This window comes from Agromyces arachidis, assembly GCF_052805135.1.
The window spans coordinates 1-56641 of sequence record NZ_JBRBDK010000008.1 but is presented as its reverse complement, the minus strand read 5'-3'; the positions used below and the strand labels follow the sequence as shown (position 1 = coordinate 56641).

51 protein-coding genes, 3 tRNA genes and 1 other RNA gene (1 of these 55 cut by a window edge) are annotated in these 56641 nt (G+C 72.2%); 33 read left to right on the top strand and 22 right to left on the bottom strand.

Annotation, left to right across the window (positions count from 1 at the left end; all coding sequences use genetic code 11):
- A protein-coding gene (leuA, locus tag ACUY4T_RS11550; RefSeq protein WP_446019083.1) for a 2-isopropylmalate synthase crosses the window boundary here: on the top strand, window positions 1-508 show its end. Its footprint begins 1268 nt before the window's first position; 508 of the gene's 1776 nt are visible here — the last part of the coding sequence; its start codon lies off the left edge, out of view; it ends in the stop codon at window positions 506-508.
- Between the two features lie 50 nt (window positions 509-558).
- On the opposite strand, the gene ACUY4T_RS11545 is transcribed toward leuA, so the two are convergent.
- Together ACUY4T_RS11545 and ACUY4T_RS11540 are read right to left on the bottom strand one after the other, a co-directional pair.
- Complete coding sequence (locus ACUY4T_RS11545) at window positions 559-1218, bottom strand: trimeric intracellular cation channel family protein (RefSeq protein WP_446019082.1); 660 nt, start codon at window positions 1216-1218, stop codon at window positions 559-561.
- Complete coding sequence (locus tag ACUY4T_RS11540; RefSeq protein ID WP_446019081.1) at window positions 1215-1997, bottom strand: SDR family oxidoreductase; 783 nt, start codon at window positions 1995-1997, stop codon at window positions 1215-1217. Before ACUY4T_RS11540 ends, ACUY4T_RS11545 begins: the two co-directional genes overlap by 4 nt.
- An 80-nt stretch (window positions 1998-2077) precedes the next feature.
- On the opposite strand from ACUY4T_RS11540, the gene recO reads away from it, so the two are divergent.
- From recO to ACUY4T_RS11520, 4 genes are all read left to right on the top strand, one after another.
- Window positions 2078-2815 (top strand): DNA repair protein RecO, encoded by a 738-nt coding sequence (gene recO / locus ACUY4T_RS11535; protein WP_446019080.1) that lies wholly within the window; start codon window positions 2078-2080, stop codon window positions 2813-2815.
- Window positions 2812-3627, top strand: coding sequence for an isoprenyl transferase (locus ACUY4T_RS11530; RefSeq protein ID WP_446019079.1), 816 nt, complete (start codon window positions 2812-2814; stop codon window positions 3625-3627). The genes recO and ACUY4T_RS11530 overlap by 4 nt, the downstream gene beginning before the upstream one ends.
- Window positions 3628-3787: 160 nt before the next feature.
- Window positions 3788-4453, top strand: coding sequence for a DsbA family oxidoreductase (locus ACUY4T_RS11525; RefSeq protein WP_446019078.1), 666 nt, complete (start codon window positions 3788-3790; stop codon window positions 4451-4453).
- Entirely contained in the window at window positions 4450-4599 is a 150-nt protein-coding gene (locus ACUY4T_RS11520) for a hypothetical protein (protein ID WP_446019077.1), read from the top strand. The genes ACUY4T_RS11525 and ACUY4T_RS11520 overlap by 4 nt, the downstream gene beginning before the upstream one ends.
- Here ACUY4T_RS11520 and ACUY4T_RS11515 read toward each other — a convergent pair.
- Entirely contained in the window at window positions 4583-5068 is a 486-nt protein-coding gene (locus ACUY4T_RS11515; RefSeq protein WP_446019076.1) for an aminoacyl-tRNA deacylase, read from the bottom strand. The two genes, ACUY4T_RS11520 and ACUY4T_RS11515, sit on opposite strands and share 17 nt — an antisense overlap.
- A 93-nt stretch (window positions 5069-5161) precedes the next feature.
- Here ACUY4T_RS11515 and dusB point away from each other — a divergent pair, with 93 nt between their 5' ends.
- The 10 genes from dusB to ACUY4T_RS11465 all read left to right on the top strand — a co-directional run bounded on the left by dusB (window position 5162) and on the right by ACUY4T_RS11465 (window position 17335).
- Window positions 5162-6316 (top strand): tRNA dihydrouridine synthase DusB, encoded by a 1155-nt coding sequence (dusB, locus tag ACUY4T_RS11510; RefSeq protein ID WP_446019075.1) that lies wholly within the window; start codon window positions 5162-5164, stop codon window positions 6314-6316.
- Between the two features lie 4 nt (window positions 6317-6320).
- On the top strand, window positions 6321-7580 hold the full coding sequence (locus ACUY4T_RS11505) for a deoxyguanosinetriphosphate triphosphohydrolase (protein WP_446019074.1): 1260 nt from the start codon (window positions 6321-6323) through the stop codon (window positions 7578-7580).
- A 58-nt stretch (window positions 7581-7638) separates the two neighbouring features.
- On the top strand, window positions 7639-9564 hold the full coding sequence (gene dnaG, locus ACUY4T_RS11500; RefSeq protein ID WP_446019073.1) for a DNA primase: 1926 nt from the start codon (window positions 7639-7641) through the stop codon (window positions 9562-9564).
- A gap of 232 nt (window positions 9565-9796) precedes the next feature.
- Window positions 9797-11434 (top strand): ABC transporter substrate-binding protein, encoded by a 1638-nt coding sequence (locus ACUY4T_RS11495; RefSeq protein ID WP_446019072.1) that lies wholly within the window; start codon window positions 9797-9799, stop codon window positions 11432-11434.
- An 86-nt stretch (window positions 11435-11520) separates the two neighbouring features.
- Window positions 11521-12618, top strand: a complete 1098-nt coding sequence (locus ACUY4T_RS11490; RefSeq protein ID WP_446019071.1) for an ABC transporter permease — start codon at window positions 11521-11523, stop codon at window positions 12616-12618.
- A 1-nt stretch (window position 12619) separates the two neighbouring features.
- Window positions 12620-13702, top strand: a complete 1083-nt coding sequence (locus ACUY4T_RS11485; protein WP_446019070.1) for an ABC transporter permease — start codon at window positions 12620-12622, stop codon at window positions 13700-13702.
- Window positions 13699-15390, top strand: a complete 1692-nt coding sequence (locus ACUY4T_RS11480) for an ABC transporter ATP-binding protein (RefSeq protein ID WP_446019069.1) — start codon at window positions 13699-13701, stop codon at window positions 15388-15390. Before ACUY4T_RS11485 ends, ACUY4T_RS11480 begins: the two co-directional genes overlap by 4 nt.
- On the top strand, window positions 15387-16253 hold the full coding sequence (locus ACUY4T_RS11475; RefSeq protein WP_446019068.1) for an ATP-binding cassette domain-containing protein: 867 nt from the start codon (window positions 15387-15389) through the stop codon (window positions 16251-16253). The genes ACUY4T_RS11480 and ACUY4T_RS11475 overlap by 4 nt, the downstream gene beginning before the upstream one ends.
- On the top strand, window positions 16250-17191 hold the full coding sequence (locus ACUY4T_RS11470) for a D-isomer specific 2-hydroxyacid dehydrogenase family protein (protein WP_446019067.1): 942 nt from the start codon (window positions 16250-16252) through the stop codon (window positions 17189-17191). The genes ACUY4T_RS11475 and ACUY4T_RS11470 overlap by 4 nt, the downstream gene beginning before the upstream one ends.
- Before the next feature lie 71 nt (window positions 17192-17262).
- Window positions 17263-17335: transfer RNA gene (locus tag ACUY4T_RS11465), tRNA-Asn, on the top strand.
- Between the two features lie 72 nt (window positions 17336-17407).
- Here the strand turns inward: ACUY4T_RS11465 and def are convergent.
- Complete coding sequence (gene def / locus ACUY4T_RS11460; protein ID WP_446019066.1) at window positions 17408-17974, bottom strand: peptide deformylase; 567 nt, start codon at window positions 17972-17974, stop codon at window positions 17408-17410.
- Between the two features lie 40 nt (window positions 17975-18014).
- On the opposite strand from def, the gene ACUY4T_RS11455 reads away from it, so the two are divergent.
- From ACUY4T_RS11455 to ACUY4T_RS11430, 6 genes are all read left to right on the top strand, one after another.
- The gene (locus ACUY4T_RS11455; protein WP_446019065.1) at window positions 18015-18932 is read left to right on the top strand and encodes a DMT family transporter; all 918 of its coding nucleotides are present in this window, start codon (window positions 18015-18017) and stop codon (window positions 18930-18932) included.
- Between the two features lie 154 nt (window positions 18933-19086).
- On the top strand, window positions 19087-20331 hold the full coding sequence (locus tag ACUY4T_RS11450; RefSeq protein ID WP_446019064.1) for a glycosyltransferase: 1245 nt from the start codon (window positions 19087-19089) through the stop codon (window positions 20329-20331).
- A 10-nt stretch (window positions 20332-20341) separates the two neighbouring features.
- Window positions 20342-20415: transfer RNA gene (locus ACUY4T_RS11445), tRNA-Ile, on the top strand.
- Window positions 20416-20513: 98 nt separating this feature from the next.
- Window positions 20514-21548 carry a 3-oxoacyl-ACP synthase III gene (locus tag ACUY4T_RS11440; RefSeq protein ID WP_446019063.1) on the top strand — a complete coding sequence of 345 codons (1035 nt, stop codon included), beginning with the start codon at window positions 20514-20516 and terminating at the stop codon, window positions 21546-21548.
- Window positions 21549-21550: 2 nt separating this feature from the next.
- Window positions 21551-24172 (top strand): alpha/beta fold hydrolase, encoded by a 2622-nt coding sequence (locus tag ACUY4T_RS11435; protein WP_446019062.1) that lies wholly within the window; start codon window positions 21551-21553, stop codon window positions 24170-24172.
- A complete protein-coding gene (locus tag ACUY4T_RS11430; RefSeq protein ID WP_446019061.1) occupies window positions 24169-25134 on the top strand; it encodes an NAD-dependent epimerase/dehydratase family protein in 966 nt (321 codons plus the stop codon). Before ACUY4T_RS11435 ends, ACUY4T_RS11430 begins: the two co-directional genes overlap by 4 nt.
- Window positions 25135-25197: 63 nt before the next feature.
- Here the strand turns inward: ACUY4T_RS11430 and ACUY4T_RS11425 are convergent, their stop codons facing one another.
- From ACUY4T_RS11425 to ACUY4T_RS11415, 3 genes are all read right to left on the bottom strand, one after another.
- Window positions 25198-26667, bottom strand: a complete 1470-nt coding sequence (locus ACUY4T_RS11425) for a flotillin family protein (protein WP_446019060.1) — start codon at window positions 26665-26667, stop codon at window positions 25198-25200.
- 106 nt (window positions 26668-26773) lie between these two features.
- Entirely contained in the window at window positions 26774-27250 is a 477-nt protein-coding gene (locus ACUY4T_RS11420) for an NfeD family protein (RefSeq protein WP_446019059.1), read from the bottom strand.
- Window positions 27251-27341: 91 nt separating this feature from the next.
- A complete protein-coding gene (locus ACUY4T_RS11415; RefSeq protein WP_446019058.1) occupies window positions 27342-28121 on the bottom strand; it encodes a putative endonuclease domain-containing protein in 780 nt (259 codons plus the stop codon).
- A gap of 121 nt (window positions 28122-28242) precedes the next feature.
- On the opposite strand from ACUY4T_RS11415, the gene ACUY4T_RS11410 reads away from it, so the two are divergent.
- Window positions 28243-29997, top strand: a complete 1755-nt coding sequence (locus tag ACUY4T_RS11410) for a bifunctional 3'-5' exonuclease/DNA polymerase (RefSeq protein WP_446019185.1) — start codon at window positions 28243-28245, stop codon at window positions 29995-29997.
- Here the strand turns inward: ACUY4T_RS11410 and ACUY4T_RS11405 are convergent.
- On the bottom strand, window positions 29979-30611 hold the full coding sequence (locus ACUY4T_RS11405) for a PadR family transcriptional regulator (RefSeq protein WP_446019057.1): 633 nt from the start codon (window positions 30609-30611) through the stop codon (window positions 29979-29981). The two genes, ACUY4T_RS11410 and ACUY4T_RS11405, sit on opposite strands and share 19 nt — an antisense overlap.
- 193 nt (window positions 30612-30804) lie before the next feature.
- Here ACUY4T_RS11405 and ACUY4T_RS11400 point away from each other — a divergent pair, with 193 nt between their 5' ends.
- Entirely contained in the window at window positions 30805-31326 is a 522-nt protein-coding gene (locus ACUY4T_RS11400; protein WP_446019056.1) for a DUF3145 domain-containing protein, read from the top strand.
- A 151-nt stretch (window positions 31327-31477) separates the two neighbouring features.
- Here the strand turns inward: ACUY4T_RS11400 and ACUY4T_RS11395 are convergent, their stop codons facing one another.
- The 6 genes from ACUY4T_RS11395 to aceE all read right to left on the bottom strand — a co-directional run bounded on the left by ACUY4T_RS11395 (window position 31478) and on the right by aceE (window position 39082).
- The gene (locus ACUY4T_RS11395) at window positions 31478-32713 is read right to left on the bottom strand and encodes a beta-ketoacyl-[acyl-carrier-protein] synthase family protein (RefSeq protein WP_446019055.1); all 1236 of its coding nucleotides are present in this window, start codon (window positions 32711-32713) and stop codon (window positions 31478-31480) included.
- Window positions 32714-32774: 61 nt separating this feature from the next.
- Window positions 32775-33023, bottom strand: coding sequence for an acyl carrier protein (locus tag ACUY4T_RS11390; RefSeq protein WP_067950223.1), 249 nt, complete (start codon window positions 33021-33023; stop codon window positions 32775-32777).
- A gap of 64 nt (window positions 33024-33087) precedes the next feature.
- Complete coding sequence (locus tag ACUY4T_RS11385) at window positions 33088-34092, bottom strand: beta-ketoacyl-ACP synthase III (protein ID WP_446019054.1); 1005 nt, start codon at window positions 34090-34092, stop codon at window positions 33088-33090.
- Window positions 34093-34116: 24 nt separating this feature from the next.
- On the bottom strand, window positions 34117-35037 hold the full coding sequence (locus tag ACUY4T_RS11380; protein WP_446019053.1) for an ACP S-malonyltransferase: 921 nt from the start codon (window positions 35035-35037) through the stop codon (window positions 34117-34119).
- Window positions 35038-35127: 90 nt separating this feature from the next.
- Window positions 35128-36342: a PucR family transcriptional regulator gene (locus ACUY4T_RS11375; protein ID WP_446019052.1), complete on the bottom strand. Its 1215-nt coding sequence runs from the start codon at window positions 36340-36342 to the stop codon at window positions 35128-35130.
- Between the two features lie 13 nt (window positions 36343-36355).
- Complete coding sequence (gene aceE, locus ACUY4T_RS11370; protein WP_446019051.1) at window positions 36356-39082, bottom strand: pyruvate dehydrogenase (acetyl-transferring), homodimeric type; 2727 nt, start codon at window positions 39080-39082, stop codon at window positions 36356-36358.
- Between the two features lie 159 nt (window positions 39083-39241).
- Here aceE and ACUY4T_RS11365 point away from each other — a divergent pair, with 159 nt between their 5' ends.
- The 5 genes from ACUY4T_RS11365 to rnpB all read left to right on the top strand — a co-directional run bounded on the left by ACUY4T_RS11365 (window position 39242) and on the right by rnpB (window position 41934).
- Window positions 39242-39709 (top strand): peroxiredoxin, encoded by a 468-nt coding sequence (locus ACUY4T_RS11365; protein WP_446019050.1) that lies wholly within the window; start codon window positions 39242-39244, stop codon window positions 39707-39709.
- Between the two features lie 49 nt (window positions 39710-39758).
- A tRNA-Val gene (locus ACUY4T_RS11360) sits at window positions 39759-39831 on the top strand.
- Between the two features lie 71 nt (window positions 39832-39902).
- A complete protein-coding gene (locus ACUY4T_RS11355; RefSeq protein ID WP_446019049.1) occupies window positions 39903-40724 on the top strand; it encodes a Nif3-like dinuclear metal center hexameric protein in 822 nt (273 codons plus the stop codon).
- A 55-nt stretch (window positions 40725-40779) separates the two neighbouring features.
- Window positions 40780-41517 (top strand): zinc ribbon domain-containing protein, encoded by a 738-nt coding sequence (locus ACUY4T_RS11350; RefSeq protein WP_446019048.1) that lies wholly within the window; start codon window positions 40780-40782, stop codon window positions 41515-41517.
- A 41-nt stretch (window positions 41518-41558) separates the two neighbouring features.
- An RNA gene (gene rnpB, locus ACUY4T_RS11345) (RNase P RNA component class A) lies at window positions 41559-41934 on the top strand.
- 12 nt (window positions 41935-41946) lie between these two features.
- Here the strand turns inward: rnpB and ppgK are convergent.
- A complete protein-coding gene (gene ppgK / locus ACUY4T_RS11340) occupies window positions 41947-42702 on the bottom strand; it encodes a polyphosphate--glucose phosphotransferase (RefSeq protein ID WP_446019047.1) in 756 nt (251 codons plus the stop codon).
- A gap of 35 nt (window positions 42703-42737) precedes the next feature.
- Complete coding sequence (gene map, locus ACUY4T_RS11335) at window positions 42738-43601, bottom strand: type I methionyl aminopeptidase (RefSeq protein ID WP_446019046.1); 864 nt, start codon at window positions 43599-43601, stop codon at window positions 42738-42740.
- Window positions 43602-43612: 11 nt separating this feature from the next.
- Between map and ACUY4T_RS11330 the strand changes: the two genes are divergently transcribed.
- On the top strand, window positions 43613-43798 hold the full coding sequence (locus ACUY4T_RS11330) for an SPOR domain-containing protein (RefSeq protein ID WP_446019045.1): 186 nt from the start codon (window positions 43613-43615) through the stop codon (window positions 43796-43798).
- A gap of 43 nt (window positions 43799-43841) precedes the next feature.
- Here ACUY4T_RS11330 and panB read toward each other — a convergent pair whose 3' ends face one another.
- Window positions 43842-44729, bottom strand: a complete 888-nt coding sequence (gene panB, locus ACUY4T_RS11325) for a 3-methyl-2-oxobutanoate hydroxymethyltransferase (RefSeq protein ID WP_446019044.1) — start codon at window positions 44727-44729, stop codon at window positions 43842-43844.
- Between the two features lie 86 nt (window positions 44730-44815).
- Between panB and ACUY4T_RS11320 the strand changes: the two genes are divergently transcribed.
- Window positions 44816-46153 carry a glutamine synthetase family protein gene (locus tag ACUY4T_RS11320; RefSeq protein ID WP_446019043.1) on the top strand — a complete coding sequence of 446 codons (1338 nt, stop codon included), beginning with the start codon at window positions 44816-44818 and terminating at the stop codon, window positions 46151-46153.
- A gap of 13 nt (window positions 46154-46166) precedes the next feature.
- On the top strand, window positions 46167-49181 hold the full coding sequence (locus ACUY4T_RS11315) for a bifunctional [glutamine synthetase] adenylyltransferase/[glutamine synthetase]-adenylyl-L-tyrosine phosphorylase (protein WP_446019042.1): 3015 nt from the start codon (window positions 46167-46169) through the stop codon (window positions 49179-49181).
- A gap of 87 nt (window positions 49182-49268) precedes the next feature.
- Here ACUY4T_RS11315 and glnA read toward each other — a convergent pair whose 3' ends face one another.
- Complete coding sequence (gene glnA, locus ACUY4T_RS11310; protein WP_446019041.1) at window positions 49269-50693, bottom strand: type I glutamate--ammonia ligase; 1425 nt, start codon at window positions 50691-50693, stop codon at window positions 49269-49271.
- Between the two features lie 136 nt (window positions 50694-50829).
- On the opposite strand from glnA, the gene ACUY4T_RS11305 reads away from it, so the two are divergent.
- On the top strand, window positions 50830-51264 hold the full coding sequence (locus ACUY4T_RS11305) for an RDD family protein (RefSeq protein WP_446019040.1): 435 nt from the start codon (window positions 50830-50832) through the stop codon (window positions 51262-51264).
- A gap of 60 nt (window positions 51265-51324) precedes the next feature.
- Here the strand turns inward: ACUY4T_RS11305 and ACUY4T_RS11300 are convergent, their stop codons facing one another.
- The 3 genes from ACUY4T_RS11300 to lipB all read right to left on the bottom strand — a co-directional run bounded on the left by ACUY4T_RS11300 (window position 51325) and on the right by lipB (window position 53768).
- Entirely contained in the window at window positions 51325-52047 is a 723-nt protein-coding gene (locus ACUY4T_RS11300) for a DUF4191 domain-containing protein (protein ID WP_446019039.1), read from the bottom strand.
- An 87-nt stretch (window positions 52048-52134) separates the two neighbouring features.
- Window positions 52135-53124, bottom strand: a complete 990-nt coding sequence (gene lipA / locus ACUY4T_RS11295; RefSeq protein ID WP_446019038.1) for a lipoyl synthase — start codon at window positions 53122-53124, stop codon at window positions 52135-52137.
- On the bottom strand, window positions 53121-53768 hold the full coding sequence (lipB, locus tag ACUY4T_RS11290; protein ID WP_446019037.1) for a lipoyl(octanoyl) transferase LipB: 648 nt from the start codon (window positions 53766-53768) through the stop codon (window positions 53121-53123). Before lipB ends, lipA begins: the two co-directional genes overlap by 4 nt.
- Before the next feature lie 112 nt (window positions 53769-53880).
- On the opposite strand from lipB, the gene ACUY4T_RS11285 reads away from it, so the two are divergent.
- A complete protein-coding gene (locus ACUY4T_RS11285; protein WP_446019036.1) occupies window positions 53881-55473 on the top strand; it encodes a serine/threonine-protein kinase in 1593 nt (530 codons plus the stop codon).
- Here ACUY4T_RS11285 and sucB read toward each other — a convergent pair.
- Window positions 55470-56641 (bottom strand): 2-oxoglutarate dehydrogenase, E2 component, dihydrolipoamide succinyltransferase (gene sucB / locus ACUY4T_RS11280; protein ID WP_446019035.1); only part of this gene is annotated, 1172 nt, incomplete at its 5' end. The genes ACUY4T_RS11285 and sucB overlap by 4 nt on opposite strands.

Genomic DNA, 56641 nt, shown 5'->3' with positions numbered 1-56641 from the left:
CGAGTTCTCGGGCGTCGTGCAGGCGAAGACGGATGCCGAGGGCGGCGAGGTCACGAGCGACGAGATCTGGCGCATCTTCAACGACGAGTACCTGCCCGCGCCGCAGGATCGCCCCGACGAGAAGTGGGGCCGCTTCGAGCTGCTGTCGATGCGCACCGAGAGCGACCTCACGGGCGACGTGCGCGTGCGCGTGGGCCTGCGCGACGGCGACGAGCGCGTCGACGCCGACGGCTCGGGCAACGGTCCGGTCGCGGCGTTCCTCTCGGTCCTCGCGGCCGAGGGCGTCGACGTCCGCGTGCTCGACTACAGCGAGCACGCGATGTCGGCGGGCGGCGACGCGATGGCCGCGGCCTACGTGGAGTGCCAGGTGGAGGGCCGCACCCTGTGGGGCGTGGGCATCGACGCCGACATCTCCACGGCGTCGCTGAAGGCGGTCGTCTCCGCGGTGAACCGCGCGCTCCGCTCGGTGCGCGCGTCTGAGGGAGCGCAGGAGCCGGCGCTCGCCTGACGTCGCGCGAGGTCCCGGAGCGGCTGGACCACTCCGGGCCGCGGCCGGCGTCAGCCTCGGCGCCAGACCCGCCAGCTCGCGATCGCCCGTTGCTCCGGGAGGCTCCAGCCGAAGCGCACCGAACCCAACCGGATCATCGTCGTGACGACGACGCACGTGATGGCGGCCACGGTGATGTTCGCGCCCAGCGCGACCAGCACGACGATGAGGACGGTGCCCGCCGCCGCGGCGACCGCGTAGAGCGATCCCACGTGCATGAGCGCGATGGGCAGGTTGAGCGACACGTCGCGCAGGATCGAGCCGCCGACCGCCGACACGACGCCGACGAACACCGCGGGCACCTCCGGGAGCCCGAAGGCGAGCGCCTTCGTCGTGCCGATCGCCGCGAACAGCCCGATCGTGACGGCGTCGAGCGCGATGATGAGCGCGTTCAGGCGCGTGAACAGGCGCAGCAGCGCCATCCCCAGCAGCGCCGCGAGCGTCGCGACGACGAGGTACCAGTTGCTCTTCATCGCGGCCGGCAGCTGGTTCAGCAGCAGGTCGCGGAGCAGTCCGCCGCCGAGTCCGACGAGGATGCCGATCAGGGCCACGCCGAGGAGGTCGAGGCGGCGTTCCTTCAGTCGTCCGGCGAACATCGCGCCCTGCAGCGCGCCGATGCCGACCGCCGCGAGGTCCGTCCAGAGCGGGATCGCGAAGGGGGCGACGGTCATGCCTCGGTTGTACCACGACCGCCGTGCACGGATGCTCCGGCGCCCGCGACGTGCTCGGCGAACGTGACGCGGCCGTACGGCTCGCCGGGCACGAGGTTCGCGCCCGAGGCGAACGCGGCGAACCGGGTCCCCGGCAGCCGGAACGGCACCGTCGCGCGACGCGACCCGCGCGCGGCGAGGAACGCGCGCGCGAACTCGCGCGCCGGCTTCGCCTCGGGTCCGCCGATGTCGGGCACGATGCCCGCGGCATCCGTCTCGACCAGCTCGACGAGACGCCGCGCGACGTCGGCGACGGCGATCGGCTGGAAGGAGAACGCGGGGGCGAACACGACCGGCGAGAACCGCTGCACCGCGAAGAGCGAGGCGACGAGGTCGTGGAACTGGGTCGCCCGCAGGGTCGCCCAACGAAGCCGCGATTCGGCCACCAGTCGCTCGGAGGCGCGCTTGCCGCCGTAGTAGGCGAGGGGGATGCGGTCGATCCCGACGATCGACTGGTAGATCAGGCGGGGCCGACCGCTGCGCTCGGCGGCGCGGACGAGCGTACGGGTGATGTCGGTGTCGTCGCGCAGGGTCGTGGCCAGGTGCACCACCACGTCGACTCCCGCGAGCGCCGCGTCGACGCCGTCGCCGGTCTCGAGGTCGCCTCGCACGGTGCCGGCGCCGCCGCCGCGGCTCAGCACGCGCACGGCATGACCGCGCTCGGCGAGGAGGGGGACGACGGCACGCCCGAGCGTGCCGGTCCCGCCGGTGACGAGGATGGTTGCGGACGACGCGGTCACCCGACCATTCTGCCGTCTCCGGGGGCGCTGGGTGCGCGCCGGACGGCGCCGACCGCGGCGGTCGGTGGGAGAATCGACGGGTGCCCGTGTATCGAGATGACGCGGTCGTGCTGCGCACCCACAAGCTGGGCGAGGCCGACCGCATCGTCACGCTGCTCACGCGGCGGCACGGCAAGGTGCGGGCGGTCGCCCGCGGCGTCCGGCGAACCGCGTCGAAGTTCGGTTCGCGGCTCGAGCCGTTCATGGTCGCCGACCTGCAGCTCTACGAGGGCCGCACCCTCGACGTGATCACGCAGGCCGAGACCATCGGCTCGTACGGCGCCGAGATCGTCGACGACTACGAGGCGTACACCGCCGCGAACGCGATGGTCGAGACGGCCGACCGGCTCACCGAGGCCGAGGCCTCGACCCAGCAGTACCTGCTGTTGGTCGGAGCCCTCCGATCGCTGTCGCGGCGCGAGCACGGCGCGGCGCTGACGCTGGACTCCTACCTGCTGCGCGCCCTCGCGATCGCCGGCTGGGCGCCGAGCTTCGTCGACTGCGCCCGCTGCGGGCGCGAGGGGCCGCACACCTCGGTGGTCGTGCAGCTCGGCGGCGTCGTATGCGGCGAGTGCGCGCCGCCCGGGGCGCCCCGGATCGCGCCGTCCACCGTCGAACTGCTCGGTGCGCTCCTCGCGGGCGACTGGACCATGGCGGATGCCGCGCCCGAGCGAGACCGGGCCCAGGCGAGCGGCATCGTCGCGGCGTACACGCAGTGGCACCTCGAGCGCGGCCTGCGCTCCCTCTCCCACGTCTCCCGAGGAACGGCCCCCCAGTGACCCCCAAGCCCTACACCCACAAGGATGCGGTGCCCTACCGCCCGCTCGACTGGACCGGCCAGTATCCGCCGGCGTTCCCCAAGGGCGCCGTGCCCGAGCACGTCGCGATCGTCATGGACGGCAACGGCCGCTGGGCGAACCGGCAGGGACTCACCCGCATCGAGGGGCACAAGGCCGGCGAGGCGGCGCTGCTCGACGTCGTCGCGGGCGCCATCCAGGCCGGGGTGAAGCACCTCTCGGTCTACGCGTTCTCGACCGAGAACTGGAAGCGCTCGCCCGACGAGGTGCGCTTCCTCATGGGCTACAACCGAGACGTGCTGCACCGCCGACGCGACCAGCTCAACGAGTGGGGGGTCCGCATCCGGTGGGCGGGCCGCCGTCCGCGCCTGTGGCGGTCGGTCATCGACGAACTGCAGTACGCCGAACGGCTCACCGCGGGCAACGACACCATGACGCTCACGATGTGCGTGAACTACGGCGGTCGGAACGAGCTCGTCGACGCCGTGCGATCGATCGCCGACGACGTGGCATCCGGGCGCCTGCGCCCCTCGGCGGTCACCGAGAAGCTGATCCAGAAGCGGCTGTACGTGCCCGACCTGCCCGACGTCGACCTCTTCGTGCGGAGTTCGGGGGAGCAGCGCACCTCGAACTTCCTCCTCTGGCAGTCGGCGTACGCCGAGATGGTGTTCCTCGACACCCTCTGGCCCGACTTCGGCCGGGCCGACCTGTGGCACGCGATCGAGCTGTACGCGTCTCGCAACCGCCGCTTCGGCGGCGCGGTCGATGCACCGACCGAGGCCTCCGACGCATAGCGGCCGAGCGGACGCCGCGGCGCCGGCGACCTCCGCACGCACACAACGGCGGATATACGATCCGACTCGCCGGCGCCGAACGGGGATGCTCGGTGTGCCGGATCGTATATCCGCCGTTCTGGTCGGAATACGCCGGGACGAGCATTCGTTCGCATAGGACGTGACGAGCCCCATCAAGATCGACATCTGGTCCGACATCGCGTGCCCGTGGTGCTACATCGGCAAGCGCCACCTCGAGGCGGGCATCGCCGCGCTGGGGGAGGAGGCCCTCGACGTGGAGATCGAGTACCACTCCTACGAGCTCTCGCCCGACACCCCGCTCGACTTCGAGGGCTCGACGACCGAGTACCTGTCGGCGAAGAAGGGCCTGCCGATCGAGCGCGTCGAGCAGATGCTCGAGCACGTGACCGGGGTGGCCGCGAAGGCCGGGCTCGAGTACCACTTCGAGTCGGTCGCGCACGTGAAGACCCTGAAGGCGCACGAACTGCTGCACCTCGCGAAGGAGCACGGCAGGCAGGCCGAGATGAAGGAGCGCCTGCTCCGCGCCTACTTCGTCGAGGGCGGCCGCGTGAACCGGGTCGAGCAGCTGACGACGTTCGCCGAGGAGGTCGGCCTCGACCCGGTCGAGACCCGCGAGGCGTTGGAGTCCGGCCGCTACGCCGACGACGTTCAGGCCGACATCGCGCAGGCGCGCGCGTACGGCATCCAGGGCGTCCCGTTCTTCGTCTTCGACGGGCGGTACGGGGTGTCCGGTGCACAGCCGGCGGAGGTGTTCTCGCAGGTGCTCCAGCAGGTCGGGGCCGAGCGCGACGGGGCTGCGGCATGAGCGACGCGACGACGGATGCCGCGCCCGCGCCGTTCACGATGATCGGCGACCCGGCGGCGGCGTGCGAGGGCGACGCATGCCTCGTTCCGGGATTCGCCGCACCGGAGACCGCTGCCGACGGGGGCGTGACTACTCCGGGTCGCTGATGTCGGCGACGGTCGCGTCGACGGCGCGCACGAGCGCGTCGGCGTCGACGAACAGGCTGCGGCCGTGCTCACCAGCGCCCATCGACACGCGCCGGCCCGGGATCGTGGCGTCGACGACGACCGGCCACTCGTGCGTCGAACCGAGCGGCGTGATCGTGCCGCGCTCGTAGCCCGTCGCGGCGAGCGCGAGCGACGGGTCGGGCAGCTGGAGCTTGTTGACGGCGAGGAGCGCGCGGAGCTTCGGCCAGCTGATCTTGCGCCCGCCGGGCACGAGCGCGAAGACGTAGGTGTCGTCGCTGCGCTTGACGACGAGCGACTTCACGATGTCGGCGGGTTCGATGCCGAGGAGCTCGGCCGCCTCCTCGAGGCTGCGGGCCGCCGGCCGCTCGATCACCTCGATGTCGAGGCCGCGGGCCGCGGCATCCGCACGCGCCCGCTCGACCCCGTCGAGCCCCTCGAAGCGCGCCATGCCGTCCTCCACACCCTCGTCCTGCCCGAATCCTAAGGCCGGGCGCCGCGCGCTCGGGCGGATCCCGGCATCCGTCTGGGAGAATCGAAGGCGATGCCAACGACCACGACCCCCGCCCGCCCGCTCACGATCGGCGGCCTCGACCTCGAGGTGCCCGTCGTGCTCGCGCCCATGGCGGGCATCACGAACACCGCGTTCCGGCGCCTGTGCCGCGAGTTCGGTGCCGGCCTGTACGTCAGCGAGATGATCACGAGCCGGGCGCTCGTCGAGCGCACGCCCGAGTCGATGCGCCTCATCACGCACCACGAATCCGAGACGCCGCGCTCCATCCAGCTCTACGGCGTCGACCCCAAGACGGTGTCCGAGGCGGTCACGATGCTCGTCGCCGAAGACCGCGCCGACCACATCGACCTCAACTTCGGCTGCCCCGTGCCGAAGGTCACCCGCAAGGGCGGCGGAGCGGCGCTGCCGTGGAAGTCTGGGCTGTTCCGCGACATCGTCGAGGGCGCCGTGAAGGCCGCGGGCGACGTGCCGCTCACGATCAAGATGCGCAAGGGCATCGACGCCGACCACCTCACCTACCTGGAGGCGGGCCGCATCGCCGAGGGCGCGGGCGTCGCGTCGATCGCGCTGCACGCGCGCACGGCGGCCGAGTTCTACTCGGGTCACGCCGACTGGTCGGCGATCGCGAAGCTGAAGCAGACCGTGACGAGCGTCCCGGTCCTCGGCAACGGCGACATCTGGTCGGCTGACGACGCGCTCCGCATGGTCGACGAGACCGGATGCGACGGGGTCGTCGTCGGGCGCGGCTGCCTCGGCCGCCCATGGCTGTTCGGCGACCTCGCGGCGGCCTTCCGCGGCGAGCAGGCGAAGGCCGAGCCGACCCTCGGCGAGGTGGCGCGCACCTTCCGCCGCCACGCCGAGCTGCTCACCGAGTTCTTCGACAGCGAGGAGCGGGGCTGCCGCGACATCCGCAAGCACGTGGCCTGGTACTTCAAGGGCTACCCGGTCGGCGGCGACCTGCGGGCGCGGCTCGCGACCGTCGAGTCGCTCGAACAGCTCGACGAGCTGCTCGGCACGCTCGACTGGTCGACGCCGTACCCGGGCGAGGGCGCCGAGGGCCCGCGCGGCCGCGCCGGCACCCCGAAGAACCCCGCCCTGCCCGACGGCTGGCTCGAGTCGCAGGAGCTCGCGGGCCACGACCGGACGACCCTCGTCGACGCCGAGCTCGACACGTCGGGCGGCTGAGCGCGTGCGCGACCGACTCTTCGGCGGCTACCACGAGGCCGACGCCGAACGCTTCCTGCCCGAGCAGCACGAGAACCGGCGCCGCAGCGACTTCGCGCGCGACCGGGCCCGACTGCTGCACTCGAGCGCGTTGCGCCGTCTCGCCGCGAAGACCCAGGTGCTGAGCCCAACGTCGGGGCTCGACTTCGCACGCAACCGGCTCACGCACTCGCTCGAGGTCGCCCAGGTGGGTCGCGAGCTCGCGGGGAGCCTCGGCCTGGATCCCGACGTGGTCGACACCGCGTGCCTCGCGCACGACCTCGGGCACCCGCCGTTCGGGCACAACGGCGAGAAGGCGTTGAACGGCTGGGCGGCCGATGCCGGCGGCTTCGAGGGCAATGCCCAGACCCTCCGCATCCTGACGAGGCTCGAGCCCAAGGTGTTCTCGCCGGAGGGGCGGCCGCTCGGGCTCAACCTGACCCGCGCGAGCCTCGATGCGAGCTGCAAGTACCCGTGGCCGGAGGCCTCGGGCGTCGGCGACCCGAGCGGGCGGAACAAGTTCGGCTTCTACGCCGACGACGTCGACGTCTTCGAGTGGATGCGACGGGGCGCACCGGCCCGACGGCTCTGCATCGAGGCGCAGGTCATGGACCTCTCCGACGACATCGCGTACTCGGTGCACGACCTCGAGGACGCGATCGTGGGCGGCTACATCGACGTCGCGGCCCTGGGGCGCCGGGTCGACCACGATGAGCTCGTCGCCTCGATGCACGACTGGATCGGCGGCGCGATCGGCCACGACGAGCTCATCGCCGCGTTCGACCGGCTCGACTCGCTCGACGCGTGGATCTCGTCGTGGGACGGCAGCCGCCGCGACCAGGCCACGCTGAAGAACCTGACCAGCCAGCTCATCGGCCGGTTCGCGCACGCCGCCACCGAGGCGACGCGTGCGCACCACCCGGTAGCGAGCCTCATCCGGTTCGACGCCGACGTGGTGGTGCCGCGCGAGATCCAGGCCGAGATCGCCGTGCTCAAGGGCATCGTCGCGGCCTTCGTGATGTCCCGGAACACGAGGCAGCCGATCTACTCGCAGCAGCGGCAGGTGCTCACGGCCCTCGCCGACGTGCTCTGGGAGACCGGCGACGCCCATCTCGACCCCGGCTTCGCCGAGGACTGGCGGAACGCGGGCGACGACGCCGCCCGGAAGCGGGTCGTCGTCGACCAGGTCGCCAGCCTCACCGACCAGTCCGCGCTCGCCTGGTACGAACGGCTGGTGCAGCGCTGACGGTCATGACCGGCCGCGCCCGGCCGCGACGGGCCGTCCGCCGAATAGGATGAGAGCCATGGCGGGCCGCATTCGACAGAGCGACGTCGAAGAGGTGAAGGCCCGAACCGACATCGCCGACATCATCGGCGAGCACGTGTCGCTCAAGTCCGCGGGCGTGGGCTCGATGAAGGGTCTCTGCCCCTTCCACGACGAGCGCAGCCCGAGCTTCCACGTGACGCCCCAGCGGGGCTTCTACCACTGCTTCGGGTGCGGCGAATCGGGCGACGTCTACACGTTCCTCCAGCGGATGGACCACGTCTCGTTCACCGAGGCGGTCGAGCGCCTGGCCGGGCGCATCGGCTTCGAACTCCACTACGAGGACGGCGGGCCCGCGGCCGAGCACGGCAACCGCGCCCGGCTGCTCGCCGCGAACCAGGCCGCGGCCGAGTTCTTCGTCGAACGGCTCGGCGCACCCGACGCCGAACCGGGTCGCCGCTTCCTCGGCGAGCGCGGGTTCGACGCCGAGGCCGCACGGCGCTTCGGCGTCGGCTTCGCGCCCAAGAGCTGGGACGCGCTGACCAAGCACCTGCGCGGACGCGGCTTCTCGACCGAGGAACTCGCGGCCGCCGGCCTGGTCTCGCAGGGCGACCGGGGCGTCTACGACCGCTTCCGCGGGCGACTCGTGTGGCCGATCCGCGACGTCACGGGCCAGACGGTCGGGTTCGGTGCGCGTCGACTGCTCGAGGACGACAACGGCCCGAAGTACCTGAACACGCCCGAGACCGCGATCTACCACAAGGCCCAGGTGCTCTACGGGCTCGACCTCGCCAAGCGCGACATCGCGAGATCGCATCGCGTAGTCGTCGTCGAGGGGTACACGGATGTCATGGCCTGCCACCTCGCGGGCGTCACCACCGCCATCGCGACCTGCGGCACCTCGTTCGGGGTGGACCACATCAAGGTGCTCCGACGCGTGCTCGGGGACGACTCGGGCGTGGGGGAGGTCGTGTTCACCTTCGACGGCGACGAGGCGGGGCAGAAGGCCGCGATGCGGGCGTTCGGCGAGGAGCGGCGGTTCGCCGCCCAGACGTTCGTCGCGGTCGCGCCCGACGGCCTCGACCCGTGCGACCTGCGATTGGCACGCGGCGACGGCGCCGTGCGCTCGCTCGTCGAGTCCAAGACGCCGATGTTCGAGTTCGTGATCCGGCACACCCTCTCCCGCTTCGACCTCGAGACCGTGGAGGGCCGGGTGAACGCGCTGCGCGCCGCGGCGCCGATCGTCGCCGACATCCGCGACCCGGCGCTCCGACCCGGGTACACGCGCGAACTGGCGAGGATGCTCGGGATGGAGCTCGCCGAGGTCTCGCGTGCGGTCCGCGGAGCGGAGTCCGCGCGGGAGCGCGCCGGGTCGGACCGCGGTGAGCGCGGCAGGGATCGGGCCCGGCCGACGCCGCTCGCCGACGGGGGGCCGGGGTCGTCGGCGTCCCCGGAGCCGGAGACGCCGCGCGCGTACTCGATCCGCGACCTCCCGAACGATCCCGCGACCCGCCTCGAGCGCGACGCGGTGCAGGCGATGCTGCAGTACCCGGAGGCGGTCGGCGTCGACCTGCTCCGACAGGGGGTCGACTGCCGGTTCGGCAACGCGACCCTGGCCGTCGTGCGCGACGGCATCGCGTCGGCGCTGGCGGGCGTCGCCTCGGAGGGCGGGTCGACGGCCGGCGCCGTCTCGCTCGACCGGGTCGTGGCCGAGGTCCCGCAGCCGTTCGCCCCGATCGTGCAGCAGCTCGCCGTGCTGCCCGTGCCGCAGCGCAACGAGGTCGAGCTCGCCGCCTACGTGAGGGGCGTGGTCGGCGCGCTGGTCGATCGCGAGCTGCTCCGCCAGAAGCAGGAGCTGCTGGGCCGGCTCCAGCGCAGCGACAAGTCCGATGCGACGACCTACGCCGCGATCCAGCGCGGGCTCGTCGCGCTCGAGAACGAGCGCCGGCGACTCCGCGGCGACTGATCCCGCTTCCACGACGAGCAGCGCCGGTGCGCGCTCAGATGAGCGGGAACTGAGGCGCGCTCAGCGCTGCCCATGCGCGGATGAGCACAAGGTTGCAGATCGGTCACATTCGGCTCCACGGATGCACCCCGCTCGGAGCAGTGGTCGGCGGGTGTGCTAGGCCTGACGGATACGAGATCGCGACGCGGCGACCCCGCCCGCGCGGTCACCTGACAGGAAGAGGTAGACGGATATGGCATCCGCATCCACGAACCGTCGGCGAGCGCTCGCGTTCGCCGCGGGCTTCTCCGCCGCAGCCCTCGCGCTCACCGGTTGCACCGCCGGTGGCGGCGACGACGAGGGCGGCGCGGCCGGTGGCACGCTCACCATCGGCACGACCGAGCAGATCACGGCCCTCGACCCGGCCGGCTCGTACGACAACGGCTCCTTCGCGGTGATGAACCAGGTGTACCCGTTCCTCATGAACACCCCGTACGGCAGCCCCGACGTCGAGCCCGACATCGCGGAGTCGGCGGAGTTCACCTCGGAGACCGAGTACACCGTCACGCTGAAGGAGGGCCTCACCTTCGCCAACGGCAACGAGCTCACCTCGTCCGACGTGAAGTTCACCTTCGACCGCCAGCTCGCGATCGCCGACCCGAACGGGCCGTCGTCGCTGCTGTACAACCTCGACAGCGTGGAGACGCCGGACGACCTCACCGTCGTCTTCAAGCTGAAGTCGCCGAACGACCAGATCTTCCCGCAGATCCTGTCGAGCCCGGTCGGCCCGATCGTCGACGAGGACGTCTTCTCGGCCGACGAGCTGACCTCCGACGACGAGATCGTCGAGGGCGAGGCCTTCGCCGGCCAGTACACGATCGAGAGCTACACCTTCAACGAGCTCGTGTCGTACAAGGCGAACCCCGACTACCAGGGCCTGCTGGGCGAGGCGAAGACCGAGACGGTCAACGTCCGCTACTACACCGACGCGTCGAACCTGAAGCTCGACGTCCAGGAGGGCAACATCGACGTCGCGAACCGCACGCTCAGCGCGACCGACATCGAGGACCTGCGCGGCAACGACAACGTGAAGGTGGTCGACGGCCCCGGCGGCGAGATCCGCTACATGGTCTTCAACTTCAACACGATGCCGTTCGGCGCCGAGACGGCCGAGGCCGACGAGGCGAAGGCGCTGGCCGTCCGCCAGGCCATCGCGCACCTCATCGACCGCGACGCCATCTCGGAGGACGTGTACAAGGGCACCTTCACCCCGCTGTACTCGTACGTGCCCGAGGGCCTGACCGGCGCCAACGAGTCGCTCAAGGAGCTCTACGGCGACGGCAACGGCGCCCCCGACGCCGCCAAGGCCGCCGAGGTGCTCGAGGCCGCCGGCGTCGAGACCCCGCTGGAGGTCAGCATCCAGTACGTCGCCGAGCGCTACGGCCCGTCGTCGTCCGACGAGTACGCGGTCATCAAGGACAGCCTCGAGGCGGACGGCCTGTTCACGGTGAACCTGCAGTCGACCGAGTGGGTCCAGTACTCCGACGACCGCGTCGCCGACCTGTACCCCGTCTACCAGCTCGGCTGGTTCCCGGACTACTCGGACGCCGACAACTACCTCACGCCGTTCTTCCTCACGGAGAACTTCCTCGCCAACCACTACGACAACCCCGCGGTCAACGACCTCATCCTGGAGCAGGCCGTGACGGCCGACCCCGCCGAGCGCGAGGCGCTCATCGGCGAGATCCAGGACGCGGTCGCCGCCGACCTGTCGACCCTGCCGTACATGCAGGGCGCGCAGATCGCCGTCGTGGGCGCCGATGTCGAGGGCGCCGAGGACACGCTCGACGCGTCGTTCAAGTTCCGCTACGCGGCGCTGTCCAAGGGCTAGCCACGGGCTAGAGTCGTTGAAGCTCGACGACGGGGGCGATCTGCTACCGCGGGTCGCCCCCGTTCCCCTGTACCCCTGAGGACCCCATGAGCACCACACTTGACACCGTCGCCCCGTCGGAGGGCGCGCCGCAACCGGATCGGCCGAAATCCAAGTCGCAGGGCGGCGGCTTCGCACGCTACCTGCTGGTCCGATTCCTGCTGATCTTCCCGACCATCTTCATCCTGGTCACCGTCGTCTTCTTCCTGATGCGGACCACGGGCGACCCGATCACCGCCGCGCAGGGCGGGCGGCTCAGCGCCGACCAGCTCGCACAGCTGCGCGCGGAGGCCGGGTACGACCGGCCCGTCTTCGTGCAGTACGTCGAGTACCTCGGCCAGATCTTCACGGGCAACTTCGGCGAGACCATCACCACCAACCGGCCGGTCATCGAGGTGCTGCTCACCTACGGCCCGGCGACGCTCGAGCTCGTCTTCTACTCGCTCATCGTGGCCTTCGCCGTCGGCATCCCGCTCGGCCTGCGCGCGGCGTACCACCGCGACAAGCCGCAGGACGCGGTCTACCGGGTGCTCGCCATCCTCTGGTATGCGATCCCGATCTTCTTCGCCGGACTGCTGCTGAAGCTCGTCTTCGCGGTGTGGCTCAAGTGGCTGCCGGTGGCGGGCCGGGCGACGGTGAGCTCCGAGATCCAGATGCAGCTGCTCCCCACGAGGACCGGGCTGTACACGGTCGACGCGATCCTCACGGGCGACCCGGAGGTGGTCCTCGACGTGCTCTCGCACGCGGTCCTGCCGGCCATCGCGCTCGGGCTGCTCACCGCGGGCATCTTCCTCCGCCTCGTGCGCACGAACGTCATCGGCACCCTGTCGACGGACTACGTCGACGCGGCGCGTTCGCGCGGCGTCGCCGAGCGCCGGCTGCTGAACCGCCACGCCTACCGGCCGGCGCTCATCCCGATCATCACGGTGATCGGCATGCAGATCGCACTGCTGCTCGCGGGCGCGGTGCTGACCGAGACGACCTTCGAGTGGAAGGGGCTCGGCTTCATCCTCGCCGAGTTCCTCGAATCGCGGGACTTCGTCGCCGTGCAGGGCATCGTGGCACTGCTGGCGGTGATCGTGGCGCTGACGAACTTCGTCGTCGACATCATCGCGGCGTTCATCGACCCGAGGGTGAGGTACTGACATGTCGACGGCATCCGTCCCCACCGCCCCCGCCGCCCCGCGCCGCCGCCTCGTCGACCGCCTCCCGGTCGTCCACCAGGTGCGCCAGAGCGTCGGCCTGCAGCGCGGCATGCTCGTCGCCGGCCTCGTGATGGTCGGCGTGTTCCTCCTCACGGCGGCGTTCGCGCCGCTGCTCGCCCCCTACGGCTTCGCGCAGCGCCGAGACGCCGACGGCTCGTTCGGAACGCAGCAGCCGCCGTCGCCGGAGCACCCGCTCGGCACGACCGTCGGCGGCTACGACGTGCTGTCCCGCGTGATCTGGGGCACCCAGACCGCGGTGCTCGTCATCGTCCTCGCCGTGCTGCTGTCGATCTTCATCGGCGTCGCCCTCGGACTCTACGCCGGCTACTTCGGCGGCTGGCTCGACCGCGTGCTCGTGGTCGTGGCCGACGCCATCTACGCGTTCCCGTCGCTGCTGCTGGCCATCGTCATGTCGATCGTCATCTCGGGCGGGCAGTCGAGCCTGCTCGGCGGCGTGCTCGCGGCGGCGATCTCGATCATGGTGGTCTTCATCCCGCAGTACTTCCGCGTCATCCGGGCCGAGACCGTGCGGATCAAGGCCGAGGCCTACGTCGAGTCGGCGAAGGTGCTCGGGGCGTCGAACGCCCGCATCGTGTTCAAGCACGTGTTCCGGAACGCCACGCGCACGCTGCCGCTGATCATCACCCTGAACTCGTCCGAGGCGATCCTCACCCTCGCGGCGCTGGGCTTCCTCGGCTTCGGCATCGAGCCGACCGCGGCGGCGGAATGGGGCTACGACCTCTTCAAGGCCCAGTCGGATGTCACGAGCGGCATCTGGTGGACGGCGCTGTTCCCGGGCCTCGCGATCGTGTTCACGGTGCTCGGCATCACCCTCGTCGGCGAGAGCCTGAACGACCTGGCCGACCCGCGCCTGCGCGGCCGTCGCCGGGTGGCGCAGGCGGCCGGCGAGGTCGCCGAGACATCGGTCGTGCCCGGCGGCACGCTCACGGCGGGCCCCGGGGGCCTCGACGGCCTCGAAGACGGGGAGACGTTCGACGAGCACGGGATCGAGGTCAAGCGATGAGCACGGTGGTCGACATCCGGAACCTGGGCGTGTCGTTCGCGACCGACGCCGGCGCCGTGAAGGCCGTCGACGACGTCAGCCTGTCCGTCGAGCGAGGCGAGGTGCTCGCCATCGTCGGCGAGTCCGGCAGCGGGAAGACGGTCACGGCCAAGACGATCCTCGGACTGCTGCCCGAGACCGCCACCACCAGCGGCGCGGTGGTGCTGTCCAACCGGGCGGGGTCCGCCGAGCACGACGTCGTCTCGCTGAGCGGATCGCAGCTGCGCGGCATCCGCGGCACCGACGTCGCGATGGTCTTCCAGGAGCCGTCGACGGCGCTGAACCCCGTCTACACCGTCGGGTGGCAGATCATGGAGGGCCTCCGGGCGCACGGCAAGGTCTCGAAGGCCGAGGCGCGCGCGAAGGCGATCGACATCCTCGGCAAGGTCGGCATCCCCGACCCCGAGGACCGCGTCGACCACTTCCCGCACCAGTTCTCGGGCGGGCAGAAGCAGCGCATCGTCATCGCGATGGCGCTCGTGCTCGAGCCGGGCCTGATCGTCGCCGACGAGCCGACCACCGCCCTCGACGTCACGGTGCAGGCCGAGATCCTCGACCTGCTCCGCCGGGTGCGCGACGAGTTCGGCACCGCGATCGTGCTCATCACGCACAACATGGGGGTCGTCGCCGACCTGGCCGACCGGGTCGCGGTGATGTACCAGGGTCGCGTGGTCGAGGAGGCCACGGCCACGGAGCTGTTCAGCGATCCGAAGGACGACTACACCAAGCGGCTGCTGGCCGCGGTGCCCTACGTCGGCCACGGCGTCGCGAAGGCCGCCGAGCGGGCCGCGGCGCGGCCGGAGGGCTGGGCGCAGCACACGCCCGTCGTGGAGGCGCGCGGACTCGAGATCGAGTACCCCGGTCGGCTCGGTCGTGCGGGATTCCGTGCGGTCGACGGCGTCGACCTCCTCATCCGCCCCGGCGAGGTGCTCGGCCTGGTGGGGGAGAGCGGTTCCGGGAAGACGACCATCGGGCGAGCGATCGCCGGGCTCACGAAGGTCACCGGAGGGTCGCTGAAGGTGCTCGGCCACGAGATGAACGGCATCCGCGAGCGCGCCTTCCGGCCGTCCCGCAGTCGGATCGGCTTCGTGTTCCAGGACCCGGCGTCGAGCTTCAACCCGCTGCTCACGATCGCCGAGTGCGTCGCCGAGCCGCTCGTGATCCACGAGCGGGCGGTCGACGCGCGCGACGCCCGCCCTCGGGTGAACGAGCTGCTCGAGGCGGTCCAGCTCCCGTCGTCGTACGGAGACCGCTACCCGCACGAGCTCTCCGGCGGCCAGCGGCAGCGCGCGAGCCTCGCGCGCGCGATCGCGCTCGAGCCCGAGCTGCTGATCGCCGACGAGCCGACGTCGGCGCTCGACGTCTCGGTGCAGGCGCGCGTGCTGGAGCTGTTCGCCGAGCTCCAGCGCGAGTTCGGGTTCGCCTCGCTGTTCATCAGCCACGACCTCGCGGTCGTGGACCTGCTCGCGGACCGGATCGCGGTGCTCTACCGCGGGCGCCTCGTCGAGGAGGGCACGGGTGCGGAGGTGCTGGGCGCGCCGAAGGACCCGTACACCCAGCGGCTGCTCGCCTCGCTGCCGGTGCCCGACCCGGTCGCCCAGGCCGAGCGGCGCGCCGAGCTGCGTCGCATCCGGGAGGCGGCCGGATGAGCCGCGGCGCAGCGCACGGGTACCCGGTCGTGGTCAGCGACCTCTCCGTCGAGTACCCGGCCCACGGCGCCAGCGCGGCGCACGTCGCGCTGCGCGGCGTCGACCTCCGCCTCGCTCCGGGCGAGGTGCTGGGCCTGCTCGGGTCCGCGGGGAGCGGGAAGTCCACGCTCGCGCGCATCCTCTCGGGGATCGCATTCGAGCCGGCGGCGACCGGCGGCGAGGTGCGTCCGGCCATCACGGGCGGCGAGGCGATCGTGCTCGGGACCCCGTTGCGCGGCATCCCGCGGCGGAAGCTGCCCGAACTGCGGTTCCACGTCGGCTACCTGGCGCAGGATGCCGCTGAGCAGCTGCCCGCGGACCGGACCGTCGCCGAGATCATCGGCGAGCCGATCCTCGAGCGCGACCGGCGGTACAACCGCAAGGCGCTCGCGACCCGCGTCGCGACGATGGTCGACTCGGTGCGGCTTCCGCTCGGCATCCTCGGGAGGTACCCGTACGAGCTCAGCGGCGGCCAGCGCCAGCGGGTGGCGCTCGCGCGGGCGCTGGTGCTCGGGCCGTCGCTGCTCATCGCCGACCAGCCGACCGCGGGGATCGACCTCACCGTGCGCGACGCGGTCGCCCAGCTGATCGGCGAGCTCCGCGACGGGCACACGTTCTCGGCGATCATCATCACCCACGACCTGCCGGTGCTGCGCAAGGTCGCCGACCGCCTCGCCGTGCTCGACCGGGGCAAGCTCGTCGCGCTCGGCACGATGGACGAGCTGTTCCGCGACCCGGAGCACCCGTACGTGAAGGCGCTGGGTGCGGCGCTCGACGGCGGCCACGCGGTCATCGGCGACCTCCGGCGCGAGCCGTCGGCGTGAGCGCTCGCGCCGCGCACGGCACCATCGCCGTCGTCGGCGATCCCGAGCCGCGCTTCGCGGACGCCGTCCGCGACGCCGGCGGCGTGGTCGCGCCGCTGTCCGCGCAGACGGACGGGCTGGTGTGGGCCGCGCCGACGGGGGAGGAGGAGCTCGATCGGGTGCTCGCCGCGCACCCCGCGATCTCGTGGGTGCAGTTGCCGTGGGCGGGCGTCGACGCGTTCGCCGGCCTGCTCCGCCGGCAGGTCGGCGACGGCCGGACCTGGACCAGCGCGAAGGGCGCCTACGCCCGGCCGGTCGCCGAGCACGCGCTCACGCTCGTGCTCGCCGTGCTCCGCGAGCTTCCGCGTCGCGCTCGAGCCGGCTCCTGGGAGCACGACGAGCGCGGCCGCACGCTGCACGGTGCGCGGGTGGTCGTGATCGGCGGCGGCGGCATCACTGCGGAGCTGCTTCGGCTGCTCGCGCCCTTCGGCGTGCACGTGACGGTGGTCCGTCGCACGGATGCGGCCGTGCCGGGCGCCGAACGCACGGTCCGGCCCGACCGGCTGCTCGAGGTGCTCGCCGATGCCGAGGTCGTCGTCGTAACGGCCGCGCTCACCGAGCGGACCCGGGGACTCGTCGGCTCGGACGCCTTCACCGCCCTGCCGCAGGGCGCGATCCTCGTGAACGTGGCCCGCGGTGCGATCGTCGACACCGACGCGCTCGTGGCCGCCCTCGGATCGGGGCGTCTGGGCGGTGCGGGGCTCGATGTCACCGAGCCGGAGCCGCTGCCGGCGCGGCATCCGCTCTGGTCGGCGCCCAACTGCCTCGTGACGCCGCATGTCGCCGACACCGACGCGATGACGGTGCCGCTCTTCGCCGAGCGCATCGGCCGCAACACGCGCGCGCACCTCGGCTCCGGAGGGTTCGCCGGGGTCATCGACCTCGAGGCCGGGTACTGAGGGAATCGAGGGTGCCTCGAATTGGGACTCGGGCCGTCGCTTTGCTAGAGTGATCCCTGCGCAACGCGCGATCCTCCATAGCTCAATTGGCAGAGCAATCGGCTGTTAACCGATAGGTTCTTGGTTCGAGTCCAAGTGGGGGAGCTTGCGAAGGCCGTCCGGTTTCCGGGCGGCCTTCCGTCGTCTCCGGGAGCGGATGACGGCGGCGCCCCGCGGTCAGCCCTCGAGGTCGTCGACGCCGGGCATCCAGCTGCTGCCGGGGCGGCCCCACCCGCGCTTCCGCGTGATCTTCTGCACGATGCGCTGGTCGTGGTCGTCGAGGCGGTCCATGTACAGGACGCCGTCGAGGTGGTCGTACTCGTGCTGGAAGATGCGCGCGAGCCATCCGTCGGCGACGATCTCGTACGGTTCGCCGTCGAGGTCGGTCGCTCGCAGGATGGCGCGGTCGGCGCGACGCAGCGCGAAGCGCTCACCGGGGAACGACAGGCAGCCCTCGGACTCGTCGTCCTCGTCGGGCATGCCGGGCACCGGTGGCGAGATCCAGAGCTCGGGGTTGATCGCGACGCCCCGCCAGGAGCGGTCCTCCTCGTCGGTCCAGGAGAACGTGAACACCCGCAGCGGCACGCCGACCTGGGGTGCGGCGAGGCCGACGCCGGGCGCGGCGTCCATCGTCTCGTAGAGGTCGGCCACGAGGGCCCGGATCTCGTCGTCGATGCGGTCGACCGGCGACGCCGGCGCGTGGAGCACGGGGTCGCCCGTGATGCGGATGGGGAGGACGGCCATTCGCCAAGGATATCGGCGGGGGAGCGGGTAGGGTCGTTGCGTGGATCCCGACCTCAACGAACTGACCGAGCTCATCCCGCTCGATCCCACCCAGTTCATCGGCATCCCGCTCGCCCTGATCGGCGCGGTCTTCCTGTCGATGGGTGCGCAGTTCCAGCACCGCGGCGTCGTGAAGGTCGAGGCGCTCACCGCCGACTCGCTCGGCAAGGGCCTCAACGGTCGCCAGCTCGCACTGCTCCTCGCCCGCCCGTCATGGGTGCTCGGCACGCTCATGCTCGGGCTCGCGATCGTCTTCCAGCTGTCGAGCCTCTACTTCGCCCCGCTCATCGTGGTGCAGCCGCTCGGCGCGCTCGCGCTCGTGATCACGTCGATCCTGAACTCGCGGCTCAACCACGTGAAGCTGAACCGCAAGTCGATCGTCGCCATCGTCATGTGCGTCGGCGGCGTGTTCCTGTTCGTCGGCGTCGCCGCGTTCACGGCGGTCGACAAGCCCGTGTCGGTCGGCCAGATCATCACCATCCTGATCGTGCTCGCGGTCGTCCTGACGGCGGCGGCGGTCGCGTTCGCGCTGTGGCGGCGTCGGATCCGGGCGCTGTACTACGTGATCATGGCGGGCGTGCTGTACGGCTTCGTCGCGACGCTCGCGAAGGTCGTGCTGAACCGCCTGCAGCAGGGCGAGTTCGAATGGGTCACGTTGCTCAGCGTGATCGCCCTGCTCGCCGGCACCGCGCTCGGGGCGTACTTCGTGCAGAACGCCTACGCGAGCGGGCCGCCCGACCTCGTCATCGCGGGCCTCACCGTGGTCGACCCGATGGTGGCCGTCCTCATCGGCGTCATCGTGCTCGACGAGGCGTCCCAGGCGCCGCCGTGGGCCATCGCGGTCTTCGTCGTCAGCGGCGCGATCGCGATCTGGGGCGTGTTCCGGCTCGCCAAGAACCATCCGCAGACGCGCCTCTGAACCCTCGCCCGCGCCGTTCCGGACCGGGGAGTGCGGGTCTCGTAGACTATCGTCGGATGACGTCACCGGCCCTCGAGCCGGTCAGGCCCGGCGATCGCGCATCGATCCCGACGTCGGGTACTCCACCGCCCACGAACTGCGAGGTACACCCCCCGTGTCCGACACACCGAGCGCGTCCGCCGCGACCGACGACGCGGAGCGTCCGCTCCGCATCCTGATCGGCGCCGACACCTTCGCGCCCGACGTCAACGGCGCCGCGCGATTCGCCGAACGGCTCGCCGCCGGGCTCGTCGAACGCGGGCACGACGTGCACGTCATGGCACCGGCCGCGAGCCGCAAGCACGGCTCGTGGAAGGAGGTCCACGAAGGCCAGGAGATGACCGCGCACCGCCTCTACAGCTGGCGCTGGTACCCGCACGACTGGCTCCGCTTCGCGCTGCCGTGGCGGATCAAGCAGAACAGCGCCCGCGTGATCGACGCCGTCCAGCCCGACGTGGTGCACTTCCAGTCGCACATCATCGTCGGCCGCGGGCTGTCCGTCGAGGCGCAGAAGCGCGGCATCCGCATCGTCGGCACGAACCACATGATGCCCGAGAACATGCTCGAGTTCTCGCTCATCCCGAAGGCATGGCAGGAGTGGGCCGTCGGCCTCGCCTGGAAGGCCGCCCGACGCAGCTTCAGCCGCGCCGAGTCCGTCACCACCCCGACCCGGCGTGCCGCCGACTTCCTCGAGCGGGCCACGGGCCTGCGCGGAGTGCACGCGATCTCCTGCGGCATCGACGCCCACAAGTACTTCCCGAACTGGGAGCCGCGCACGGAGAACCGCATCATCTTCGTCGGTCGCGTCACGCACGAGAAGCACATCGACGTGCTGCTGAACGCGGTCACGCTCCTGCCGGGCGAACTCGACGTGAAGGTCGAGATCGTCGGCGGCGGCGACCAGAAGCGCAACCTCGAGCACCTTGCCGACGAGCTCGGCATCGCCGATCGCGTGACCTTCACCGGATACGTCACCGACGAGGAGCTCCGCGAGGCCTACCACCGGGCCTCCGTGCTGGCCATGCCGTCGATCGCCGAGCTGCAGAGCATCGTCACGATGGAGGCGATGGCCTCGGCGCTGCCCGTGGTCGCCGCGAACGCGATGGCGCTGCCGCACCTCGTGCACGACGGCGAGAACGGCTACCTCTTCGAGCCGGGCAGCGCGGCGGACCTCGCGGCCAAGCTGCGGCTCGTGCTCGAGGCCGCACCGGCCGAGTACCGCCGCATGAAGGAGGAGTCGCTGCGACTCATCGCGGCACACGACATCCAGCGCACCATCACGACCTTCGAGCATCTGTATCGTGGGAAGCCGGTGACCGACCCGGTCACCGACGTCGCGCCGGCCGCACTCCCCGAGTGACCCGGCGCACGGGGCGGTAGCTCAGCCGGTCAGAGCAGTGGACTCATAATCCATCGGTCACGGGTTCAAGTCCCGTCCGCCCTACGGATCCGATCCCGTCGGATGGTCGCGAGCCCCGACACGCTCGGCATCCGCTGTCAATGCCCAGCACCCGCTCCGGTGCGCATGACTACTGTGTGTTCATGGCCGCCCACGCTCCCGGGAACGCGACCACCCGGCACCGCAACGTCTCGATGCTCGCCGTCGCGACCACGATCGCGCAGCGCATCACGACCTCCGAGGAGATCGAACGGCACCTGCGGCCGGTGCTCGATCGGCTCTCGTTGCCGAGCGGGCTGCTCGAGCGGGTGGCCGGCGTGCGCGAGCGCCGCAACTGGGAGGACGGCATGACGTTCGACTCGGCGGCGATCGACGCGGGCCGACGGGCGCTCGACTCCGCCGGCGTGCGGCCCGACCAGGTGGGCCTGCTCATCAACACGTCGATCACCCGCCCGCACCTCGAACCGTCGGTCGCCGTGCGCATCCACCACGGGCTCGGGCTGCCGTCGTCCGCGATCAACTTCGACATCACGAACGCGTGCCTCGGCTTCGTGAACGGCATGAGCCTCGCGGCGAGCATGGTCGACGCGGGCCAGGTCGACTACGCGGTCGTCGTCGACGGCGAGGATGCCGATCAGGTGCAGCGCAACACGATCGACCGCCTGCAGCGCGAGGGGATCGGTCGGGCCCAGTTCATGAGCGAGTTCGCCAGCCTGACGCTCGGCTCCGGCGCGGCCGCCACGGTGATCGGCCGGACCGATCGGCATCCCGAGGGGCACCCGATCCTCGGCGGCATCACCCGCGCCGCCACGCAGTTCAATGCGCTCTGCGTGGGCAGCGTCGACGGCATGTTCACCGACGCCCGGGCACTGCTCAAGGGCGGGATGGAACTCGTCACGGCCGCGTGGCGCGAGGCGCGGAAGCACTGGAACTGGGCCCAGATGGACCGGTACATCATGCACCAGGTGTCCGACGTCCACACCGACGCGATCGTCAAGGCGGCCAAGCTCGACCGGTCCCGCATCCCGCTGACGTACCCCACGCTCGGCAACATCGGCCCCGCCTCGATCCCGATCACCCTCGCGCACGAGGCCCCCTCGCTCCGGCGCGGCGACCGCGTGCTGCTCATGGGGGTCGGTTCGGGGCTCAACACCTCGATGCTCGAGATGGCCTGGTAGCGATGCGGGTCGCCGCCACGTTGCCGCCGCGCGGCCTGCCCGGCCTGCCGGACGGACATTCGCGCATCGTGCGCGCCGCCGGGGCCGACTGGCACCTGCTCGACAACGCGGCCGCGCTCGACGCCGCCGGGGCGACCCCGGTCGGCACGCTGCTCTGCGTGCACGGCAACCCGACGTGGGCCTTCATCTGGCGTCGCGTCCTCGCCCACGCCACGGATGCCGCGGCGGCGGACCCCGAACGCGCCGCCTGGCGGGTCGTCGCCGTCGACCAGCTCGAGATGGGGTACTCCGAGCGGACCGGACGGGCGCGGCGACTCGCCGACCGCGTCGCCGACCTCGGTGCACTGACCGACGCACTCGGGCTCACCGGGCCGGTCGTGACGGTGGGCCACGACTGGGGCGGCCCCGTGAGCCTCGGCTGGGCCGTCGACCACCCCGACCTCCTCGCCGGGGTCGTGCTGCTCAACACCGCCGTGCACCAACCCGACGACCGGCCGATTCCGGCACCCTTGCGGGCGGCGCTCGCGCCGGGCGTGCTCGACCCGGCGACCCGTCGCACGCCCGCCTTCCTCGAGACGACGCTGTCGCTCGCGCGGCCACCGCTCGCGCCCGAGGTCCGCGCCGCCTTCCGGGCGCCGTACGGCTCGGCGGACTCGCGCCGCGGCATCCGCGACTTCGTGGCCGACATCCCCGCCGGCGCGAACCACCCCAGCCGAGCCGAGCTCGACCGGATCGCCGCCGCAGTCGGTCGCCTCGACGTGCCCGCGCTCGTGCTCTGGGGTCCGAAGGACCCCGTGTTCGGCGAGCGCCACCTGCGCGACCTGCTCGGGCGGATGCCGCACGCGGACGTGCACCGGGCCGAGGGCGCCGGACACCTCATCGCCGAGGAGCTCGACCATGCGCCGATCATCGCCGACTGGCTCGACGAGGCGATCGTCCGGCCCCGCGCCGACGCGGCCGATCCGCCGGTGGTCGAGCCGAGCGAGCCCATCTGGGCGGCGATCGAACGCGTTTCGCACCGCCACGCCCCGGCGCTCATCGACATGGCCGCAGGCGCCGACGACGGCCCGAGGATCGTCCCGTGGTCGCTGCTCGCGCGTCGCGTCGACGAGCTCGCGCGCGGATTCCTGGCCGCCGGGGTGCGCCCGGGCGATCGCATCAGCCTCCTCGTGCCGCCGTCGGCGGACCTGACCGCGGTGCTCTACGCCGCGGTTCGGATCGGCGCCGTCGTGGTCGTCGCCGACGCGGGGCTCGGTCTGCCCGGCCTGGGTCGAGCCATCCGCGGCGCCCATCCCGACGTGCTCGTCGGTGCGCTGCCCGGCCTGGCCGCCGCGCGAGCGCTCGGCTGGCCGGGCCGACGCATCTCCGTGGCGACGCTGTCGCCCGCGCTCGCCCGCGCGCTCCGGGTCGAGCAGTCGCTCGGCGACCTGATCCGCCTCGGTCGAGCCGACGCCGCTGCCGGGCCGCTTCCGACACCGGCGCCCACGGATGCCGCCGCCGTCCTGTTCACGTCCGGCTCGACCGGGCCCGCCAAGGGGGTGCGCTACACGCACGCGCAGCTCGCCGCCCTGCGCGATGCGCTCGCGCGGCACTTCGACCTCGGCGAGCACACCGGGATCGTCGCCGGGTTCGCGCCGTTCGCGCTGCTCGGCCCAGCGCTCGGTGCGCGCTCGGTGATCCCGGTCGGCGACGTCACCACTCCGCGCACGCTCACGGCGGCCGCGGTCGCCGACGCGGCGATCGCGGCCGATGCGGCCGTGCTGTTCCTGTCGCCCGCCGCCCTCGCGAACGTGGCCGCGACGGCCGAACGGCTCGACGGAGCTCAACGGGCGGCACTGGGCCGCATCCGCACCGTGCTCTCCGCGGGCGCACCGGTGCCGGTGCACCTCCTCGAACGCGTCGAGGCGCTCATGCCCAGCGCGACGCTGCACACGCCGTACGGCATGACCGAGGGGCTGCTCATGACCGACGTCACGCTCGACGGCATCCGTGCCGCGGGCGACGGCTCGACCTCGGGCGGCGTGTGCGTGGGCCGGCCGGTCGACGGCGTCGAGCTGCGGATCAGCCCGCTCGACGAGGCCGGACGCCCGACGGGCGAGCTCACGACACGTCCGGGCCAGACCGGCGAGATCGTCGTGGCGGCCCGCCACCTGCGCGACGGCTACGACCGGCTGTGGGCGGTCGACCGCGTCGCGAAGGCCCACGCCGTCCCGTATGCGCGCAGGCACAGCACCGGAGACGTCGGTCACCTCGACGCCGAGGGTCGGCTCTGGGTGGAGGGACGCCTGCACCATGTGGTGGTCACGGCGGACGGCGTCGTCACCCCGGTCGGGATCGAGCAGCGGATCGAGGCGGCGACCGGGGGACGGCGGGCCGCGCTGGTCGGCGTCGGCCCGACCGGGACCCAGGCGCTCGTCGCGGTGGTCGAGGGCGGGAGGAGGGCGGGCCTGGCCGAGGCGGCCCTCGCCGCTGCGGTGCGCGCGTCGGCCGGTCGCCCGCTGGCCGCGGTGCTGACGATCCCGGCCCTGCCGACCGACATCCGTCACAACTCGAAGATCGACCGCACCGCGCTCGCGCACTGGGCGGATGCGGTGCTGCGCGGCGAACGGGCGCGACGACCGTGACGCTCCTGGTGACCGGGGCGAGCGGATACCTCGGCGGAGCGGTGGCGCGAGCGTTGCTGGGTCGCGGGTACGACGTGCGAACCCTGCAGCGACGGCCGTCGGGGGTGGACGGCGCGGTCGACATGCTGGGCGATGTGACGGATGCCGCGCGCGTGCGGTCGGCGCTCGAGGGCGTCGAGGCGGTGGTGCACCTCGCGGCGAAGGTGTCGCTGGCGGGCAGCCCCGCGGAGTTCGCGGCGGTCAACGTCGGCGGTACGCGCACGCTCCTCCTCGAAGCGCGCGCGGCCGGCGTGCGACGGTTGGTGCACGTCTCGTCGCCGTCGGTGGCTCACGCCGGCGCGTCGCTCGTCGGCGACGGCGCGGGACCGGCCGATCCGTCGCGCGCGCGGGGTGAGTACGCGCGCACCAAGGCCGAGGGCGAACTGCTCGCCCTGGCCGCCGATTCGCCCGGCTTCGCGGTCGTCGCGGTGCGTCCGCACCTCGTCTGGGGGCCCGGCGACCCCCAGCTCGTCGGCCGCATCGTCGAGCGCGCCAGGCGCCGCCGGCTTCCGGTGATCGGCACCGGCGCGGCCCTCATCGACACGACCTACGTCGACAACGCGGTGTCGGCCATCGTCGCCGCGCTCGACCGCGCCGAGCGGGTGCACGGTCGCGCGTACGTGGTGACGAACGGCGAGCCCCGACCGGTCGCCGAGCTGCTCTCCGGCATCTGCCTCGCCTCCGGCGCCCCCGCGCCGGCCCGGCGGGTACCGGCACGGCTCGCGCGCGCGGCCGGCGGCATGGTGGAAGCCGTGTGGCGGGTGCGGCCGGGGCGCGACGAGCCGCCGATGACCCGATTCCTCGCCGAGCAGCTCTCGACCGCCCACTGGTTCGACCAGCGCCGGGTCCGACGCGATCTCGACTGGTCGCCGACGGTCACGATCGACGAGGGCCTCGCACGGCTGTCGGAGCACGGTCGCTGAACCCGGCCGGCCGCGGGGACCGGGACGACGCCGCGACGACGCCGCCCCGGTACCCGGGTCCGGTCAGTCGCGCGACGCGGCACCCGCGCCGGCACCGTTGACGATGGCGCCGCCCGCGAGACCGGCGAGGATCGCGCCCACGTCCAGTCCGGTGAGCGACTTCACCACCTCCGTGCCCTCGCCGAGCACCTGGCCGACGCTCTTCGTCATGGCGCTGGCGCCGTCCGTGGACACCACCGTGAGCGTGTCGATGTTCGAGATCGGCTCGGCCGCGGCGCGCACGATCTCCGGGAGGCGCGAGATGATCTCCTGCGCGAGGGCGGCCTCCCCGTACTTCTTGAGCGCCTCGGCCTTGGCGTCGGTCGCGGCGGCCTCGGCCACGCCCTCGGCCTGGATCGCGGCGGCGCGCGCCTCGCCCTCGGCGCGAACGCCCGCGGCGAGCGCGACCTGGCGGTCGCGCTCCGCCTCGCCCGCGAACCGCACGCTCGTGGCGGCGGCCTCGGCGTCCTGGACCGCGGCGACCTTGTTCGCCTCGGCGATCTTCGTGCGCTTGTACGCGTCGGCCTCGGTGGACGAGTTCGCGGCGTCGCGCTGGGCGGTCGCTCGCTGCACCTCGGCGTACGCCTCGGCCTCGGCCGGCTTGCGGATCTCGATATCGAGGCGCTCCTGGGTGACCAGCGCCTGCTCGGAGAGCGCGTCGCGCTCCTGGACGGCGACGAGCTTGTCCTGCTCGGCCTTCGCGAGCATGCCGGACGCCTCCGCCTCGGCGTTGGCCCGGTCGGTCTCGGCCTTGATCGCGGCCTGCTTGAGGCTGAGCGCCTTCTGGCGCTCGGCGACCTGCTCGGCGGCCTCGATGCGCGCGAACTCGCTCACCCGGGCCGCCTCGGCCTCGCTGACCTCGGCCACCTGGCGTGCGCGCGCGGCCTCGGCGCGGCCGAGGTTCGCGAGGTAGTCGCTGCCCGGCGTGGAGATGTCGCTGATGTTCAGCAGGTCGACCTGGAGGCCCTGCTCGGCGAGGTCGGTCTTGGTCTCGGCGACCACGCGGTCGGAGAGCGACTTGCGGTCGGAGATGATCTGCTCGATCGTCATGTCGCCGACGATGGAGCGCAGGGAACCCTCGAGCGACTCCTTGATGATCTCGGTCAGCAGGTCCTGCTGCGAGAGGAAGCGCTGCGCCGCGCGCCGGACGCCGTCCTCCGTGCCGCTGACCTTGAAGTTGATCGAGGCCTTGATGGCGATCTTGATCCGGTGCTTGTCGACGCCTTCGACCGTGATCCCGATCTGCCGCTGCTCGAGGGAGATCGCGAATCCCTGCTGCAGGATCGGCCAGACGAAGGTGCGGCCGCCGATCACCACGCGCTGGCCGACGCCGCTGTCCGGCGTGCGACCCGCGCCCCGCCCGACGATGATGAGCGCCTCGTTCGGCGGGACGCGACGAATGCGACGTGCGATGAAGGTCAGGAGGCCGGCCACGGCGATGACGATCGCGACGATCGCGCCGATCTGGACGAGTTCGGGGGAGGGGTCGGTCACGGGGGTCCTTCCGATTCGGTCGAGCGGGAGTCGAGCAGGGGGGTCGAGGAGGGGGGTGAGCAGGGGGTCGAGCAGGGGTCGGGGAGCGGTTCGCGGGTCGCGGCGATCAGGCGAGCTCGGCGACGACCTTGACGCGGCTGCCGGCGTGGGCCACGACTCGGACCCGGGCGCCCTCGGGGATGGGCGCATCGGCGAACGCGAGACGGCGCTCGACCTCGCCGGGGCCGTCGAGGCGTACCTCCCCGGCCGCCGTTCCGATCTCGGCGGTCGCGACGCCGGTGAGGCCGACGGCGGAGGTCGGAACGCCGTCGGAGCTCCTCGCGAGGGAGCGCACGGCGAGCGCGGCGGCGACGTAGGCGAGGGCGCCCAGCGCGACTGCCAGCACGTAGGCCCACACGAGGTCGAGCCCGCCGCTCGCCGTGATCGCACCGGCGGCGCCGAAGACCGTGAACGCCACAGCGAGGGCCGTGCCCGAGACCATCCCGTCGCCGACGTCGAAGTGGTCCAGGACGTCGCCGACCAGGAGCGAGATGACGAGCAGGGCGAGGCCGAGGCCTCCCACGATCAGGAACGGAAGCAGCACGGGGGCCTCTCTCGGGGGCGCCGCGAGGGCGAGCGCGATCCAGTGGCGGCGGCGCTGCGGATGCGGGGCGGTAGGGCTGGCGGGGTCGGGATCACCCTAGCGGCGCCGCGGCGTCGGGCACCAGAGGTGGTCTGCGGATCGCGTCGACGGCCGCATCGCCGCGGATGTCGCGCATCAGCCGCACGACCTCGTCGGCGACCGCGGCGGTCACCGATCGGCAGACCACGCTGTACGGCCCCATCGGTCCGAGGCCGCCGCCGCGGATGCGGATGACCTCCCAGCCGACCTCGCGGAGCGCCGCGTCCTTCTCGAGGTCGGTTCCCTGCTTGAGGCCGCGGTGCGCGCGGCCGGACCGCCCGGGGTCGTCGTACTCGATCGCGATGCGGAGCTCGGCGACGAGGATGTCGGGCCAGACCTCCTGCCGCCCGTAGAACATCCGAGCCGTCCGCACGGCGTTCGCCCGGTGGTGGAGCCGGATGCGTTCGTCGAGCAGGACGCGCAGCCGCTGCTCGGTCATCGAGGTGCCGACCCTGAGCCCGTGCTTCATGAACGGCATGCCGGCCTCGCGCGCCGCGCCGGGCGAGGCGGCGTTCGCGCCGCACTTCGGGCACCCCGGCCCGGTCAGCACGTCGATCACGGGCGCGCGGAAGCGATCGTGACCGCGCCGGCAGCGCCACTCGTACTCGGCCCCGACCCGCGTCTCGGCGGCGAGGGCGCGGCGGTGCGGGGCGGCGACCCGGCCGAGCAGTTCGCTGCGCGTCCGCTGCGTCTCGTGCAGCAGCATGCACACCGGGCAGGTGCGCCGGAGCGCCACGACACCCGGAGCTCCCGCCTCGGCGCCATGGCCGCAGCCGAAGATCACCGCCACCATGCCGTGCTCCCGTCCCTCATGTCGACATGGTGGCGGACGCCGCCGACATCCGGACCGTGAGCGCGGCACCGTCGGCCTGCGCGCGCGTGTCTCCGGTTCGGGGGATGATCGTCGGGTGCGGATGGCGATCGCGGCCACGGGCGCGGGGCGCGTGGTGGTCGGCGACCCCGATCGCGGCGAGGCGCAGGAGGTCGATCGAGGCGAGCTGCCGGCCCTCGTCGCGCGCCTCGAAGCGGAGCACGCGCCGAGATGGGTCTGGACCGACACCCGGTCGTGGGCGCCCGGACTGCTCGCGGCCGGGGTGCGCGTGGCGCGATGCCACGACCTGCGCCTGTGCGGTGCGATCCTCGAGTGGTCGACGCTCGTCGGGCGGGCACGGGATGACCTGCCGTCCCGTCCCGGATGGCTCCCCGCCGGCCCGGCGGAGGCGGCCGACCCGACGTACCACGAGCCGGCGTCGATCGCGCCGTCGAGCAGGGGAACTGCGCTCTTCGAGCTCGACGACGACCACGCCGGTACCGACGACGCCGAGGCGGCGCACCGACCGTCGATCCGCGACCTCGCCGACGAGCACGATCGCCAGCTCGCGCTGGCCGGCGCGGCCGAGCGGCCGGGCGCGCTCCGACTGCTGCTGGCCGCGGAGTCGGCCGGCGCGCTGATCGCCGCCGAGCTCCACGCCGCCGGGCTGCCGTGGGATCGGGCGGAGCACGAGCGCGTGCTCGAACAGGCACTCGGCGCGCGTCCTGCCGCCGGCCGCAAGCCGCGGCGCCTGGAGGAGTCGGCCGCCCTGGTCCGCGACGCGCTCGAGGCGCCGACGCTCAACCTCGACTCCCACGTCGACCTGCTGCGCGCCTTGCGCGCGGCCGGAATCGTCGTCGATTCGACCGCGCGGTGGGAACTGCGCGAGCATCGCCATCCGGCCATCGCGCCGCTGCTGGACTACAAGCGCCGCGCGCGGCTGCTCTCCGCGAACGGCTGGTCGTGGCTCGACGAATGGGTGTCGGGCGGACGGTTCAGGGCGGACTACGTCGCCGGGGGCACGGCGACGGGCCGCTGGGCCACCGCGGGCGGCGGGGCGCTGCAACTGCCCAAGGTCGTGCGCGGCGCCGTGACGGCCGATGAGGGCTGGTCGCTCGTGGTGGCCGACGCCTCGCAGCTCGAGCCGCGTGTGCTCGCGGCCCTCGCGCGCGACCCGGCGATGGCGGCGGCCGGCCGAGGACGCGACCTGTATCGGGCGATCGTGGACGACGGCGTGGTCGCCACGCGCGACGAGGCGAAGGTGGCGGTGCTCGGCGCGATGTACGGTGCGACCACGGGGGACAGCGGCCGGCTCGTGCCGCGCTTGGCCCGGGCCTACCCGCAGGCGATGGCCCTCGTCGACGGGGCGGCCCGCGACGGCGAGGCCGGACGGCGCGTGACCACGCTGCTCGGCAGGTCGTCGCCACTGCCCCCGGCGACCTGGCACGAGGCCCAGGCGCGGGCGAACGCCGTCGACGCGACCCCGGCGGACGAGCGCCGCGCGCGTTCCGCGGCGCGCGACTGGGGTCGCTTCACCCGCAACTTCGTCGTCCAGGGCACGGCCGCCGAGTGGGCGCTCTGCTGGCTGGCGGGGCTGCGCACCCGGCTCGCGGCCCTGCCGGTGCCGTCCGGGGCACGTGCCGCGCCGGGATCGGGCCCGGTGTTCGAGCGGATGCCGCACCTGGTGTACTTCCTGCACGACGAGGTGATCGTGCACGCCCCGGCCGAGGTCGCCGAGGCCGTGGCCGCCGCGGTCCGCGAATCCGCGGCCGAGGCCGGACGGCTGCTGTTCGGCGACGCCCCGGTCGAGTTCCCCCTCGACCTCGTCGTGACCGCGAGCTACGCGTCCATCGACTGAGTCGAGCCTGCGCGCCCCGGGGGAGCGGCGGGCGACCGCCTCGCGGGACGACGGCCGCGACGCGGCCGGTCGGCACTGGGCGGAAACGCCAGCGCTGCGGCATCCGCCTGCGACACCTCGTCGAGCCAGCGCAGGATCGACTCGGCCGAGGCGAGTTCGGCCGACACGGCCAGCGCGGCGAGGCGGCCACGGGCGTCGCCCTCCGAGGTCTCGTCGGGGGTCGGCCGAGCGGATGCCGCGGCCCGCCGTCGCCCCCAGCGCTCGCGCTCGGACGCGATGACCGACGAGGCGTCGACGCCCGGCATCGAGAGGGCGATCAGCACGCGGTCGACGGTCTCGTGGAGCGGGTCGGCGCCCGCGGCGTCCCGGCCCTCCAGCCACTCCGTCGCGGCCCGGCGCCCGCTGCCGGTGATGCGGTGCAGGGGCAGCCCGTCGTCGGTCTCGCCCGCCGGTTCGACGAGGCCGCGAGCGGTGAGGCGGTCGAGGGTCGAGTAGGTCTGGCCGACGTTGACGTCGCGTCGGCGGCCGGTGCGCTCGGCGAGCCCTCCGTGCAGTTGGAACCCGTAGGCCGGTCCGCTGGTCAGCAGCACGAGCAGCGCGTCGCGTACGGCCACGTGGTCTCCTTCGCCCGGGGGTGATTCGACTCACCCGGTATGCAGTTTAGGACAGAGGCTTGTGATGCGCGCGCCCGAGCGTCATACTCGAACTGACGAGTCATCGTCGCCAATCGAACAACCCGCTCACGCCGGGCCCGCCGTTCCAGAGGTCGTAGGGGAAGACGCACCTCACGAGGAAACGGAGCAGGAGATGGCGGAGCAGTTCACGCGGGCCGCGCGCGCCGCGCGCGGCATGCTGTTCGTGCACTCGTCGACGCGGGCGCTGAACCCGCATGTCGAATGGGCGGTCGGCAGAGCGCTCGGCAGTCCCGTCAATTTCGACTGGGCCGACCAGCCCGTGCTGCCCGGGACCATGCGGACCGAGTACTCCTGGACGGGAGAGCCGGGTTCGGGCGCCCGGATCGCGTCGGCGCTCCGAGGATGGGACCAGCTGCGCTTCGAGGTGAGCGAGGACCCGGGACCGGGCAACGACGGCTCGCGGTGGATGCACACCCCCGAGCTGGGCGTCTTCTACGCCCAGACCGACTCCGCCGGCAACGTGGTAGTCCCCGAGGACCGGATCCGGTACGCCATGGAGATCGCGGCCTTCGACGCGGGCGAGCTGCACCGCGAGCTCCGGCTCGCGCTCGGCCAGGCGTGGGACGACGAGCTCGAACCGTTCCGCCACGCCAGCGACTTCGCCCCCGTGGTCTGGTTGCACCGCGTCGGGTGACGCCGCCGCCGCGGTGGCGGGACGCGTTGGCCGGTCGACCTGGTCCCGGCAGCGCGAGAACGAAACCGACGGCGGCGACGCAGAAGGCCCCGGCACCGAACGGTGCCGGAGCCTTCGCCCGGCGGATGCCGGTGGCATCCGCCTCGGACGATCAGGCGGAACGGAAGGCCGCGACGGCGTTGTGGCCGCCGAAGCCGAACGAGTTGCTGATGGCGATCACGTCGCCGTCGCCCAGCGGGCGCGGCGAGGTGACCACGTCGAGCGGGATCTCCGGATCCTGTTCGTCGAGGTTGATCGTCGGGGGGATCATGCGCTCGTGGAGCGCCAGCACCGTGAAGATCGCCTCGATCGCACCGGCGCCGCCCAGCAGGTGGCCGGTGGACGCCTTGGTCGCGGTGACCGCGATCTCGTCGAGGTGGTCGCCGAAGATCCGGCGCAGGGCGTTGTACTCGGCGATGTCGCCCACCGGCGTGCTGGTCGCGTGCGCGTTGACGTGGCGCACATCGGCCAGGCTCGCGCCGGCCCCCTCGATCGCGGACTTCATCGCGCGCGCCGCCGCCGATCCCTCGGGGTCGGGAGCGGTGATGTGGTACGCGTCGCTCGTGATGGCACCGCCGAGCAGCTCGGCGTAGATCTTCGCGCCGCGGGCCTTCGCGTGCTCCTCGGTCTCGAGCACGAGGGCCGCGCCTCCCTCGCCCATGACGAAGCCGTCGCGGCCGATGTCGTACGGCCGAGAGGCGATGGCGGGGTCGTCGTTGCGGCGCGACAGGGCCTGCATCGAGTTGAACGAGGCGATGGTGATGGGGTGGATGGCCGACTCGGAGCCACCGGCGACAACCACGTCGGCCACGCCGTCCTGGAGCTGCTCCCAGGCGTTCACGAGCGACTCCGTGCTCGACGCGCACGCCGAGACGACGGTGCGGATCCCGGCTCGGGCATGGAGGTCCATGCCGACCGCGGCGCCCGGGCCGTTCGGCATGAGCATCGGGACGGTCATCGGCAGCACGCGCCGCGTGCCCCGTTCGCGCAGGGTGTCCCAGGCGTCGAGCAGGGTCCAGACGCCGCCGATGCCCGTGGCCCAGGCGACCGCGAGCCGCTCGGGCTCGACCTCGGGCGCGCCCGCGTCCGCCCATGCCTCACGGCCGGCGATCAGCGCGAACTGGCTCGACGGGTCGAGGCGCTTCAGCTCATGCCGTTCCAGGGACTCCGACGCGGGCACCTTGGCGGTCGCCGCGAACTTGACGGGCAGGTCGTACTTCTCGACCCATTCGGCCTCGAGGGTGCGCGCGCCGGACTCGCCCTCGAGCAGGGCGTTCCAGCTTTCGCGAGCGGTCCCGCCGATCGGCGTGGTCGCGCCGACGCCGGTGATCACGATCTTCTTGGTCATACGAGAGCAACTCCGGTGGGGAAGGGACGGGGCGGGCCGGGGTGCCGGCCCGCCCGTCGCACTAAGCCTGGGCCTTGACGATGAAGTCGACGGCGTCGCCGACGGTCTTGAGGTTCTTGACCTCCTCGTCGGGGATCTTCACGTCGAACTTCTCCTCCGCGTTGACGACGATCGTCATCATCGAGATGGAGTCGATGTCGAGGTCATCGGTGAACGACTTGTCCAGCTCAACCGTGTCGGTCGCGATGCCGGTCTCGTCGTTGATCAGCTCGGCCAGGCCGGCAAGCACTTCTTCGTTGGACAATGCCATGGTTCTTCTCCTTGAGGGTGTCTCGTTGACCGAGACACAGTCTAGATGGACGGGGGACGGCGGCTCAGGGGAGAACCACCACTTGGGCGCCGAACACGAGTCCGGCGCCGAAGCCGATCTGGAGGGCGAGGCCGCCCGAGAGGTCGGGGTGCTCCTCCAGGAGACGATGCATCGCCAACGGGATGGACGCCGCCGAGGTGTTCCCGGTGGTGGCGATGTCGCGCGCGATGGCGACCGTCTCCGGCAGCTTCAGCTGCTTGGCGAACTCGTCGATGATGCGCATGTTGGCCTGGTGCGGAATGAACGCGGCGAGGTCGTCGGCGGTGACGCCGGCCGCGTCGAGCGCCTCCTTGGCGACCTTCGCCATATCCCAGACCGCCCAGCGGAACACCGTCTGGCCCTCCTGGCGGAGCGTCGGCCATTCGGAGCGGCCCTCGCGGAAGTCGATGAGCGTGCTGTTCATGCCCACCGCGGCGGCCTTCGAGCCGTCGGAACCCCACACGGTCGCGCCGATGCCGGGCGTCTCGCTCGGGCCGACCACGACGGCGCCGGCTCCGTCGCCGAGCAGGAAGGAGATCGTGCGATCGGTCGGGTCGACGACGTCCGAGAGCTTCTCGGCGCCGATGACCAGTGCGTAGTGCGCCGCGCCCGCGCGGAGGAGCGCGTCGGCCTGTGCCACCGCGTACGCGTAGCCCGCGCAGGCCGCGTTCATGTCGTAGGCGGCGGCCGGGTTGGCCCCCACCCGATCGGCGACGACGGCGGCGATCGACGGGGTCTGCTGCACGTTCGAGATCGTCGCGACGATGACGAGGTCGATCTGCTCGGCCGGCACCCCCGACCGCTCGATCGCCTCGCGCGCGGCATCCGTCGCCAGGTCGACCGCCAGCACGTCGTCGCCGGCGCGCACGCGCGTGACGATGCCGGTCCGCTGCCGGATCCACTCGTCCGAGGAGTCGATCGGGCCGACGAGGTCGTCGTTCGGCACGGCGTGCTCGCCGCGGGCGGCGCCGATCGAGTAGAGGCGCGTGTGCGCGGGGCCGTGAGACTGGGTGAGCGTGGGGTGCGTCATGCGTTCTCTCGTGTCGTTGGTGGACTACGCGGCCTGGTCGAGCAGCTCGATCGCCGCCGGGAGGTCGTCGGGCGTCTTCACGGCGACCGTCGGGACGCCCTTCAGTGCGCGCTTGGCGAGTCCGACGAGCGCTCCGGCGGGCGCGAGCTCGATGAGCCCGGTCACCCCGGCGTCCGCGAACGACGCCATGCAACGGTCCCAGCGCACCGGCGAGGCCACCTGGCCGACGAGCAGCTCGACGAACGACGATCCGGATGCCACGGGCGTCCCGTCGCGGTTCGTCCAGAGCGTGTGCGCGGGGTCCGCGGCGGACAGCGAGAGCGCGACCTCGGCGAGCCGCTCGCGGGCGGGCTGCATGTAGCGGGTGTGGAACGCGCCGGCGACCTGCAGCGGGATGACGCGCGCGCCGCTCGGCGGCTCCGCCCTGAGGCGCTCGAGCGCGTCGGTCGCACCGGCGACCACGATCTGGCCGCCTCCGTTGAAGTTCGCCGGTTCGAGGCCCAGTTCGTCCAGGCGCGCGAGCAGTTCGGACTCGTCGGCGCCGATGACCGCGCTCATGCCGGTCGGCTCGAGCGCCGCCGCCTCGGCCATGGCCCGGCCGCGCGCGGCGACGAAGCGCATCGCGTCGGCCGCATCGAGCACTCCCGTCGCGGCGGCCGCGGTGATCTCACCCACCGAGTGCCCGGCGACGCCGCCGATCCGTGCCACCCGGCCGTCGGCCGCGAGGGCGTCGAACGCGAGGATCCCCGCGGCGACGATGAGCGGCTGCGCGATCGCGGTGTCGCGGATCGTCTCGGCGTCGCTCTCGGTCCCGTGGCGCTCCAGGTCGACGCCGGACGCGTCTGACAGGGCGGCGAGGCGCTCGGCGAAGGAGGGTTCGGCGAGCCAGGGGGAGAGGAAACCGGGGGTCTGGGAGCCCTGACCAGGGCAGGCGACGACGATCACCGTCTCAGTCTGCCAATCGCTGCAGACGGATGAGTGTGCACTCGCGACAAGGTATGCCGTGAGACGTTGTCACGACGGCACATAGAACCGTCAGTTCGCCGGCCGCCGCCGGGGCGTGGTCTCGTGGTCGCTCATCGAGCCGATGATGAGCGCCGACTGCAGGATCAGCGCCTCCCGGGCGCCGGTGGCGTCCCAACCGATCACGTCGGAGACCCGCTTCAGGCGGTAGCGGACGGTGTTCGGGTGCACGAAGAGCTCGCGGGCGGTCGCCTCGAGCGATCGGCCGTTGTCGAGGTAGCTCCAGAGCGTCGTCAACAGCTCGGTCGAGTGGGCCTGGAGGGGGCGGTAGATGCGGTGCACGAGGGTCGCCCGTGCCAGCGGGTCGCCGGCCAGCGCGCGCTCGGGGAGCAGGTCGTCGGCGTGGACCGGCCGCGGCGCGTGCCGCCACGACCGTGCGACGGCGAAGCCCGCCAGGGCGGCCTTGGCGCTCTTCCCGGCGTCGACGAGGTTCGGCACCTCGTGCCCGAGCACCAGGTGCCCGGCGCCGAAGTGCGGTTCGAGCTGCGCGGCGATCTCGATGAACGTGAGCGCCGGGGCGGTGCCGACGGCATCCTCCGACTCGCTTCCGCGCGGCTCGGCGCGTCCGATCACGACGACGAGGCGATTGCCCTGCACGCCCACGAGCACGTCGGCCTGCATGTGGCGCGCCGTGCGGCGGACCTGGTCGACGTCGAACAGCTTCGGGGCCGTGCCCACCAGCACGGCGACCTCGCCATGGCCATGCCAGCCGAGGGCCGCGATGCGGCTCGGCAGCTCGTCGTCGTACTCCCCGGAGAGGATCGAGTCGACCACGAGGGCCTCGAGGCGTGCATCCCACAGGCCCCGGGCCTCCGCCGCGCGGGCGTAGACGTCGGCGGCCGCGAACGCGATCTCGCGCGAATACAGCAGGATGGCTTCGCGCAGGGGCTCGCCGCCGTCCTTCACGCGCTCCTCGACGACCTCGACCGTCACCCGGATGAGCTGCAGCGTCTGCTGGAGACTCACCGAGCGGAGGAGCTCCCGCGGAGCCGCCCCGAACACGTCGGCGGCGATCCACGGGGTGGACTTCGGGTCGTCGAACCACGCGATGAAGGACGAGATGCCGGCCTGGGCGACGAGCCCGACCGCCGACCGCCGGCTCGGCGGCATGTCGCCGTACCAGGGCAGGGTGTCCTCCAGGCGCTTGAGCGTCTGGGTCGCCAGCTCGCCCGCGATGGTCCGCAACCACGCGAGCGTCTCCGCCTTGGTCCTGGGCTTCGTCGCCACGGCCGGTGGCCTGCTAGCTCTCGCCGCCGGCGGTGCCGGTGGTGCCGGCGTTCACGTCGTGGAGGCGGTACTTCTCGATCGCCCGGGCGGGGAGGTCCCCGTCGACCTCGCCGCGGTCGGCGAGCAGCTGGAGCGTGCGCACGACCACCGAGGGTCCGTCGATCTTGAAGTACCGACGCGCAGCGGGGCGGGTGTCGGAGAATCCGAACCCGTCGGCGCCGAGGGTCGCGTACTGGCCCGGCACGTACGGACGGATCTGCTCCTGCACCGCGCGCATGAAGTCGGACACGGCCACGAACGGGCCCTGCGCCTCCGAGAGCTTCTGCGTCAGGTAGGGCACGCGGCGCTCGGCCTCGGGGTGGAGGAAGTTGTGCTCGTCGACGGCGAGCCCGTCGCGGTTCAGCTCCGACCAGCTCGTCACCGACCAGACGTCGGCCGACACGCCCCAGTCCTCGGCGAGGAGCTGCTGGGCCTCGAGGATCCACGGCACCGCGACGCCGGAGGCGAGCAGCTGGGCCTTCGGGCCGTCGTGGTTCGACTGCGAGACGCGGTGGATGCCGCGCACGATGCCTTCGACGTCGACGCCCTCCGGCTCGGCCGGCTGGACGAGCGGCTCGTTGTAGACCGTGAGGTAGTACATGACGTTCGGGTCGGGGTGGTTGCCGCCGTACATCCGGTCGAGGCCCGAGTGCACGATGTGGCCAATCTCGTAGCCGTAGGCCGGGTCGTACGACACGACCGCCGGGTTGGTCGCGGCGAGCAGCGGCGAGTGGCCGTCCGCGTGCTGCAGGCCCTCGCCGGTCAGCGTGGTGCGTCCGGCGGTCGCGCCGATCATGAAGCCGCGCGCCATCTGGTCGCCGGCGGCCCAGATGGCGTCGCCGGTGCGCTGGAAGCCGAACATCGAGTAGAAGACGTAGATCGGGATCAGGGGCTCGCCCTGGGTCGAGTACGACGTGCCGATGGCGGTGAACGCGGCGAGCGCACCGGCCTCGTTGATGCCGACGTGGACGATCTGGCCCTGCGGACTCTCCTTGTAGGCCAGGAGGAGCTCGCGGTCGACCGAGGTGTAGTGCTGCCCGTTCGGGTTGTAGATCTTGGCGTTCGGGAAGAACGCGTCCATGCCGAACGTGCGGGCCTCGTCGGGGATGATCGGCACGATGCGGTTGCCGAAGTCCTTCGAGCGCATGAGGTCCTTCAGCAGGCGGACGAACGCCATGGTGGTGGCGACCTCCTGGGTGCCGGAGCCCTTCTTCGCGATCGCGTAGGCGGAGTCGTCGGGCAGCGAGAGGGCGGTGTGCTTCGTCCGCCGCTCGGGCAGGTAGCCGCCGAGCTCGCGCCGGCGCTCGTGGAGGTACTGGATCGCCTCGTCGTCCTCGCCCGGGTGGTAGTACGGCGGGAGGTAGGGGTTCTCCTCGAGCTGCGCGTCGCTAATCGGGATGCGCATCGTGTCCCTGAACGTCTTCAGGTTGTCGAGCGTCATCTTCTTCATCTGGTGGGTCGCGTTGCGGCCCTCGAACGCCGGCCCCAGGCCGTAGCCCTTGATGGTCTTGGCGATGATGACCGTCGGCTGGCCCTTGTGCTCCATGGCGGCCTTGAAGGCCGCGTAGACCTTGCGGTAGTCGTGGCCGCCGCGCTTGAGGCCCCAGACCTGGTCGTCGGTGAGGTCCTTGACGAGCTCGAGGGCGCGCGGGTCGCGGCCGAAGAAGTTCTCGCGCACGTACGCACCGGATTCGGCCTTGTAGGTCTGGTAGTCGCCGTCGGGGGTGACGTTCATCAGGTTCCGCAGCGCGCCGTCGTGGTCGCGCGCCAGCAGGTCGTCCCACTCGCGACCCCAGATCACCTTGATGACGTTCCACCCGGCGCCGCGGAAGAAGCTCTCGAGCTCCTGGATGATCTTGCCGTTGCCGCGCACGGGGCCGTCGAGTCGCTGCAGGTTGGCGTTGATGACGAAGGTGAGGTTGTCCAGCCCCTCGTTCGCCGCGACCTGCAGCTGGCCGCGGCTCTCGACCTCGTCCATCTCGCCGTCGCCGAGGAAGGCCCAGACGTGCTGGTCGGAGGCGTCCGCGATGCCGCGGTTGGTGAGGTACTTGTTCGCCTGCGCCTGGTAGATCGCATTGATCGGGCCGAGACCCATCGACACCGTCGGGAACTGCCAGAACTCGGGCATGAGCCGCGGGTGGGGGTAGGAGGACAGCCCGTTCGGGGCGTGCGACTTCTCCTGGCGGAACCCGTCGAGCTGGTCGGTCGTCATCCGGCCCTCGAGGAACGCCCGGGCGTAGGTGCCGGGGGAGGCGTGGCCCTGGATGAAGATCTGGTCGCCGCCGCCGGGGTGGTCCTGGCCACGGAAGAAGTGGTTGAAGCCGACCTCGTACAGCGCCGCGGAGGACGCGTAGGTCGAGATGTGGCCGCCGACGGCGATACCCGGCCGCTGCGCGCGGTGCACGAGCATCGCGGCGTTCCAGCGGATCCAGGCGCGGTACCGGCGCTCGATCTCCTCGTCGCCCGGGAACTCGGGCTCGTTGTCGGGGGCGATCGTGTTCAGATAGTCCGTGGTCGGCACCATCGGCACGCCCAGGTGCAGCTCCTTGGAGCGCTTCAGCAGGCTGAGCATGATCTCGCGCCCGCGCTGGTGGCCCTTCTCGGCGACGAGGGCGTCGAGGGACTCGCCCCACTCGGTGGTCTCCTCCGGATCGGAGTCCATCGCCTCGACCGAGTACGGGTCCTGGTCGTTGACAGTCACACTCGACCTCTCTCTTCAGCAGATCGTGCCTCTGATGCGCGCGTCGCGCACGACGAAGACCGGGTCACGGCCGGGGGCACCACGCCATCCTAGTGATTCTATGCCCGGGTACGGGCAGCTAGGCTGGCGCGCGCCCCATCGGACGGCAGGAGGCGGCGTGTGAACCTCGACGTCGGCGCGACCGCGCCCGACTTCATCCTTCCCGACCAGTTCGGCGCGCCGCAGCGTCTCGCCGACCGTCGCGGGCTGCGTCCGGTCGTGCTCGTGTTCGTGCCGTTCGCGTTCTCCCGCACCTGCACGGGCGAGCTGCGCGAGCTCGACGCCGCGTCCGCGATGTTCGAGGAGGCGGGCGCCGAGGTCCTCGTGGCGTCCGTCGATGCGAAGTACGCCCTCCGGGCATGGGCGGAGGCCGAGGGAGTGGGCCTGACCCTCCTCTCCGACTTCTGGCCGCACGGCGGGGTCGCCGCCCGGTACGGGGCGTTCGACGCGTCGGCGGGGTTCGCGCGCCGGGCGACCTTCGCGATCGACGCGGGCGGCGTCATCCGCTCGTCGTTCTCCGCGCCGCCCGGCGAGGCCCGGCCGCTGTCGGCCTACCGGGACGCCCTCCGACGGCTCGAGGGGCCGTGACGGATGCCGCGGGCCCGCGTCGTACGATGGGGGAGCGCCGCAGGCGCGGGGGCCTTTAGCTCAGTTGGTAGAGCGCCACGCTTACACCGTGGATGTCGTCGGTTCGAGCCCGGCAGGGCCCACCGACGAGGACCGGCGGGTGCGGCAGGGGCCCGACAGGACCGCCCGCGCCGCACGGCGTAGGCTTGGGCGCGTGCCAGTCCGCCTCGCCGACGTCCTCTCGACCGTGGAACGACTCTGGCCCGTCGCCGGCGCCGAGCCGTGGGATGCGCCCGGGCTCGTGACCGGCGATCCGGCGCGCGACGTCGAGCGCGTCCTGCTGACGGTCGACGCCGTCGCGGCGACCGTGGACGAGGCCGTCGCATCCGGTGCCGACCTGGTGGTCGCGCACCATCCGCTGCTGCTTCGCGGCGTCACCTCGATCGCCGAGGATCGCTACAAGGGCGCCCTGCTCGCGAAGCTCATCCGCGCGGACTGCGCGCTCGTGGGCGCGCACACGAACGCCGACATCGTCGAGACCGGCACGTCGGCCGTGCTCGCCGACCGCATCGGCCTCGTCGACGTCGCCCCGATCGTGCCGAACGCGGCGGACGCCGCGCGCGGCCTCGGTCGCGTGGGCCGCCTCGCCGAACCGACGACGCTCGGGCGCCTCGCCCGACGCCTTGCGGAACTGCTGCCGCCCACGGCGACGGGAGTGCGCGTCGCCGGAGGGTTCGACGACCCCGTCGAGACCGTCGCCGTCTGCGGCGGCGCCGGCGACTCGCTCCTCGCGCACGAGGCCGTGCGCACCGCCGACGCGTACGTCACCGCCGACCTGCGGCACCACCCGGCGTCCGAGGCCCGCGAGCAGGCGATGCTCGGCGGCGGCCCCGCGCTCGTCGACGTCTCGCACTGGGCGAGCGAATGGCTGTGGCTGGATGCCGCGGCCCGAGAGCTCCGGGAGGCCCACCCCGAACTCGAGGTCGTGGTGAGCGACCTCCGCACCGACCCGTGGGACTTCCAGGTCGTCCAGTGACCCGTCCCGCCCCGACCGCGATCCGCCCCGTCCCGAATCCCACGAGGAGCACCACGTGAAGGCCAGTCCCGCCGACCAGGAGCAGCTGCTCCGCCTCCAGGCCATCGACACCCGTCTGCAGCAGCTCGCGCATCGCCTGCGCTCGCTGCCGCAGACGGCCGAGCTCGCCTCGCTCGCCGAGCGCGACACCGCCGTCCGCGGCCGGCGCGCCGAGGCCGTCGGCTCGCTCGAGGACGCCCGCACGGAGCTCGGACGCATCGAGTCCGACGTCGAGGTGGTCGAGAAGCGCATCGCGCGCGACGGCGACCGGCTGACGCACACGTCGTCGATGAAGGACGTGCAGGCGCTCGAAGCCGAGCTCGCATCGCTCCGCAGGCGCCTCAGCGACCTCGAGGACGCCGAGCTCATCGTGATGGAGAAGGTCGAGGAGGCCGAGGCCCGCGTCGCCGGGATCGATCGCGAGCGGGCCGAGCTCGCCGAGGCGACCGCATCGCTCGAGGCGGCCCGCGACGAGGCGGCCGGCGGGCTCGGCACCGAGCGGGAGCAGGCCGAGCGCGACCGGGCGACCCTGGCCGGCACGATCCCCGACGACCTGCTCCGGTTCTACGAGGACCGTCGCGTCAGGGGCGGTGGCATCGGTGCCGCGCTCCTCCGCCAGCGCACCTGCGGCGGCTGCACGATCACGCTCACCGGCTCCGACCTCGAGTCCGTCCGTCGCGCCGCCGACGACGAGGTCGTGCAGTGCCCCGAGTGCGACCGGATCCTCGTGCGCACGGCCGAATCGGGTCTCTGACCGGCGCACCCGGTTCGGGGCGGTAGCCTTGGAGATGCGAGCGGGTCGGCAAGACGGCCGCGTCGCCCGAGCGATCGGGCGCCGAGGAACGTCCGGGCTCCGCAGGGCAGGACGGTGGGTAACGCCCACCCGGGGTGACCCGCGAGACAGTGCCACAGAAAGCAGACCGCCACGGGCCTCGGCCCGCGGTAAGGGTGAAACGGTGGGGTAAGAGCCCACCAGCGGCCGCGGTGACGCGGTCGGCTCGGTAAACCTCGTCCGGAGCAAGGCCAGACAGGGAACGATGGGGCTGCCCGTCCCGTTCCCGGGTGGGCCGCTGGAGGGTCACGGCGACGTGGCTCCGAGAGAGATGGTCGTCCAGCCGGTGTCGCGCAAGCGCCCGGTCAACAGAACCCGGCGTATCAGTCGGCCCGCTCGCACCCGGCGACGCTAGGAGCGCGCCGCGAGCGCGGCCGCGCCGAGCAGGCCCGCGTTGTTCCGGAAGGCCGCCGGCACGATGGGCGTGTCGAGCGAGAGCAGGGGCAGGAACTCGCGGTGGTGCTTCGAGACGCCCCCGCCGACGACGAACAGGTCGGGCGAGAACAGGAACTCGACGTGCGCGTAGTAGCGCTGCAGCCGTTCCGCCCACTCGGACCACGAGAGGTCCTCCCGCTCCATCGCGGAGTACGCGGCCCGCTCCTCGGCATCGTGCCCATCGAGCTCGAGGTGGCCGAGCTCGCTGTTGGGCACGAGCACGCCGTCGTAGATGAAGGCCGAGCCGATCCCGGTCCCCAGCGTGGTCAGGATCGCGAGGCCGCGCTCGCCCTTCGCCGCACCGAACCGGGATTCGGCATAGCCGGCGGCATCCGCGTCGTTGATGAAGTGGATGTCGCTGCCGAGCTCGCGCTCGAACATCCGCTCGGCCTCGAGGCCGATCCACTCGTCCGAGATGTTCGCCGCCGACAGCGTGCGGCCGTGCCGCACGATCGCGGGGAAGCAGACTCCGAGCGGCAGCGACGTGTGCCCCTGCCCGGCGATGACGGCGAGCAGCTGCCCCGTGGCCTCGAGGATGTCGGCGGGCCGGCCGCCCTTGGGCGTCTTGATCTTCACCCGCTCGGTGACCAGTTCGCCGGAGCCGAGGTCGACGACCGCCCCCTTGATGCCCGTGCCGCCGATGTCGATGCCGATCGCGCGTTCCGTCGCCATGGCGCCACCCTATCGCGGCGCGCGCGAGCGGCCGCTCAGGGCAGGGTCAGGATCTCGGCGCCGCGCTCGGTGACGACCAGCGTGTGCTCGAACTGGGCGGTGAGCGATCGATCGCGGGTGACGACCGTCCAGTCGTCGCCCCAGAGGTCCCAGTCGATGCCGCCGAGCGTGAGCATCGGCTCGATCGTGAAGACCATGCCCGGCTCGATGACCGTGGTCGCCCGCGGGTCGTCGAAGTGCGGGATCACGAGGCCGGTGTGGAACGCCCGGCCCACGCCGTGCCCCGTGTAGTCGTGCACCACCCCGTAGCCGAACCGCCGCGCATAGGACTCGATGGCGCGCCCGATGACGTTCACCTGGCGTCCGGGAGCGACGGCGCGGATGCCGCGTGCGAGCGCCTCGCGCGTGCGCTCGACGAGGAGCCGGGCCTCCTCGTCGGCGTCTCCGACGAGGAAGGTGCGGTTGAGGTCGCCGTGCATGCCGCCGAGGTAGGCGGTCACGTCGAGGTTGACGAGGTCGCCCTCCTCGAGCACGGTGTCGTCGGGGATGCCGTGGCAGATCACCTCGTTCACCGAGGTGCACGAGGACTTGGGGTACCCGCGGTAGCCGAGCGTGGACGGGTAGGCGCCGTGTCCGACGACGTACTCGTGCACGATGCGGTCGAGCTCGTCCGTGGTGACCCCGGGCCGGATCGCGGCGGAGGCCGCCTCGATGGCGCCCGCGGCGACGCGACCCGCGGCGCGGATCCGCTCGACCTCGTCGGCCGTGTACCGGTCGCCGCCGGTGTCGGGCGACGGCGCCGCGCGGCCGACGTACTCGGGTCGTGCGATGGAGGCGGGCACCGGTCGGGCGGGCGACAGGCGGCCGGGGATCAGGTGGCCGTCAGGGTCCTTGGGCATAGGATCAGCCTATGTCCGGCGACACTGAGCACCAGTTCTGGTACAACCTCAACACCGGCGAGGTCGAGGAGGGGATGGTCTCCCCGGCGGTCGAGCGGGTCGGCCCGTTCGAGACCCGCGCGGAGGCCGAGCAGGCCCTCGAGATCCTGCGCGCGAACAGCGCGAAGTGGGCCGAGGAGGACGCCGCCGAGGAGTGATCCGACCGGGCCCGCGCCCCGGGGCGCGCCGGCCCGAACCGGCTCAGTAGGAGTGCTCCTCGGTCGGGTACGCGCCGGACGCGACGTCCGCGCGCCATGCCGTGGCCGCCTCGCCGAGCACGCCGGCGAGGTTGGCGTACTGCTTGACGAACTTCGGGATCCGGCCGGGGGTCAGCCCCGCCCAGTCGGTCCAGACGAGCAGCTGGCCGTCGCAGTGCGGGCCGCCGCCGACCGAGATCGTGGGGATCTCCAGCAGCTCGGTGACCTGCCGCGCCGCGTCGGCCGGCACCATCTCGAGCACGACCGCGAAGGCGCCGGCCTCCTGCACCGCCTCGGCGTCGGCGAGGAGCTGCTTCACGCCCTCGCCGCGCCCCTGGATGATGTGCCCGCCGAGGCCGTGCTCGCTCTGCGGCGTGTAGCCGATGTGCGCCATGACCGGGATCCCGGCTCCGACGACCCGGCGGATCTGCTTCTGGCTCCGCTCGCCGCCCTCCAGCTTGACCGCGTGCGCGCCCGTCTCCTTCATGAAGCGGATGGCGGTGTGCAGCGCCTCGTCGGGTCCGTTCTCGTACGAGCCGAAGGGCATGTCCGCGACCACGAACGCGCGCTGGACGGCGCCGGCGACCGCGCGGGTCAGCGGGATGAGCTCGTCGACCGTCACGGGCAGCGTCGTCTCGTAGCCGAGCACGTTGTTCGCGGCCGAGTCGCCGACCAGCAGGAAGTCGATGCCCGCCTCGTCGAAGATGCGCGCGGTGAGCGCGTCGTAGCTGGTGAGGCCTGTGATCTTGATGCCCTCGCGCTTGGCGTTCTGGAAGTGCCGCGTGCGCACCCGCTTCGGCCCGGGCGAGGCCTTCGCAGCCCCGCCGTACGGGTTCTCCGCGGGTGCGTCGGTGCGGTCGGTCTCGGCGTCGTGCGATAGGGGCTCGGACATGTCGCCAGTCTGGCACAGGTGCCGTCCGCCCGACCCGGCCCCTCCCGCGCGACCCAGTACGCTGAGAGCATCGAGGAAGGGTGTGCATGGACAAGCAGCGCGACTTCGTTCTCCGGACCATCGAAGAACGCGGGGTCAAGTTCGTCAGGCTGTGGTTCACCGACGTCGTCGGCACGCTGAAGTCGGTCGCGATCGCCCCGGCCGAGGTCGAGGGCGCGTTCACCGAGGGCATCGGCTTCGACGGCTCGGCGATCGAGGGCCTCAGCCGCACGTTCGAGTCGGACCTGCTCGCGTTCCCCGACCCGACCACCTTCCAGACCCTCCCGTGGCGCGGCGACATCGACCCGACCGCGCGCATGTTCTGCGACATCACCACGCCCGACGGCGAGCCGGCGGTCGCCGACCCGCGCAACGTGCTGAAGCGCACCCTCGCACGCGCCGCCGACCGCGGCTTCACCTTCTACACGCACCCGGAGATCGAGTTCTACCTGCTGAAGTCCAGCAAGTACGGTCCCGAGGGGCCGCAGCCGGTCGACTCGGCCGGGTACTTCGACAACGTGCCCGGCGGCACGGCCCACGACTTCCGTCGTCGTTCGGTGCGGATGCTCGAGGACCTGGGGATCTCGGTCGAGTTCAGCCACCACGAGGCGGGCCCGGGCCAGAACGAGATCGACCTCCGCTACGCCGACGCCCTGACCACGGCCGACAACATCATGACGTTCCGCACGGTCGTGAAGGAGGTCGCGATCGAGCAGGGCGTCTACGCGACCTTCATGCCGAAGCCCTTCTCCGACAAGCCCGGCTCGGGCATGCACACGCACCTCTCGCTGTTCGAGGGGGACGCGAACGCCTTCTACGAGGCCGGCGCGCAGTACCAGCTGTCGAAGATCGGCCGCCAGTTCATCGCCGGCCTGCTCATGCACGCCAACGAGATCACCGCGGTCACGAACCAGTTCGTGAACTCCTACAAGCGGCTGTGGGGCGGCGACGAGGCGCCGAGCTTCATCTGCTGGGGGCACAACAACCGCTCCGCGCTCGTCCGCGTGCCGCTCTACAAGCCCGGCAAGGGGCAGAGCGCGCGCGTCGAGTACCGCGCGATCGACTCCGCCGCGAACCCCTACCTGGCGTTCTCGCTCATGCTCGCCGCGGGGATGAAGGGCATCGAGGAGGGCTACGAGCTCCCGGCCGAGGCCGAGGACGACGTGTGGGCCCTCACCGACAGCGAGCGCCGCGCCCTCGGCTACCGCCCGCTCCCGGCGAGCCTCGACCACGCGATCGAGTACATGGAGGAGTCCGAGCTCGTCGCCGACACCCTCGGCGAGCACGTCTACAACTACGTGCTCGCCAACAAGCGGGCCGAGTGGCGCGACTACCGTTCGCAGGTCACGCCCTTCGAACTCCAGCGCAACCTCGAGATCCTCTGACGATCGGCAACGGATGACGCGCCAGGCACCGATGCTCGGCGCGCTGGCGCGTGCCGGCTTCGACGACCTCGACCGCGCCGCGCGCGAGGTCGCCGCGCTCGCCGAGCGCGGCGGCGTCCCGCTCGACCGGCTCATCGACGCGTTCTCGGTCGCGGGCGATCCCGACCAGGCGCTCGACGAACTGCGCCGGCTGATGGACCGGGCGCCGGCGCCCGTGCAGCGGATCCTCGGCGACGACGAGGCGCTCGACCGCGCGCTGCGCCTGCTCGGCGCCTCGCGCGGGTTCGCCGAGTACCTGCTGCGGAACGTCGACGAACTCGAGGTGCTGCACGCGACCCCGCAACCGCCGCCGAGCGCCGAGGCTGCCTCGGACGAGCTCGTCGGCGCGGTGGCATCCGTCGACGCCTCCGGAGGCGACCTCGCCGACGCCGGCCAGCGCCTGCTCCGGACGCGCTACCGGCGGCTCCTGGCGCGCATCGCGCTCTGGGATCTCACGCGCCCCGATGCGATCGACGCGGTCGACACCGTCGCGGCGGGCCTGGCCGACCTCGCCGGCGCCGCGCTCGACGCGGCGCTGCTGCTCGCGCGACGCGTCACCGCCCGGGGTCCGGGCGAGCCCGCCGCTCCGGGGCGATTCGCCGCCGACGAGGTCGAGGCCACGCGGCTGGCCGTCATCGGCATGGGCAAGACCGGCGCCAGGGAGCTCAACTACGTCAGCGACGTCGACGTGATCTTCGTCGCGGAGTCCGCCGACGAGGAGTCGGTCGCGACGGCGAGGTCGATCGACATCGCCACGCGGCTCGCCATGCTCGTCATGCGGTTCATCGGCGAACCGGGCATCGAGCCCCCGCTGTGGGAGGTGGACCCGAACCTCCGCCCCGAGGGCAAGGACGGCGCGCTGGTGCGCACGCTGGAGTCGCATCTGCAGTACTACGACCGCTGGGCGAAGAGCTGGGAGTTCCAGGCCCTCCTGAAGGCGCGCCCGCTCGCCGGCGACCGCGAGCTCGGCGAACGGTACGCGGCCGGGGTCGCGCCGAAGGTGTGGGCGAGTTCCTCCCGAGAGGGGTTCGTCGAGTCGGTCCAGCGGATGCGCGAGCGGGTCACCGAGCACATCCCCGCCGACGAGGTCGACGTGCAGCTGAAGCTGGGCCCGGGAGGGCTCCGCGACATCGAGTTCACGGTGCAGCTGCTCCAACTCGTCCACGGTTCGACCGACGCGGCGATCCGCCAGGGCGGCACCATCGCCGCCCTCGAGGCGCTCGCCCGGCACGGCTACGTCGGGCGGGAGGAGGCGGCCGAGTTCTCCCGCGACTACCGGATCCTCCGCGTGCTCGAGCACCGGCTCCAGCTCGGCCGGCTGCGCCGCACCCACCTCATGCCGCGCGACGCGAACGCCACGCGCGTGCTCGCCCGCGCCTCCGGGCTCGCGCGGACCGCCGACGAGCTCACCGCGCTCTGGCAGGGCACCCGTCGCCGTGTGCGCGGCCTGCACGAGCGGCTCTTCTACCGGCCCCTGCTCTCGGCGGTCGCCGCGCTGCCCGCCGACGGCCTCGGCCTCACGAACGACCAGGCCGCCGCACGACTCGCGGCCATCGGGTTCCGCGACCCGAGGGGAGCGCTCGGGCACATCGGTGCGCTGACGTCCGGCGTCACGCGCCGCGCGACCATCCAGCGGCACCTCATGCCCGTGCTCATCTCGTGGTTCGCCGACGGCACCGACCCGGACTACGGCCTGCTCGCGTTCCGTCGGATCAGCGACACGCTGGGCACGACGCACTGGTACCTCCGGCTCCTGAGGGACTCCTCGGATGCGGCACTGCGTCTCACGCGCGTGCTGTCGGGGTCGCGATTCGCCGGCGAACTGCTCGAGCGGATCCCCGAGGCGGTGGCCTGGCTCGAGGACGTCGACGAGCTGCGACCCCGCTCCCTGGGGGCGCTCCGCGATGAGGCGAACGCCGTCCTCGCCCGGCACGGCCAGCTCGACGCGGCCGCGAAGGTGCTGCGCGCCATGCGTCGTCGCGAGGTCCTCCGACTGGCCCTCGCGGGGATGCTCGACGTGTGCACCATCGAGGAACTCGGACACGGACTCAGCGACGTCGTGGAGGTCCACATCGACGGCCTGGTGCGGGCCATCCGCCGAGACGAGGACGGCATCGAGTTCGCCGTGATCGGCATGGGCCGTTTCGGCGGACGCGAGCTCGGGATCGGCTCCGACGCCGACATCCTCTACGTCTACCGGCCCGCCGGCGCCGAGCCGGAGGCGGCCCACCGCCGGGCGCTGAAGATCGTCTCGGAACTCGTGCGCGTCAGCGAGGATGCCCGCCTGCCCTTCGACCTCGACGCCGACCTCCGCCCGGAGGGCCGCAACGGCGTCATCGCCCGCTCGCTGGACGCCTATCGCGCGTACTACGCCCGCTGGTCGCTCACCTGGGAGGCGCAGGCGCTGCTCCGGGCGCGCGGGGTCGCCGGCGATGCCGCGCTCGTGGCCGAGTTCACCGAGCTCGCCGACTCCGTGCGCTATCCGGATCGCATCGAGGAACGCGAGGTCCGCGAGGTCAAGCGGATCAAGGCGCGGGTCGAGAACGAGCGCCTGCCGCAGGGCGCCGATCCGAATCGCCACCTCAAGCTCGGGCGCGGTTCGCTGAGCGACGTCGAGTGGTACGTGCAGCTCATCCAGCTCGAGCACGCGGCCCGCGTGCCGGCACTGCGGACGACGTCGACCCTCGAAGCGCTCGACGCCGCCGTCGACGGAGGGCTCGTCGACGCGACGGACGCGGAGACGCTGCGGGCCGCGTGGGTCTTCGCGTCGCGCGCGCGATCGGCGCTCACGCTCTGGCTCGACCGCACCACCGACGTCCTGCCGGTCGAGCGGACGCAGCTCGAGGGCGTCGCCCGCATCATGGGGTACCCGCCCGGGTCCGCCACGCAGCTCGAGGACGACTACCTGCAGGTCACGCGGCGCGCACGCGCCGTGTTCGAGCGCGGGTTCTACGGCGTCGAGCCGCGGCGCGAGCCGACCCGGAGCTGACCCGCACCCACCCGCCGGACGCACGAGGGCCCGTGTCGCAGTGCGCGACACGGGCCCACGGCTCTCCCCGGGGGGATGGGAGAGCGATCAGACGCCGTAGTAGAGCTCGAACTCGAACGGGTGCGGACGCTGGGCCAGCGGCTTCAGCTCCTTCTCCCGCTTGTAGTCGATCCAGGTCTCGATGAGCTCCTTGGTGAACACGCCGCCCTCGAGGAGGAAGTCGTGGTCGGCCTCGAGCGCATCGAGCGCCTCGCCGAGCGACGCCGGCACCTGCGGGATGGCCTTGGCCTCCTCGGGCGGGAGCTCGTAGAGGTCCTTGTCGACCGGCTCGTGCGGCTCGATGCGATTCTTGATGCCGTCGATGCCAGCCATGAGCTGGGCCGCGAACGCGAGGTACGGGTTGCCCGAGGCATCCGGCGCGCGGAACTCGATGCGCTTGGCCTTCGGGTTCGTTCCCGTGATCGGGATGCGGATCGACGCGGAGCGGTTGCCGGCCGAGTAGACCAGGTTGACCGGAGCCTCGAAGCCCGGCACCAGGCGGTGGTAGGAGTTCACCGTCGGGTTCGTGAAGGCCAGCACCGCGGGGGCGTGCTTGAGGATGCCGCCGATGTACCAGCGCGCGATGTCCGAAAGGCCGCCGTAGCCGGCCTCGTCGTAGAACAGCGGCTTGCCGTCGTTCCAGAGCGACTGGTGCGTGTGCATGCCGGAGCCGTTGTCGCCGAAGAGCGGCTTCGGCATGAAGGTCGCCGTCTTGCCCCACTCGTTGGCGGTGTTCTTCACGATGTACTTGAACTTCAGGATGTCGTCGGCCGCGTGGACCATCGTGTCGAACTTGTAGTTGATCTCGCCCTGGCCGGCGGTGCCGACCTCGTGGTGCGAGCGCTCGACCTCGAGGCCGGCGTCGATGAGCTTCAGGACGATGTCGTCGCGGAGGTCGGCGTGCTGGTCGACCGGCGAGACGGGGAAGTACCCGCCCTTGTACGCGGTCTTGTTGGCGAGGTTGCCGCCCTCTTCGGCGCGGCCGGAGTTCCACGCGCCCTCGCTCGAGTCGACCGAGTAGAAGCTGGAGTTCTGCTTGACCTCGTACCGCACGTCGTCGAAGACGTAGAACTCCGCCTCGGGGGCGAAGAACGCCGTGTCGGCGATGCCGGTCGAGGCGAGGTACTTCTCCGCCTTCTTGGCGACCTGGCGCGGGTCCTTGCCGTAGATCTCCCCGTTGCGGGGGTTGTAGATGTCGAAGACCATGATCAGCGTCCGCTCCGCGCGGAACGGGTCGATGTAGGCCGTCGAGACGTCGGGGATGAGCTGCATGTCCGACTCGTGGATCGACGCGAAGCCGCGGATCGAGGAGCCGTCGAAGAGCTGGCCGACGGTGAAGAAGTCCTCGTCGACGGTGGAGGCCGGGATGTTGAAGTGCTGCTGCACGCCCGGGAGGTCGGTGAAACGGATGTCGAGGAACTTGACGTCCGTCTCCTTGATGAACTTGAGGACTTCGGAAGAATCACTGAACATGCGAAGGTGCTCCAAGGCGGGTAGGGGGCGAGACGTAGTCGTTCGACCGCTCCCGACGCTAGCCGGAGGCGGTTTCCCGACCGTGACGCGAATGTTTCGGCCGTGTTACACGGTACGCGATCGATAGAATCGACCGGTGAGCGCCCCCAGCCCCGCCCCGTCCGGACACCTCGAACCCAGCCGATACCCCGGCGAGCGGCTCGGACTCCCCGAGGAGGGCAGCGGCTCGATCGCCCGGCTGGGTCGACGCGTCGTGGCGCTGCTGCTCGACTGGGCGATCGCGAACGTCATCGCGCTGCTGGCCGGTCCGTACGCGTCCAATGCGCAGTCGTGGACGACGCTGCTCGTGTTCGCGGTCATGCAGGCGGTGTTCATCCCGACCATCGGCGGCAGCATCGGGCACCGCGCGCTCGGACTCCGCGTGGTCTCGCTCGACGGGCGCTGGGTCGGCCTGTGGCGCCCGGTGGTGCGAACGCTGCTGCTGGTCTTCGTGATCCCGGCGGTCGTCTACGACTCCGATCATCGCGGGCTGCACGACCGGGTCGCGGGCACGGTGCTGATCCGCATGTGACCGACGACAGCGGCATCCGCTCGGGTGAACGGATGCCGCTGGTGTCGTGGTCTCGGTCGGTCAGCGCATCTTGCCGCGCTGAGGGCGCACCTTCATCGGGTCGACGCCCTTGGGGATCGGCAGCGACGCCTGAAGCGAGTTCAGGCGGTTGGTGACGGCCAGCACCTCGGGCTTGGTCAGGACGCGCTTCCTCTTGCGCAGCGTGGCGGGGAGCCGGTGCAACTCGATGGAGCCCTCCTCGTGGCCCACCGAGAGGAGTGCGACGGGCACGTTCGGCAGCACGCGGCTGATCTTGCGCTTCTCGTCCTCGAGCATTCGCGTGGTCCGCGATCGCGGGCCCTCGCTGATCAGCACCACACCGCCGCGCCCGACCGCGCGGTAGACCGCGTCCTGGGTCTTCCCGTTCACGGCGACCGGCATCTCGTTGCCGACCCAGCCGCCGCGCAGGCCGCTGCGGAGCACCGCGCCGACCGCGCCGGGCTGACCGTCGATCTGCGAATAGGCGGCACGCTCGGCCCGACGGCCGAGGATGACCAGTGCGATGAGGATGCCGGCGAGCACGCCCGAGATCACCCAGAGCGCGATGGTGAAGCCGTTGCCGCCGCTGAGCCACAGCGCGAGGCCGAGGCTCACCACGATGGGGAGCAGGAAGCCGAGGAGCATGAGCCACTGGGCGCTGGAGTCGTAGCGGCGGGTCATCTGGAAGACCTGCCACATCTGCTTCATGCGGCCGGGCTCCTTGCGTGGCTTGGGGGCGGACCCGGCGTCCTTGGTGCGTGCCATGCGTCAAGGATACCGGCGCCGACGGGGCCGCCCGGACCGCGAGCGCGGATCCGTGCGGCCCCGTCGTGCCGGCCGTCGCGGCGTCGTTCAGCCGACCGCCTGCGCGAATCCGAGCGACGCGTCCGCGAGGTGCGAGAGCTCCTGGGGGAGGTCGCGGCCCTTGGCGCGCATCGACTGCGCCCACAGGCGGCCCGCACGGTACGAGGACCGCACCAACGGTCCCGCGAGCACCCCGAGGAAGCCGATCTCCTCGGCCTCCGCCTTGAGCTCGACGAACTCCTCCGGACGCACCCACCGTGCCACCGGGAGGTGGCGGGGGCTGGGCCGGAGGTACTGCGTGATGGTGATGATGTCGGTGCCGGCATCGTGCAGGTCGCGGAGCGCCTGCGAGACCTCCGCGCGATCCTCGCCCATGCCGAGGATCAGGTTCGACTTCGTGATCAGGCCCGCATCGCGGCCCTGCGTGATCACGTCGAGGGAGCGCTCGTACCGGAAGGCCGGGCGGATCCGCTTGAAGATGCGCGGCACGGTCTCGACGTTGTGTGCGAACACCTCGGGCCGGGCGGAGAACACCTCGCCGAGCAGCTCGGGATTGCCCGAGAAGTCGGGCACGAGGATCTCCACGCCGGTGCCGGGGGACTGGGCGTGGATCTGCCGGATCGTCTCGGCGTACAGCCAGGCGCCCTCGTCGGGCAGGTCGTCGCGTGCGACGCCCGTCACGGTCGAGTAGCGCAGCTGCATCCGGACCACGGACTCGGCGACGCGACGCGGTTCGTCGACGTCGTAGTCCGCGGGCTTGCCGGTGTCGATCTGGCAGAAGTCGCAGCGCCGGGTGCACTGCGAGCCGCCGATGAGGAAGGTCGCCTCGCGGTCCTCCCAGCACTCGTAGATGTTCGGGCAGCCGGCTTCCTGGCAGACCGTGTGCAGTTCCTCGCCCTTCACGAGCTCCTGCAGCTGGCGGTACTCGGGTCCCATCTTCGCGCGGGTCTTGATCCACTCGGGCTTGCGCTCGATCGGGGTCTCGGCGTTGCGGACCTCGAGGCGCAGCATCCGGCGCCCGCCGGGATCGGCGCTCATGCGGCGACCCCCTCGACGGGCGCGAACTCGGCGTCGAGCCGGGCACGAATCGCCTCGACCACGTCGGCCGGCTCAACGGTGCGACCGAGCACGCTCGTCATCGTGGTCACACCGGCGTCGCGGATGCCGCAGGCGACGATCTTCGCGTACGGCGCGAGCGAGTTGGAGCAGTTCAGCGCGAAGCCGTGCATCGTGACGCCGTCGGCGACCCGGATGCCGATCGCGGCGATCTTCTCCTCCCGGCCCTCGCGGACGACCCAGACACCGGATCGTCCCTCGACGCGACGACCCTCGACGCCGAAGCCCGCGAGCACGTCGATGAGCACCGCCTCGAGGCGGCGGACGTAGCCGACGACGTCGATCGGCTCGGCGAGCCGCAGGATCGGGTACCCGACCAGCTGCCCGGGGCCGTGCCAGGTGATCTTGCCGCCCCGGTCCACGTCGACCACCGGCGTCCCGTCGGTCGGTCGTTCGTCTGGGGCGGTGCGCTTGCCGGCGGTGTAGACCGGTTCGTGCTGGAGGAGGATGACGGTGTCCGGTCGTTCACCGGAGACCACCGCCTGATGGACGGCGCGCTGGAGGGAGAGTCCCTCGCTGTACGGCACGGAGTTGGCGCTTAGCCCCGTGACGACGTAGTCGAGCATGTGCTCCAGTCTACGTTCGCGAGCCGTCCTCCCCAGCCCGGTCGCGGACCTTGCCGTCGAGGACGGTGGGACGCGGTCCGGGTCGACGGCCCGAGTGCGCGAGCATTCGGTCATGCCGCAGTTCCGCCGACGTCGCGACGATCGGGCCGCCCCGGTCGGGCCGGCGTCGAGGCCCGAGGTGTCCGCCGGAGCACGTCCCGCCTCCTCGGCGATCGCCGCAGGAGACGGCGTGCTCGCCGGGTACCGCCTCCTGCGCCGGCTCGCCGGGGGAGAACGGGCCGACCTGTTCCTCGCCACCGTCGAGTCGGAGGCGACGGAGTCCGAGAACGCGGCGACGTCGGTCAGGCCCGACGACCCGCCGCTCGTGGTGGTGCGGCGCTACGGACCGGAGGCCGACGACGAGTCGCTGTCGGCCGAGATCGCCGCGATGGACGCCGACCCGACGGGAACGCTGCCGAAGCTGCTCGACCTGGCCGGCGCACACGACGGGAGCGTGTGCCTCGTGGTCGAGCGGGTACCGGGTCCGTCGCTCGCCGACGTGCTGCGCGCAGGACCACTGGACCCGGGCGAGGTCGTCACGGCGATCGCGCCGATCGTGGTCGCGGTCCGCGAGCTCGGCGACCGCGGCGTCGTGCATTCGCGGCTCGACGCCTCCGACATCCGCTTCGACCGCACCGGTCGGCCGCGGCTGCTCGGGCTCGGTGCCCTGCACCGGCTCGACCAGGTCGCCACCGCGCCGGAGCGGACCGCCGTCATCCGGGATGGGCACTGCGCACTGGTGCGGCTCCTGGAGGATGCGGCCGCGGCATCCAGCGATCGCGACGTGTTCGCGTCGGCGATCCGGCTCGCGCGGGGTGCGCTCGACGCGCGGCCGTTCCGCCGGATGGAGGCCGAGATCGAACGAGCGCTCTTCGCGGCGGCCGCGCCGCGGCCGGTCCGCGCCGCAGCCTCCCGGTCGTCGCACCCCGGAGCGGGCGGTGTGCACTCCGTCGGCGACCGCCGACCGGGTGCGCCGGTCGACGTGGCCGCTGCCGCGTCGGCGCCGGACGAGGCCGGGCTTCGCAGGGCCGGGATCGGTCGGCTCGCGGCGCTGGCCCAGCTCCCGCCGGCGCCGCTGGGAGGGCTGGTCGACGCGCTCGATGGCGATCCCGGGGCGCGTGCCGTGCGCCGGGCGGCGGGCTGGGTCCGGCGCCGACGTCGTCCGATCGCCGTGGGCGGTCTCCTCGGTGCGGCGGTGCTGGTCGCGGTGCTCTCGGCGATCCCGCCCGCCGAGCGCACCGCGACGAGTCCGGCGGTGAGCGCGGCGCCGGCCGAGCGGACACCGGCAGCGGATGCGACGTCGGCCGACCCGGGAGACGCGCCGACTGTGGCGCCGACCGAGCCGGCGGCGCTCCCGGACGATCCGGCCGCGGCCGCGGCCGCACTCCTGGAGATCCGACGGACGTGCCTCGCGGCGGGAGACGCGGCATGCCTCGACGCGGTCGATCAGCCCGGATCGCCGATGGCGCTCCGCGACCGGCTGTCGATCGAGCGCGGGGAGGCCTGGCGCGACGAGGAGCCGGACCTCGACGGGATCGCCGTCACAGCCGATCTCGGCGACGCGATCGTGCTGACCGTCCCGTGGGCGGATCCGGAACGCGAACCGGCCTCGCTCCTCATGATGCGGAGCGAGGCCGGATGGCGTCTGCGGGAGTGGTTCGACTAGATGCCGAGGTCGCCCTCGAAGTCGCCTTCCTCGAGGCGCGCCTTGACGGCCGTGAGGAAGCGGGCGGCGTCGGCGCCGTCGATGATCCGGTGGTCGTAGGAGAGCGCGAGGTACACCATCGAGCGGATCGCGATGGCGTCCGAGCCGTCCTCCGAGATCACGACCGGTCGCTTGACGACGATGCCCGTGCCGAGGATCGCGGTCTGCGGCAGGAACACGACCGGCGTGTCGAAGAGCGCGCCGCGGGAGCCCGTGTTGGTCAGCGTGAACGTTCCACCGGCAAGCTCGTCGGGCTTCAGCTGGTTGTTGCGCGTGCGCTCGGCGAGGTCGGCGATCTGCTTGGAGAGCCCGGCCAGGTCGAGCTCGCCGGCGTCGCGCACCACCGGGGTCAGGAGGCCCCGCTCGGTGTCGACCGCGATGCTGAGGTTCTCGCGCTCGGGGTAGACGATCGACTCGCCGTCGACGGTCGAGTTGATGATCGGGTAGGCGCGGAGCGCCTCGACCGCCGCCAGGGCGAAGAAGGGCAGGAAGGAGAGCTTGGTGCCCGTCTTCTCGTGGAACTGGCCCTTGACGCGGTCGCGCAGGCGGGCCACTCGCGTCACGTCGACCTCGACCACCGAGGTGAGCTGGGCCGTCGACTGCATCGACACGACGGCGCGCTCGGCGACGACCTTGCGCAGCCGGGTCATCGGCTGCGTGGTGCCGCGAAGCGGCGAGGTCTCGAGCGGCTGGCGGGCCGGAGCGGCTTCGGCCGCGGGCGCGGCGGCGGCGGAACCCGCGGTCAGGACGTCCTGCTTGCGGATCCGGCCTCCGACGCCCGTGCCCTGCACCGAGGCGAGGTCGACGCCCTGCTCGTTCGCGAGCTTGCGAACGATCGGGGTCACGTAGCCCGACGGGCCGGCGTGCGCGCCGCCGGTCTGGGCAGCGGCCTGCTCGGGCGCGGCCTGCTGGACGGGAGCGGCCTGAGGTGCCGGGGCCGCAGCGGGCTCGGGCTGGGCGGCCGGCGCCTGGGGCGCCTCGGCGGCCGGGGCCGGCGACTCGTAGCCGCCCTGCTGCTCGGGAGCGGCCTGCTGCTGGGGCGCGGCCTGCTGCTGCGGAGCGGCCTCCTGCTGGGGCGCGGCCTGCTCCTGGGGAGCGGCCTCCTGCTGGGGCGCGGCCTGCTCCTGGG

Bases quoted from the DNA above. Each gene is read 5' to 3' on its own strand.
- ACUY4T_RS11495 (WP_446019072.1), top strand. From the start codon at position 9,797: ATGGCATCCGCATCCACGAACCGTCGGCGAGCGCTCGCGTTCGCCGCG.
- ACUY4T_RS11475 (WP_446019068.1), top strand. From the start codon at position 15,387: ATGAGCCGCGGCGCAGCGCACGGGTACCCGGTCGTGGTCAGCGACCTC.
- ACUY4T_RS11315 (WP_446019042.1), top strand. From the start codon at position 46,167: ATGACGCGCCAGGCACCGATGCTCGGCGCGCTGGCGCGTGCCGGCTTC.
- ACUY4T_RS11415 (WP_446019058.1), bottom strand. From the start codon at position 28,121: ATGGTGGCGGTGATCTTCGGCTGCGGCCATGGCGCCGAGGCGGGAGCT.
- def (WP_446019066.1), bottom strand. From the start codon at position 17,974: ATGGCCGTCCTCCCCATCCGCATCACGGGCGACCCCGTGCTCCACGCG.
- ACUY4T_RS11390 (WP_067950223.1), bottom strand. From the start codon at position 33,023: ATGGCATTGTCCAACGAAGAAGTGCTTGCCGGCCTGGCCGAGCTGATC.
- lipA (WP_446019038.1), bottom strand. From the start codon at position 53,124: ATGAGCGCCGATCCCGGCGGGCGCCGGATGCTGCGCCTCGAGGTCCGC.
- ACUY4T_RS11400 (WP_446019056.1), top strand. From the start codon at position 30,805: ATGGCGGAGCAGTTCACGCGGGCCGCGCGCGCCGCGCGCGGCATGCTG.
- ACUY4T_RS11330 (WP_446019045.1), top strand. From the start codon at position 43,613: ATGTCCGGCGACACTGAGCACCAGTTCTGGTACAACCTCAACACCGGC.
- ACUY4T_RS11320 (WP_446019043.1), top strand. From the start codon at position 44,816: ATGGACAAGCAGCGCGACTTCGTTCTCCGGACCATCGAAGAACGCGGG.
- dnaG (WP_446019073.1), top strand. From the start codon at position 7,639: ATGGCGGGCCGCATTCGACAGAGCGACGTCGAAGAGGTGAAGGCCCGA.
- ACUY4T_RS11545 (WP_446019082.1), bottom strand. From the start codon at position 1,218: ATGACCGTCGCCCCCTTCGCGATCCCGCTCTGGACGGACCTCGCGGCG.
- ACUY4T_RS11490 (WP_446019071.1), top strand. From the start codon at position 11,521: ATGAGCACCACACTTGACACCGTCGCCCCGTCGGAGGGCGCGCCGCAA.
- ACUY4T_RS11480 (WP_446019069.1), top strand. From the start codon at position 13,699: ATGAGCACGGTGGTCGACATCCGGAACCTGGGCGTGTCGTTCGCGACC.
- lipB (WP_446019037.1), bottom strand. From the start codon at position 53,768: ATGCTCGACTACGTCGTCACGGGGCTAAGCGCCAACTCCGTGCCGTAC.
- ACUY4T_RS11300 (WP_446019039.1), bottom strand. From the start codon at position 52,047: ATGGCACGCACCAAGGACGCCGGGTCCGCCCCCAAGCCACGCAAGGAG.
- ACUY4T_RS11515 (WP_446019076.1), bottom strand. From the start codon at position 5,068: ATGGCGCGCTTCGAGGGGCTCGACGGGGTCGAGCGGGCGCGTGCGGAT.
- ppgK (WP_446019047.1), bottom strand. From the start codon at position 42,702: ATGGCGACGGAACGCGCGATCGGCATCGACATCGGCGGCACGGGCATC.
- ACUY4T_RS11440 (WP_446019063.1), top strand. From the start codon at position 20,514: ATGGCCGCCCACGCTCCCGGGAACGCGACCACCCGGCACCGCAACGTC.
- dusB (WP_446019075.1), top strand. From the start codon at position 5,162: ATGCCAACGACCACGACCCCCGCCCGCCCGCTCACGATCGGCGGCCTC.
- ACUY4T_RS11485 (WP_446019070.1), top strand. From the start codon at position 12,620: ATGTCGACGGCATCCGTCCCCACCGCCCCCGCCGCCCCGCGCCGCCGC.
- ACUY4T_RS11435 (WP_446019062.1), top strand. From the start codon at position 21,551: ATGCGGGTCGCCGCCACGTTGCCGCCGCGCGGCCTGCCCGGCCTGCCG.
- glnA (WP_446019041.1), bottom strand. From the start codon at position 50,693: ATGTTCAGTGATTCTTCCGAAGTCCTCAAGTTCATCAAGGAGACGGAC.
- ACUY4T_RS11410 (WP_446019185.1), top strand. From the start codon at position 28,243: ATGGCGATCGCGGCCACGGGCGCGGGGCGCGTGGTGGTCGGCGACCCC.
- panB (WP_446019044.1), bottom strand. From the start codon at position 44,729: ATGTCCGAGCCCCTATCGCACGACGCCGAGACCGACCGCACCGACGCA.
- map (WP_446019046.1), bottom strand. From the start codon at position 43,601: ATGCCCAAGGACCCTGACGGCCACCTGATCCCCGGCCGCCTGTCGCCC.
- ACUY4T_RS11285 (WP_446019036.1), top strand. From the start codon at position 53,881: ATGCCGCAGTTCCGCCGACGTCGCGACGATCGGGCCGCCCCGGTCGGG.
- ACUY4T_RS11520 (WP_446019077.1), top strand. From the start codon at position 4,450: ATGAGCGACGCGACGACGGATGCCGCGCCCGCGCCGTTCACGATGATC.
- ACUY4T_RS11385 (WP_446019054.1), bottom strand. From the start codon at position 34,092: ATGACGCACCCCACGCTCACCCAGTCTCACGGCCCCGCGCACACGCGC.
- ACUY4T_RS11395 (WP_446019055.1), bottom strand. From the start codon at position 32,713: ATGACCAAGAAGATCGTGATCACCGGCGTCGGCGCGACCACGCCGATC.